The following is a 53,572-nucleotide window of genomic DNA, read 5'->3' as shown; positions in this document are numbered from 1 at the left end:
TCCAGCGCTACGCGACGGCCGCCGCGCCGTCGCGTAGCGCTGGACCCGGGGACCGATCGGGACCGCGATCATGTCCTGCTCCAGCCGCTCGTCGTACCGGATGCCCGCGTCGCAGCCGGCGGCCAGTACGTCGACGAAGCCGTCCTCGGCGATCACCTCGAGACGGATGTCGGGATAGGCGGCGAGGAAGGGCGACACGATGCCGGGCAGGACGAGGCGTGCCGCGCTGACCGGCACGTTCAGCTTGAGTGTTCCGGCCGGGCGGTCGCGAAAGCTATTCACGACATCCAGGGCCGCCTCGACCGCCCCGAGGGCCGGGGTCAGTTGTTCGAGGAGGCGGGCGCCCGCCTCGGTGGGCGCGACGCTGCGGGTGGTGCGGTTGAGCAGGCGGACGCCCAACCGAGATTCCAAGCGGCGGACGGCCTCGCTGAGGCCGGACGCGCTCGATCCGCTTGCCCGAGCGCCATCACGAAATCCGCCGGCGCGCGCGACCGCGACGAAGGCGGAGAGATCGCCGAGATCCAGGCCCATTGTGCGCATCCTCGTACGGCGTGTGCCGATTGGACCTGATTATCGCGCAAGTCGCCGCGATCTACATCCTCCTCAGGCAGAGGAGAACATGAGCATGACCGACATCGGACAAGCGGGGACCTACGCGATTGGAGACCGCAGGGTGAAGCGCGTCGGCTACGGCGCGATGCAGCTGGCCGGGCCGCATGTCTTCGGGCCGCCGAAGGATCGAGAGAGCGCCGTTGCGGTGCTGCGCGAGGCCATCGCCAGCGGCGTGAATCATATCGATACAAGCGACTTCTACGGGCCGCATATCACCAACCAGATCATCCGCGAGGCGCTCCATCCGTATCCGGACGACCTCGTCATCGTCACCAAGGTGGGGGCGCGGCGCGGCCCGGACGCCTCATGGGAGCCGGCTTTCGCGGCGGACGACCTCAGGCAAGCGGTCCACGACAACCTGCGCAACCTCGGCGTCGACGCCCTCGACGTGGTCAACCTGCGCATCATGTTCGACGTGCACGGGCCGGCCGAGGGCTCCATCGCGGCGCCCCTCGCGGTCCTGGCCGAACTCCAACGCCAGGGGCTGATCCGGCGGATCGGCCTCAGCAACGTGACGGCCCGTCAGGTCGCCGAGGGTCGGTCGATCACCGAGATCGTTTGCGTGCAGAACGCCTACAACCTCGTGCATCGAGCCGACGACGCGCTCGTCGACGAACTTGCCGAGGCCGGGATCGCCTACGTGCCGTTCTTCCCGCTCGGCGGCTTCAGCCCGATCCAGTCAGGGGGCCTGTCCCGGATCGCCGAGCGCCTCGGGGCGACGCCGATGCAGGTGGCGCTGGCCTGGCTCTTGCGCCGCGCGCCCAACATCCTCCTGATTCCCGGCACGTCCTCGCTGGGTCACCTGCGCGAGAACCTCGCGGCCTCCGCATTGACGCTGGCGGACGAGGTCATGGCGGAACTCGATCGGCTCTCCAGCGCCGACCCGCGGGGTTGAGCCTCGGCGCGCCCCTTCATTCGCCCCCGGCGTCCCGGCCGATCGAGGTCCGCTCGATCGCCTCGACGCTCTCGACCCCCTCGTGACGGCGCAGGCGCTCGGTCAGGGCGTCGAGCGCGCCGCGATCCACGTGCACGAGGCAGAGGGTGATCTCGTCGCGATCGTCGGAGGTGCCCTGGCGGATCACGATCTGGCGCAGCTTTCCGGCACAGGGACCGGCCAGGATGCGCAGGCGCTCGGTGGTCAGGAGACCGTGCCGGGCCACCACGCGCAGGTCGTGGCGCTGACGCCGCGCGCGGTAGCGCTCCTCGATCGGTTTCATCCCGGCGAGGATGGCGAGCACGATGACGGTCGTGGCGATGGCCGGAACGTAGAGGCCGCCGCCGGCCGCGAGGCCGATGGCCGCGACCGCCCAGAGGCTGGCGGCCGTGGTCAGGCCCTTCACCACCTCGCCACGCAGCAGGATGGTGCCAGCCCCGAGAAACCCGATGCCCGAGACGACCTGCGCGGCGACGCGGGAAGGATCGAGGGTGACGTTCGGCCGCCCCAGGATGTCCGAGAATCCGAAGGCGGAAACGATCATCAGCAGGCAGGAGCCGACGCAGACCAGCATGTGCGTGCGCATGCCGGCGGCCCAGACCAGGCGCTCGCGCTCGAAGCCAATGACGCTGCCGAGGAGTGCGGCCGCCAGCAGGCGACCGACCATGTCGAGGTTGCTCAGCATGCCGCGCCTCGTATCATGCCAGCGAGATCCGGCGGCCGGGGCATGCGCTCACTTGTCGGGCTTCTCCGACAGGATGGCGCCGGTCTTCGGATCGGCGTGGAACTGCATCTTCACGCCGTTCTTCACACCCTCGCCCTCCCAATGGCCGTCGTCGGCCTCGAATTCGGTGATGCTGGTATAGCCCGCTGCCATTAGCTTCTGCTTGACCTGATCGGCCGGCATCCAGTCGGCCCCGGGCGTATCCGCACTCGACGAACCGACGGCGCCGGCACTCAGGGCGAGGGCGAGCATAAGGGTCGCGAATCGGTTCATGAGGCACCTCCCGCCGATATAGCCGGCTATCAAACGAGGGCTGGGCGCTCCGGTTCCGCGTGCGTCAGGCGCTCCCGCCCGCGAACACGGCGGCGATGTCGGCTTCGTCCAGGATGCGGTAGGCGCCGGGCTCGAGATCCGCCGGCAGATCGAGGCCGCCGACGCGGTCGCGGTGCAGGGCCGTGACGTGATTGCCGATCGCCGCGAACATGCGCCGGACCTGATGGTAGCGCCCCTCGTGCAAGGTAACCACGGCGCCCGTCTCGCCCTCGGCCTCGAAGTCGACCGGCAGCAGGGGCTTCTCCTCGCCCTCCAGCATCAGGGTGCCGGCGGCGAAGATCGCGGCCTCTCCGCCGGTCAGGGGCCGGTCGAGGGTGACGCGGTAGCGCTTGGCCACGTTGGCCTTCGGGGCGATGATCCGGTGGAGCAGGGCGCCGTCGTCCGTGAGGAGGAGGAGGCCCGAGGTCTCCTTGTCGAGGCGGCCGACCGTGGAGAGGGCCGGATCCCGCCGCCGCCAGCGCTCGGGCAGCAGGCCGTAGACGAGGGGACCCACCTCCTTGTGCGAGCAGGTGACGCCGAGCGGCTTGTGCAGCATCAGGGTCAGGCCCGGGGGCGGATCGAGGGGTTCGCCGTCGATCAGCATCCGCTGCGCGAGGTCCGGCGTCACCGGGATGCGCTGGTCGGCATCGCGCAGGGGCACGCCGTCCAGCACGACGAGGCCGGCCCGGGTCAGGAGGGCGATCTCCCGGCGGGAGCCGTAGCCCATGTTGGCGAGCAGCCGGTCGAGGCGCAGGTTGGCGGCCTTGGTCTTCGTCACCGGCGCGCCTCGTAGATCTTGTAGCCGCCCGCCGACGCCTTCAGCGCCACGGCCTTGAAGGCGGCGTTCAGGGGCGCCTCGTAGGGCAGGTGGGTGTTGGCGGTGAGCCAGAGGCTGCCGCCGGGGCGCAGGGCCTCCGCCGCCCGGGCGATGAAGGCCTGCCCGAGGGCCTGGTCCTCGGCGCCGCCGTCGTGGAAGGGCGGGTTCATCACCACGAAGTCGAGGCGGCTGAGCCCGAGGCCGCCGGAGCGGATGTCGGCCCAGTGCAGGGTCGCGCGGGGATCGCCGACGTTGCGGGTCGCCATCTCGACGGCGCGCCGGTCGATGTCGATCAGGGTCAACCCCGTTACTTTCGGCGATGCCAGCACGGACCGGGCGAGAATGCCGAGGCCGCAGCCGAAATCGGCGCCCGTGCCTGCGAGGAGGGGCAGGTTGGCCAGCAGCAAGGCGGTGCCCGGATCGAGCCGATCGTAGGAGAAGATCCCCGCCTGGCTGCAGAGCGCGAGGTTGTCGATGTGGCGCGGGCCGCCCTCGTGGATCGCCTCTTCGAGGCCGCTCACCGTCTCGGGGCGCGTCAGCGCGCAGATGCGGTGGTGCCGGCGTGCCTCCTCGTGCACGGCGCAGCCGAAGCCCGCCAGTTCCTTGCCGAGCCGGCTGCCGCCGCGATCCTTCGGGGCCAGGGCGGTCAGCCGGCCGCCGGGCCGCAGGGCCTGGAGAGCGAGGGCGAGCACGTAGCGCCGCTCGAGGGTGCCGGCCGGCGCCAGGACGTCGACGCGCTCCAGGCTACCGGGGGCGAGATCCTCCAGGCGGCCGGCACCCGGGACCAGGGGTGAGACCTGCAGGGCGGTCTCGGCCACCTGGACCAGTTCGAGGGGCGGCGCGCCGTAGACGGCTTCCGGGGCGGGCGCTTCCGAGACGGGTATGGGGGACATCGTAACGGGATCCGGCGCGACGGCGCGCGCGCCTCGACGGCTCAGGGCGTGACAGGAAATCGGGAGGCTCGGGCCGCCGCGCGATGAGAATCGTCGCGGGGGCCGGTCTCCCGTCCTCATAGCGCATGCTCAGCCGCGCGGGAACTCCAGACCCATCTCCCGGTAGCGCGCCGGATCGTCCGCCCAGTTCTCCCGCACCTTGACGTGCAGGAAGAGGTGCACGGTCTGCTCGGCCGCTTCCGCGATCTCGTGGCGGGCGGCCTGCCCGATCGCCTTGATGGTCTGGCCGCCCTTGCCGAGCACGATGGAGCGCTGGCTCTCGCGCTCCACGAAGATGGTCTGCTCGATTCGCACCGAGCCGTCGGGGCGGACCTGCCACTGGTCGGTCTCGACCGTGGAGCGGTAGGGCAGTTCCTCGTGCAGGCGGTCGTAGAGCTTCTCGCGCGTGATCTCGGCGGCGAGCATCCGGATCGGCGCGTCGGAGACCTGGTCCTCCGGGTAGAGCCAGGGGCTCTTCGGCATCATGCCGGCGAGCGTCGACTTCAGCGTCTCGATGCCGTCGCCGTTGAGCGCCGAGACCATGAAGGTATGCTGGAACGGGATGCGCTCGTTCAGCGTGGCGGCCAGCGCCAGCAGGCGGTCGCGGGGGATCAGGTCGATCTTGTTGAGGATCAGCACCTTGGGGCGCTTCACGTCCGGCAGCTTGGCCAGGATCGCTTCGACTTCATCGGTCACGCCCTTGCGGGCATCGATGAGGAGGCAAACCGCGTCGGCATCCGAGGCGCCGCTCCAGGCCGAATGCACCATCGCCCGGTCGAGGCGGCGCTTCGGGGCGAATATCCCGGGCGTATCGACGAGGATGACCTGCGCGGTCTCGTGCATGACGATGCCGCGCACCAGGGCGCGGGTGGTCTGGACCTTGCGCGAGACGATCGAGACCTTGGTGCCGACGAGGCTATTCAGGAGCGTCGACTTGCCGGCATTCGGGATACCGATCAGCGCGACGAAGCCCGCGGTGGTGTTCTCCGGCATCGTCACGGCGGGCCGCGGCTGAAGCGGCGGCGGGGTGAAATCGTCGTCGCCGTCGAAATCGTCGTCCGGCAAATCGTCGTCAGGCATCTGAGGCTTGTCCTTCGTCGACGTCCGCCGACGTCTCCTGGGTTCGGGAGGGGGCGGGGCCGGTGATCTCGCGCTCCAGCACGAGGCGGGCGGCCTCCTGCTCGGCCAGACGTTTCGAGGGGCCGACCCCGACGCCGGGGTCCAGGCCCTCGACGCGCACGGCGATTCGGAAGACGGGAGCGTGGTCGGGGCCGGAGCGCTCGACCACGTCGTAGACGGGAATCGGCAGGGCGCGGGCCATCGCCCATTCCTGCAGGGCCGACTTCGCATCCCGGCCGCGCGGGGCCGCCGTGTCGGTGTCGGGCGTGAAAGCAGCGTTCACGATGGCCTTGGCGGCCTCGTAACCGGCATCGAGGTAGACGGCGCCGAGGATCGATTCGCAGACATCGGCCAGGATGGTCTGATTGCGGCGTCCGCCGCTCTGGACCTCGCCGGGTCCGAGGGCGAGGTGCGGACCGACATCCCAAACGGTGGCGACCGCCGCGCAGGTCTCGCGGCGGACGAGGCCGGCCAGACGCCGGGACAGCTCGCCCTCGTCCGCGCCCGGAAAGGCCTCGTAGAGGAGATCGCCGATGGCGAGGCCGAGGACGCGGTCGCCGAGAAATTCCAGGCGCTGATAGCTGCCCAGGCGGCCGTTGCCGCCGGCCTTGCTCACGTGGGTCAGGGCGAGCGCGAGGAGTTTCGGGTCCGCGAAGACGTGGCCGATCCGGGCCTCGAGCACGGCGAGGCTGGGCTTGGGACGGGGCGCGCGCCGCGCCCGGCTGGAGGGACGCGCCTCTTCGGTCACAATACTGAACGTCCTAGTGAATGGCCGTGAACAGCCGGTTCCAGCGCACCTTCGCCGGCCAGTTCCAGATCTGCCACGCCGGCGTGCCCTCGTCGATGGAGAAGAAGATCATCTCCGCGCGCCCGACGAAGTTCTCGAAGGGCACGAAGCCCACGTTGGCGAGATCGCGCGAATCGGTCGAGTTGTCGCGGTTGTCGCCCATCATGAAGAAGCGGCCCTGCGGCACGGTGTAGGGCTCGGTGTTGTCCCAGTAGCCGTTGTCGCCGTCGCGCTCGATCACCCGGTGGGTGACGCCGTTGGGCAGGGTCTCGAGGTACTGCTCGGCCTTGGCCTGCTCGCCGTAGGGCCCAGTCGTCTCGAACGGCGCGATCTTCTCGCGCTTGACCGGCACGTCGTTAATGTACAGGAGCCCGGCCTTCATCTGGACCTTGTCGCCCGGCAGGCCGATGACGCGCTTGATGTAGTCGGTGGAATTGTCCTTGGGCAGCTTGAACACCGCGATGTCGCCGCGCTTGGGCTCGGCCGCCCAGATCCGCCCGTCGGCCGTGAACGGCAGGTACTCGCTCAAGGGCAGGGAGTATTTCGAGTAGCCGTAGGAATATTTCGAGACGAACAGGTAGTCGCCGATCAGCAGCGTCGGAACGAGGGAACCCGAGGGGATGTTGAAGGGCTGAAACAGAAGTGTGCGCACCACGAGGGCGATGAGCAGGGCCTGCCCGCCGACCTTCAGCGTCTCCTTGATGCTCGCCCAGGTGCCGGTTTCGGCGACCTTCAGGTCACGCTTCGTCTGGTGGTCCACGCGGGCACGTTCCATCTGGCTGCCATCTCCGGTCCGACGCCGGCACCCGGATTCCGGGCGCCTTCCGTCGTCGACGGTCGAGCGGCGGCATAGACCATGCGCAAAGGCGCCGCAACGCAAGGGCTTCCAAGACTAAGTCCGTGCCGTGCCGTCCGGCACCGCCTCGATGATCACGAAGGCCTGAGCCATGGGCGGATCGTCCGTGAGGGTGATGTGCAGCTTCGGCGCGTGGCCGGCGGGCATCATGGCCATGAGATGCTCGGCCGCCGCCCCGGTGAGCCGGAGCGTCGGGCGCCCCCCGGGCAGATTGACCACCTCCATGTCCCGCCAGAACACGCCCTGGGCGATGCCGGTGCCGAGCGCCTTAGCGCAGGCCTCCTTGGCGGCAAAGCGCCGGGCATAGGAGGGCGCGCGCGCCGCGCGGGCGTCGCACTTGGCGCGCTCGCCGTCGGTGAAGACCCGGTGGGTGAAGCGCTCGCCGTAGCGGGCGAGCGACTTCTCGATCCTGCGGATATCGCAGAGGTCGGAGCCGATCCCGAGAATCATGCCCGCGCCGCGTCCATGGCCGCGCGCATGTCGCGGATCGCCTGGGGCAGACCGACGAAGATCGCCTCTCCGATCAGCGCGTGCCCGATGTTGAGTTCCGCGATCTCGGGCAGGGCCGCCACCGGGCCGACGCTGTCGAGGGCGAGGCCGTGGCCGGCATGGATCTCGAGGCCGATCTCCGCCCCGTAGGTGGCCGCGCGGGTGATACGTCCGAGTTCGTGTGCGGTGCGGGCCCCGTCGCCCTCGGCCACCGCCTCGCAGTAGCTGCCGGTGTGCAATTCGACCACCGGGGCGCCTAGCCGCCAGGCCGCGTCCATCACCGCCGCGTCGGGCTCGACGAAAAGGGAGACGCGGATACCGGCTTGCCCCAAGCGGGCGATGCGGGGGAGCAGGGATTCGTAGGCGCCGACGATGTCAAGGCCGCCCTCGGTGGTGCGCTCCTCGCGCTTCTCCGGCACGAGGCAGGCCGCGTGCGGCTTGAGGCGGATCGCCATCCCGATCATCTCGTCGGTGGCCGCCATCTCGAAATTGAGCGGAACGGTAAGGATACGCGCCAGGGTCTCCATGTCGGCGTCGCGGATGTGCCGGCGGTCCTCGCGCAGGTGGGCCGTGATGCCGTCCGCTCCCGCCGCGACCGCCGCATGCGCCGCGCGGATCGGGTCCGGCGCCGTGCCGCCGCGGGCGTTCCGCACCGTGGCGACGTGGTCGATGTTCACCCCGAGCCGCAGGCGATTCGGGGATGGGGCGGAGGTGGACATCGCGGCGGACTCCGAACGGAAACACGACACCCTGACGGACGGGCGCCCGGGCCCCTACATAGGCGACACGCAGCTTCAGGGGGATACGGCGCGCGATGGGTTTTCTCGATGGATTGCTCGGCCACGGCAGCGACCTCACGCCCGCGGAGGTGAACGAGCAGCTGACCGGCATCCTCACGCAGGGGGAATCGGTTCAGGTCGCCTTCCGCATCCTGCGCGACCTGATCGTTTTCACCGACCGGCGCCTGATCCTGGTGGACAAGCAGGGACTGACCGGCCGCAAGGTCTCGTACATGACCGTGCCCTACCGGGCGATCACGTCGTTTTCCGTGGAGACGGCGGGAAGCTTCGACCTCGATTCGGAGCTCGCGATCTGGGTCTCGGGCCGAGCCGAGCCGATCCGCAAGACCCTGAAGCGCGGCGCCAACATCCTGGCGATCCAGCAGGCGATCGCGGCCTCGATCCGCTGATCGCGACGGTGCCGGCAAACCTTGCCTCGGCGGGCGGCCTCTGTTAAGGCCCCGCCCATTCCACACGCGGAGCCGGCCTCATGCCTGAATGAGGCGTTTCCGGTGGTCGTCGTCCCTCGGGCGCGATCGCTTCCTCCGCGGCGGTACCAACCGGAGAGTACACAGACATGGCCGTTGATTTCACCATGCGTCAGCTTCTCGAGGCCGGCGCCCACTTCGGACACCAGGCCCACCGCTGGAACCCGAAGATGCAGTCCTACATCTTCGGGACGCGCAACAACATCCACATCATCGACCTCGCCCAGACCGTGCCGGCCCTTCATCAGGCCCTGCAGGCTGTGAGCGACACCGTCGCCAAGGGCGGCCGCGTGCTGTTCGTCGGCACCAAGCGTCAGGCTGCCGACACCATCGCGGAAGCCGCCAAGCGCTCGGCCCAGTACTACGTCAACTCCCGCTGGCTCGGCGGCATGCTGACCAACTGGAAGACCATCTCGGGCTCGATCCAGCGCCTGCGCAAGGTCGACGAGACCCTCGACGGCGGGGCCCAGGGCCTCACCAAGAAGGAGCGCCTGATGCTTGCCCGCGAGAAGGACAAGCTCGAGAAGGCGCTGGGCGGCATCAAGGACATGGGCGGCGTGCCGGACCTGCTCTTCGTGATCGACACGAACAAGGAGCAGCTGGCGATCAAGGAGGCCCAGCGCCTCGGCATCCCGGTGGCGGCCATCGTCGACACCAACTGCAACCCGGACGGCATCACCTACGTCGTGCCCGCCAACGATGACGCCGGCCGCGCCATCGCCCTGTACTGCGACCTGATCGCCCGCGCCGCCATCGACGGTATCTCGCGCGGCCAGGGCTCGATGGGCGTCGACATCGGCGCCTCCGAGGAGCCGGTCGCCGAGGAGTTGCCGGCCAACGACGACACGGCGGCCTCCATCGAGTCCGGCTCGGTCACCCAGGCTGACGTCGCCGCCCTCGTGGAGTCCACCGAGCACTTCGAGCTGCTCTCGGCTCCCCGCGGCGCGCCCGACGACCTGTCCAAGCTCCACGGCGCCGGCCCCCAGATCGTGCAGAAGCTCAACGAGGCGGGCATCTACCACTACTGGCAGCTCGCCTCCATGAGCGCCGACGACGTCGCCAAGGTCGATGCCGACCTCAAGCTGAACGGCCGCATCGGTCGCGACGGCTGGGTCGAGCAGGCCCGCGGCTTCGTCGAGGCCGCCGCCGCCGCCTGATCCCGCGCCGGCGGCCCGTCATCGGGCCGCCATCGGCGGATCGGACACTGCTTCCTGAAGCCCGGCGCTTGTCCTGAGCGCCGGGCTCAGTCGCTTCAGAAGACTCAACCCCTCAAGAAACGCCGGCTTCGCGAGCCCCCCGGGGCAGCTTTGAATCCGGCAAGACACGGAAAGGACCCGCCATGGCCAACATCACCGCCGCACTGGTGAAAGAGCTCCGCGAGAAGACCGGCGCGGGCATGATGGACTGCAAGGGCGCGCTCAACGAGACGGACGGCGACATCGAAGCCGCCGTGGACTGGCTGCGCAAGAAGGGTCTCGCCAAGGCCGCCAAGAAGGCCGGTCGCGTCGCCGCCGAGGGTCTCGTGGCCGTCGAGTCCGCCGGCCACCACGCCGCCATCGTCGAGGTGAATTCCGAGACTGACTTCGTCGCCCGCAACGACAGCTTCCAGGCCTTCGTCCGCGAGGCAGCCAAGCTCGCCCTGAACACCGACGGAACCCTGGAGGGCCTCGAGGCCGCCACGTTCCCCGGCTCCGCGACGACGGTCAAGGAGAGCCTCGCCAACCTCATCGCCACCATCGGCGAGAACATGACCCTGCGCCGCGTCGCCAAGCTCGACGTGACCAAGGGCGTCATCGCCTCCTACGTCCACGGCCAGGTCGCCGACGGCCTCGGCAAAATCGGCGTGCTCGTGGCGCTGGAATCCGAAGGCGATGTCGAGGTGCTCTCCGCCCTCGGCCGGCAGATCGCCATGCATGTCGCCGCCACCAACCCGGTGGCGCTCGATGCCGCCGGCGTCGACCAGGCGACCCTCGACCGCGAGATCAACATCCTGCGCGAGAAGAATGCCGGCAAGCCCGAGAACGTGCTCGCCAAGATCGTCGAGAGCGGCCTGAAGAGCTACTACAAGGAGGTCACCCTCCTGGAGCAGCCCTTCGTGCATGACGGCTCCAAGACCGTTTCCCAGGTCCTCAAGGAGGCCGAAGGCAAGGCCGGCTCGCCGGTCAAGCTCACCGCCTTCGTGCGCTACGCCCTCGGCGAGGGCATCGAGAAGGAAGAGGGTCCGGACTTCGCGTCCGAGGTCGCGAGCCTCTCGCGCTGAGGCGCCGCGCGCCGGTCGATCCGGCGCCGAATGCATCCGAAAACGACGCGGGGGCGGTGGCAGCGATGCCGCCGCCCCTCGACGTTCCGGGCCGCCTTGGGCTAGACACCCCTCCGCTTCCATTTGGCTTCCCGCCCGAGACCTCGGGCCGGGTTTGAGGGGACTGGCTCGATGCCGGAGACCACACCGTTTCGCCGCGTCCTCGTGAAGCTCTCGGGCGAGGCCCTGACGGCTCCCGACGGCTACTGGCTGCACCCGCCGACGCTCGCGGGCATCGCCGACGACATCGCCCGCACCCGCGAGGCCGGCATCCAGATCGCCCTGGTCGTGGGCGGCGGCAACATGATCCGCGGGGCCCGCATCTCGGCCGCCGGCTGGATCGACCGGGCCACCGGCGATTCCCTCGGCATGATGGCCACGGTGATGAACTCGCTGGCCCTGGAGACGGCGCTGAACGCCGCCGGCGTTCCGGCCCGCACCATGTCGGCGGTCTCGATGCCGACGATCTGCGAGACCTACGCCCGCCAGCCCGCCCTGCACCACCTGGACAAGGGGCAGGTCGTGGTGCTCGCGGGGGGCACCGGCAACCCCTACTTCACCACCGACACCGCCGCCGTGCTGCGGGCGGCCGAACTGCGCTGCGAGGCCGTGCTCAAGGCGACGCAGGTGGACGGCGTCTACTCGGCCGACCCGAAGCGCGATCCCAGCGCCACCCGCTACGACCGCCTGACCCACGACGAGGCCATCGCCCGCGACCTCAAGGTGATGGACACCGCCGCCTTCGCGCTGGCTCGCGAGAGCCGCCTGTCGATCGTCGTCGGCTCGGTCCATGCCCCGAGTTCCATCAAGGCGATCCTCACCGGCGATGCGCCGGCCACTCACGTCGTCCCCTGAACGCGTGTGGCGACGTGCTCGCTCGTTCGAGAAAAGAGAATGACGCGGGAACGGAAAGCTTACGGGCATCGCACCATGCATAGCGCCGGGGGATTCCGCCCGCGGCATCGGCGCGGATGACCGAGCGAGCGATTTCGCGGCGCGCGGGCGCGAACGCCATTTGCGACCCATCTCGTTTTGGTTCATTGAGGCCCACGAACGGGCCCCGGCGGCCCGACCCCACCTCCTCCAGTTCGCGTCGGGAACGATCCGCATGGCAGCCATTCCAGAGTTCGACCTGAATGACATCAAGCGCCGCATGCAGGGCGCCGTCGCCTCGCTCAAGGGCGATCTCGGCTCCCTGCGTACCGGCCGCGCCACGCCGAGCATCCTCGATCCGATCCAGGTCGACGCCTACGGGGCGATGATGCCCATGGCCCAGGTCGCCACCGTCAGCGTTCCGGAGCCGCGCCTCCTCTCGATCTCGGTCTGGGACCGCGGCATGGTCACCGCCGTCGAGAAGGCCATCCGCGAGTCCGACCTCGGCATGAATCCGCAGACGGAAGGCCAGACGATCCGCCTGCGCGTGCCGGAAATGAACGAGCAGCGCCGCAAGGAGATGGTCAAGGTCGCGCACAAGTACACCGAGGAGGCCCGCGTCGCGGTCCGCCACGTTCGCCGTGACGGCCTCGACCACCTCAAGAAGCTCGAGAAGGACGGCGCCATCAGCGAGGACGACGAGAAGCGTCAGGCGGGCGACGTCCAGAAGGCCACCGACCAGTTCATCGCCGAGATCGACGGCGTGCTCGCCGCCAAGGAAAAGGAGATCATGCAGGTCTAGGGGCCCGCAGGATCGACCTGATACGGTCTTGGGACGGCGCGTGATCGACACGAACGACGGATGGGGGAGAAGCGCGTTGGGTCGCTCAGGGGGCGCGCGTCAGATCGAGGCCGCGAGGGTGAACGGCGCCGAGGCGGTCGCGCAGGGCGCTCCGGATAGCGGGCCGACGGGCTTTTCCGCGCAGCCGCTCGCCGGGCAGGCTGCGCCTGCCCATGTCGCCATCATCATGGACGGCAACGGGCGCTGGGCGGCCGGGCGCGGATTGCCCCGCGTCGAGGGCCACCGCCGGGGCGTCGAGGCGGTGCGACGGGCCGTGCGCTCGGCCATCGACCTCGGCGTACGCTACCTGACCATCTACAGCTTCTCGTCCGAGAATTGGCGCCGGCCCGCCGCCGAGGTCGCCGACCTCATGGGCCTGCTCAAGCTCTTCGTGCGCCGCGACCTCGCGGACCTGCACGGCAACAACGTGCGCGTGCGCATCATCGGAGAGCGCGCCGGTCTGAGCGCCGACATCGCCGGCCTCCTCGACGAGGCCGAGGAGCGCACCCGTGCCAATACCGGCCTCACCCTGGTGGTTGCCTTCAACTACGGCGGTCGCCAGGAGATCCTGCGTGCGGTGCGTCGCCTCGCTCGCGACGTCGCGGAGGGACGCCTCGTCCCCGAGGCCATCGACTTCGACGCCCTGTCGGGGGCCCTCGACACCACCGGCATCCCGGATCCGGACCTCGTCATCCGCACCTCCGGCGAGCAACGCCTCTCGAACTTCCTCACTTGGCAGACGGCTTACGCCGAGTACGTGATCGTGCCGGAATTCTGGCCCGATTTCGACGACGACGCCTTCCGGGCGGCCCTCGACGAATATCATCGCCGCGACCGCCGCTTCGGCGGCCTCAGCGGCAAGGCCGGCTGATCGTGGCGCCCGGAGAGGCGGCACCCACCGCGCCGCGTGGTCCCTTCGCGGGCCGCGAATTTCAGGCCCGGGTGGTCTCGGCGCTCCTGCTCGGCGCCATCGTGCTCTCGGCCCTGATCATCGGCGGCTGGCCCTTCGCGGTGATCTGGCTCGCCGCCGGCATCGTCTTCGCCGCCGAGTGGATCGGCATGAGCGCGACCGCGCCGCGCCGCCTCGTGCTCGCGTTCACCGCCGCGACGCTGTTCGGCCTCGTGCTCTGCCTGCATGGGGACGCCTCGTTCGGAGCCGGCCTCGCCGTCGCGGGCATCGGCATGGTCCTGGTGGCAGCGGTGGCCAAAGAGGCAGCCGGACGGGTCCGGGCCGTCGTCGGCCTCACCTGCGCGGCCGTGATCGCCCTGGTGCCCACCGCCCTGCGCGACGATCCGGCCATCGGTCTCCTCGGCCCCGCCTGGATGTTCGCCGTGGTCTGGACCACCGACATCGTGGCCTACTTCACCGGCCGCACCCTGGGCGGCCCCAAGCTGATGCCGCGGGTCAGCCCCAAGAAGACCTGGTCGGGCGCCATCGGGGGCCTCGTCGGCGGGACGCTGGCGGGGATCGGCCTCGTGGTCTTCGCTCGCGATCACGGCTGGAGCGACCTCGCCACCGCGCCGCTCGCCCTCGTGGGCCTCCTCAGCGCCGTCGCCTCGATCCTCAGCCAGGGGGGCGACCTCGTGGAATCGGCCCTCAAGCGCCGTTATGGCGTCAAGGATTCGGGCCGCTCCATTCCGGGCCACGGCGGCGTCATGGATCGCCTCGACGGCTTCTTCGCCGTGGCCGTCCTGGCCGGATTCTATCTCATCGCCCGCCGCTTCGTGGCGGCCTGAAGGACCCATCCGTTGCTGACCGTCACAATCCTCGGCGCCACCGGCTCCATCGGCCAATCCACCATCGACCTGCTGCTCCAGCATCCCGACCGCTTCCGCATCGGCGGCCTCGTGGCGGGGCGCGACGTCGCGGCGATCGCCCGGCTCGCCGGTGACCTGAACCCCGATTTCGTCGCCCTGGCCGACGAATCCACCGGCCCGGCCCTGCGCGAGGCGCTGGCCCACACGGGCATTCGCAATGGGGCCGGGGAGGGCGCCGTGCTGGAGGCGGTCGCCCGCGATGCCGACATCGTCGTGGCGGCAGTGAGCGGGGCCGCGGGCCTGCGCCCGACGCACGAGGCGCTGAAGCTCGGCCGCACGGTGGCGCTGGCCAACAAGGAGAGCCTGGTCTGTGCCGGCGACGCCTTCATGCGCGACGCCAAGCGCTACGGCGCCACGTTGCTGCCGGTGGATTCCGAGCACAATGCCCTGGCCCAGGCGCTCGGCGACGGGCGCCTCGACGACGTTTCGAAGATGACGATCACGGCCTCCGGCGGCCCGTTCCGGACCTGGACCCGCGAGCGCATCGCGAGCGCCTCGCCCACGGAGGCCGCCGCCCACCCGACCTGGTCGATGGGCATGAAGATCAACATCGATTCGGCCTCCCTGATGAACAAGGGGCTGGAGCTGATCGAGGCGCACCACCTCTTCGCCCTAGAGCCGGAGCGCCTGGACGTCATCGTCCACCCGCAATCGATCGTGCACGGCCTCGTCTACTGGCGCGACGGCGCGGTGACAGCCGGCCTCGCCATGCCGGATATGCGGGTGCCGATCGCCCATTGCCTCGGCCTCGGCGAGCGCCTGACGATCGCGCGCGGACGCCATCTCGACCTCGCCGCCGCCGGTAGCCTCACCTTCGAGGCAGCCGACGAGGCTCGCTTCCCCTGTCTGCGCATCGCCCGCGCGGCCCTCGCCGCCGGGGGCGCCGCCCCGACCGTGATGAACGCAGCCAACGAGATCGCGGTGGCAGCCTTCATCAAGGGGGCGATCGGATTTTACGGCATCGCCGATCTCGTCGAGCGGGCCTGCGAACATTTCGCCGCCCAGTACCGGAGCGCGCCCGAGAATGTCGACGAGGCCCTGGCCATCGACGCCGAGGTCCGCCGGTGGAGCAGCCAGGCCGTCGCGACGGCTTGAGCCGCCGCGTCAGGTCTCCGGGGCGTAGCCAGCCAGGAACACCCGCACGGCTTCCTCGACATTGTGCCCGATCTCCGACTGCACGGCACCGTCGCCGGCGTTGAACAGCAGCCGGGTCAGCAATCCAGCCTGGCACATTTGCAGGAACTGACGGGCGGCGAGGTTGGTATCCGCCGGGCGCAGTCGCCCGGCGGCGACCTGCGCGTCTAGATAGGCGGCGAGCCGGGTCGTCCCCTGGACCGGCCCCGCCTCGAAGAAGGCCTGGCCGAGGCGCGGGAACTTCTCGCAGGCGCCGATCACCATCCGAATCACCGTGACGTGCTCCGGCCGGACCATCTCGGCGAGGTAGCTGCGCCCCAGGCGCGTCAGCACATCGCGTAAGTCGGGATCGTCGGCATCGAGCCGGAACAGCACCTCGGCGAGTCCGCGCTTTTCCGCCAGCGCCAGGGCCTCGAACAGGGCTTCCTTGCTGTCGAAGTAGACGTAGAGCGTCCCTTTGGAGACGCCCGCCGCCTTGGCGATTTCGCCCATGCTCGCGCCGTCGAACCCCGAAGCCATGAAGACCGCGCGGGCGCCTTCCAGGATTTGACGACGCTTATCGGTCTCGGGCGATGTGCGCTCCCGCGCATCCGGGGTGGCTTCGGCGATCGCCATGGTCGTCATCCTGATTGACCGAACGGTTCGGTCATAATATCTCAGTGACCCGGACCGCACCAGCTTTCGCGGTCCAGAAAATGACCGAACGGTTCGGTCAACATGCTTCGCGAATCCGTTCGACATCATGAGATCGATGCCATGAGCCTGCGTGAGGACGAGGGATTTCGGGCCGAAGCTGCCCAGCCGGGGACGGTCGGGACGGGCGCCGCTACCGTGCCTCCGACGGTCGTGCCGGCTGCACCGAAGACGCCGGCCGTCATCGCGGCGGCGGAAGCGCCGGCCAAGCCGCGACGTGCGCGCAAGCTCGTGATGGCTACCCTGGTCCTCGCTGCCCTCGGGGGCGGCGCCTACAAGGCGCATGCCTGGTGGACGGTCGGGCGCTTCTTCGTGAGCACCGACGATGCCTACGTGCAGGCCGACATCTCGGTGCTGGCCGCCAAGGTGCCCGGCTACCTCGCGGCGGTGCCGGTCGTGAATGGGCAGACGATGCACCGGGGCGACGTGATCGCCCGGATCGACGATGGCGACTACCGCCTCGCCGCCCAGGCCGCGCACGACAAGCTGGTGACGCAGCAGGCGGCCATCACCCGGATCGCCCGGCAGGTCGAGGCCGCGCAGGCGCAGATGCTCCAGGCCTCGGCGCAGATCGACGCCAGCAAGGCCGACGCGGTGCGGGCCGCGGCCGACTATGCCCGGCAGCAACAGCTCGAGAAGGTCGATTTCGTCGCCAAGGCGCGCATCGAGCAGGCGCGGGCCGACCGCGACCGCACGGACGCCGCCGTGAAGGGGGCGGAGGCCTCCCTCACCGCCATGCGCGCCAATGTCGAGGTGCTGCGGGCGCAGGGTAAGGAGGCGGAGGGGTTGGCTGCCGAACTGCGTACCGCCGAGGTCCGTGCCGAGCGCGACCTCACGTTCACGACGATCCGGGCGCCCTTCGACGGTGTGGTCGGCAACAAGGCCGTGGAGGCCGGCGCCTACGTTTCGCCGGGCTCGCGCATCGCCGCCCTGGTGCCGCTGGAGAGCGTCCGCATCGACGCGAACTTCAAGGAGACGCAGGTCGAGCGCATGCATCCGGGCCAGCGTGTCCACATCGCGGTGGACGCCTATCCGGACCGCGACATCATCGGCGAAGTCGAGTCGCTCTCCCCGGCCTCCGGCTCGGTCTTCAGCCTCCTGCCACCCGACAATGCGACGGGCAACTTCACCAAGATCGTCCAGCGCCTGCCGGTGCGGGTGCACGTGCCGGCGGACGTCGCCCGCGAGGGCATCCTGCGGCCCGGCCTCTCCGTCACCGTCCGGGTGGACACCCGCGAGGGCGCGGAGGCGGCCGCCGATGCCCGCGTCCGTACGGCGTTGCGCCGCTAGGCCCCGCACATGGCCGCCACCGCCACCCTGGGACCTGCCGCACCGGGCGCCGAGCCGCCGCTGGACCGCCGCCGGATGGTGGCGTTCGTCTGCATGGTGTTCGGGATGTTCATGGCGATCCTGGACATCCAGATCGTCTCGGCCTCGCTCGCCGAGATCCAGGCGGGCCTCTCGGCCTCGGGCGACGAGATCCCCTGGGTCCAGACGAGCTATCTCATCGCCGAGGTGATCTCGATTCCGCTCTCCGGGTTCCTGTCGCGGGTCGTCTCGACCCGCTGGATGTTCGTGGTCTCGGCCGGCGGCTTCACGGCGATGAGCCTGATGTGCGCCACCTCGACCTCCATCAACGAGATGATCGTCTGGCGGGCCGCGCAGGGCTTCATCGGCGGCGGCATGATCCCGACGGTGTTCGCCTCGGCCTTCACGATCTTTCCGCCCTCGAAGCGGTCCATCGTCTCGCCGATGATCGGCCTCGTGGCGACCCTCGCCCCCACCATCGGGCCGACGGTGGGGGGCTACCTCACCGACCTGTTCGACTGGCACTGGCTGTTCCTCGTGAACGTCGTGCCGGGGATCTTCGTCACGGTGTCCACCTACCTGCTGGTCGATTTCGACGAGCCGAACCTCGCGCTGTTCAAGCGCTTCGACTGGTTCGGCCTCGCCTTCATGGCGCTGATGCTCGGCTGCCTCGAATACGTGCTGGAGGAGGGGCCGAACCACGACTGGCTCGCGGACGAGACGGTCTTCGCCTGCGCGGTGGTCTGCTTCACGGCCGGGCCGGCCTTCTTCTGGCGGGCCTTCACGGCGGCCGAGCCCATCGTCGACCTGCGCGCCTTCTCCGACCGGAACTTCGCGGCCGGCAGCATCTTCAGCTTCGTCCTCGGCATCGGCCTGTACGGGCTGACCTACCTGTACCCGGTCTATCTCGGCCGGGTGCGCGGCTACTCCGCGCTGCAGATCGGCGAGACCATGTTCGTCTCGGGCCTCTGCATGTTCGCCACCGCGCCGATCGCCGGGCGCTTCTCGGGCAAGGTCGATCCGCGCCTGATGATGGGGCTCGGGTTCCTCGGCTTCGCCACCGGCACCTGGATGGTCACGGGGCTGACCAAGGACTGGGATTTCTGGGAGCTCCTGGTGCCGCAGGTCCTGCGTGGCTGCTCGCTGATGCTGTGCATGATCCCGATCAACAACATCGCGCTTGGTACCTTGCCGCCGGCCCGGATGAAGAACGCCTCGGGGCTCTACAACCTCACTCGCAATCTCGGCGGCGCCGTCGGCCTCGCGCTGATCAACACCGTGCTCAACGACCGCTGGGACCTCCACCTCGCGCGGCTGCACGAGCGCTTCACCTGGACGAACACCGCCGTCCTCGAACGCCTGGAGATGACACGCCGGCAGTTCGAGATACTGGGGGGCAACGCCGACGCCATGGCCCTGAAGGCAATGATGAATACCGTTCGGATGCAGGGGCTGGTGATGGGCTTCACCGACGTGTTCCTGGTGCTCACCATCTTGTTCGTGGCCATGGCCTGCGCCGTGCCCTTCATCCGCCGGCCTCGCGCGGCGGCGGGTGCCGGTGGGGGGCATTGAGGCCGGCCCCGCTCTTTACCCTGTCACCGGGAATGCGGGGATATCCGGTCCCCGCGCGCCGCTGCGACGCCGAAATTCGCCGTTCCGGTTTGCGTTCGCGTCGTACGCACACGATCTGCTAGAGCGGAACGACGGCCCCGGGGAGGCCGAAAGGATCGACGCATGGACTTCCTGAACGCCATGGGCGGCACGGCAACCGGATTCTTCGGTGCCGTGATCCCCTTCTTGATCGTGCTGAGCATCGTCGTCTTCGTCCACGAGATGGGGCACTTCCTGGTCGGGCGCTGGTGCGGCGTCGGCGTCCACGCCTTCTCCCTCGGCTTTGGCCCAGAGCTGTTCGGGTTCAACGATCGTTACGGGACGCGCTGGAAGCTCTCGGCGGTGCCGCTGGGCGGTTACGTCAAGTTTCACGGCGACGCCAACGGCGCCAGCGTGCCGGACCCCGCGGCGGTGGCGCGCATGAGCCCGGGTGAGCGGGCGACGAGCTTCCCGACTCAATCTCTCCCCAAGCGCGCCGCCATCGTGGCGGCCGGCCCCATCGCCAACTTCCTCCTCGCCATCGCGCTCTTCTCGGGCGCCATCTACCTCAACGGCCGCTACGAGACGCCGGCCCGCGTCGAGGCCGTGGTCCCGGACAGCGCCGCCGCCCGCGCCGGCTTCCAGCCCGGCGACGTGATCCGCGCCATCGGCGGATCGCGGATCAGCAGCTTCACCGACATGCAGCGCACGGTCTCGGGTGCGGCCGGGAACGCGCTCACCATCACGGTGGAGCGCAACGGCCAGACCCAGGACCTCGTCGCCGTGCCGGAAAGCAAGGAAGACGTGACGCCGTTCGGCCGGCATCGCTTCGGCCGCCTCGGCATCCAGGGCCCCAAGGCGGCCGATGCCAAGCTCGTTCATTACGGCCCCGTCGATTCCCTCGGCCTCGGCGTGTACGAGACCTATTTCGTGGTCGACCGGACCGTCGACTACATCGGCAAGCTCCTTACGGGCCGGGAATCTCCCGACCAGCTCTCGGGTCCGATCGGGATCGCACGGGTCTCGGGCGAGGTCGCCAAGGTCGGCGGCGTCGGCGGCTTGATCGGGCTGGTGGCCCTGCTCTCCGTCTCGATCGGGCTCCTCAACCTCTTTCCGGTCCCGCTTCTCGATGGCGGCCACCTGCTGTTCTACGCCTTCGAGGCCGTGCGCGGGCGCCCCTTGAGCGAGCGCACGCAGGAGATCGGCTTCCGGATCGGGCTGGCGCTCGTGCTGTTCCTCATGCTCTTCGCCGCCTGGAACGACATCCTGAACCTCGGTTTCTCCTGGCGCGGCCGCGGGACCTGAAATCGGCCCGACGCGCCTGTGGATTGTGGGCGCATCCCGTTCCGGGACGCCTAAAGTCTTTCACCACCATCGCATTCTTCGTTCCGCGCGGGGCAGCGACGCCCCGCGCGGAACGATTCGTTGACCCTGTTGGGGGATCGAAGCGCGGCGTTAAGTGACCGGAAGGCCACGTCTCCGCAAAATCCCGGGTGAGCGGGAGCCCCGAGCGTTTGCTTCGCCTGGGAATCCCGATAGAAGCTGAGCTTGGGACCAGAGGTCAGGACGCCCGCAAACGGGTGGCTGATTGCGGGTGCAAACTCGCGCTGAAGATAAAAGAGACGGGCGATTACATGATGTCGATGACGGGGAAGCGCCGGCGCAAGTCGGCGGAACAGACCATCGTCCTAGTCGCCGCGGCGGCCGCTGGCCTGGTCCTCGGTGGCGCCGCTCAGGCGCAGCAGATCGTCGTCCAGGGTAACAAGCGTGTCGATGCCGACACGATCCGGTCCTACGTGACCGGCACCGCTTCGGGCTCCCCCGAAGAGGCTCGCCGCAACCTGCTGGCGACCGGCATGTTCTCCGACGTGAAGGTGTCGCGCAGCGGCGGCGGCACGGTGGTGAGCGTCCGCGAGAACAACATCATCAATCGGGTGGTGTTCGAGGGGAACAAGAAGATCGAGAAGGCCACCCTCGAGGGCGAGGTCGAGGCCAAGGCCCGTGGCGCCTTCAGCCAGGGCGTGGTCCAGGCCGATATCCAGCGCATCAAGGAAGTCTACCGCCGCGCCGGCCGCGGCACCGCGAAGGTGAGCTTCCGCACGGTGGATCTGCCGAACGGCCGCCTCGACGTGATCTACGTCATCGAGGAAGGCGACAAGACCGGCATCAAGGCGATCAACTTCGTCGGCAACAACGTCTATTCCGATTCCAAGCTGCGCGAGCTCATGTCCTCGTCGGAGATGAACTTCCTCAGCTTCATCAAGACCTCGGACGTCTACGATCCCGATCGCATCACCAGCGATCTCGACATCGTCCGGCGCTACTACCTCAAGAACGGCTACGCCGATTTCCGCGTCGTCAACGCCGATGCTCGCTACGTCGAGGGCGAGGGTGACGCCGGCTGGGTCATCACCGTCACTGTCGAGGAAGGCGAGCAGTACCGCGTCGGCGCGGTGGCGATCGATTCCCGCCTGCCGGGCCTCGATACCCAGAAGCTCGACGGCGAAGTGCGTGCCCAGGTCGGCGACGTCTACAACGCCGAGGACGTTGAGCGGACCCTCAACGGCGTGACCAACCAGGTCGGCCGCCAGGGCTACCCCTTCGCGCAGGTGCGCCCCACCGGACAGCGTGACCGCGCCACCCACACGGTGGCCCTCGGCTTCGTGGTCGAGGACGGTCCGCGCGTCTATGTCGAGCGCATCAACATCCGCGGCAACACCCGCACCCGCGACTACGTCATCCGTCGCGAGCTCGATATCACCGAGGGCGACGCCTACAACCGGGTGCTGACCGATCGCGCCGAGCGGCGTCTGAACGGCCTCGGCTTCTTCAAGAAGGTCCGCTTCTCCAACGAGCCGGGCTCCTCGGCCGACCGCGTGATCATCAACATCGACGTCGAGGATCAGCCCACGGGCTCGTTCTCGGTGGCGGGCGGCTACTCCACCCAGGACGGCATCATCGGCGAGGTCTCGGTCTCCGAGTCGAACTTCCTCGGACGCGGCCAGTATGTCCGCGTCGCCGGCACCGGTGGCCAGTACTCGCGCGGGTTCGACTTCTCGTTCACGGAGCCGTACTTCCTGGGCTATCGCTTGGCCGCCGGCTTCGACGCCTTCTACAAGTACAGCGACCAGACCCGCTACTCGCGCTACGAGACCACGGTCTACGGTGGACAGCTCCGCGTCGGCCTGCCGATCACGGAGGAGTTCGGTGTCACCCTGCGCTACTCGCTCTACAACACCGAGCTGCGCGTCCCGAACACCGTCAAGCGGCCGTACAACGACTGCTCGAACCCGATTCCGGGCTATACGACCCTCACGAACGGCCTGAAGGCCACGGGTGCGGTCGGTGAGCAGGCAGCGTTTCCGCTCTGTGCCGCAGATGGCGAAGCTTCGATTGCACTCAAGGGATCGCAGGGCTCGACCCTCACCTCGCTTGCCGGTCTGACGCTCGCCTACTCGACCCTCGACAACTTCGCCTCGCCGCGCAACGGCCTCTACGCCGAGCTGAAGCCGGACCTCGCGGGTCTGGGCGGCGACTCGAAGTTCTTCCGCGTGACGGGTGATGCCCGCTACTACAAGGAGTTCTACGAGGACATCGTCGGCTTCGTGCGCTTCCAGGGCGGTCACATCGAGGCCCTGAACAACCAGCCCCTGCGCATCACCGATCAGTTCTTCCTTGGCCCGTCGCTCGTGCGCGGCTTCGCACCCAACGGCATCGGCCCGCGCGACATCGGCATCTCCGACAGCCGTTCGAACGCCATCGGTGGCTCGACCTACTTCGGCGGCACGGTCGAAGTTCAGTTCCCGCTCCCCGGCATCCCGCGGGATCTGGGCCTGAAGGGCGCGGTCTTCGCCGATGCCGGTACGCTGTTCGGCTATAACGGCCGCACGCAGTTCGACGTGAACAACGATCGCTTCATCAACGGCTTCGCGCCGGGCAGCGGCTGTAACTTCAACCAGGCGACCATCGGCGTCGAGCCCGAGTGCGTGAACGTCCGCGACAAGCTGATCATCCGCTCCTCGGTCGGTGCCTCGATCCTCTGGAACTCGCCGCTCGGCCCGATCCGCTTCGACTACGCCTACGCCCTCTCGAAGGACGAAGGCATCAAGACCGCCTTCGGCCGCGTCGGCCAGGATCAGATCCAGGCCTTCCGGTTCTCCGGCGGCTCGCGCTTCTGACATCGAGCGCCGCCTCCTTCTCGGGAGGCGGCGCGTTGGAACAGCATGTCAGATCCGGTCTTCTTCTCCGCGTCCACCACCCTCAGCCTCGGCGCCATCGCCGAGGCTGCTGGCGTTTCGTTGCCCGAGGGCGCCGATCCACACCGCGTGATCACCGGGGCCGCGCCCCTCGAATCGGCGACGCCGCAGGATGTCGCCTACATGGACAACGCCCGCTACGGGGACGCGCTCGCCGCGACCCGGGCAGGCATCTGCCTGGTCTCGCCGCGCTTCGCGCCCCGCGTGCCGGCCGGCACCGTCGCCCTCGTCCTGCGCGATCCCTACCGGGCCTATGCGGGGCTGCTCGCCCGCCTGCATCCCGACGCGATGCGACCCGCCTCGCTCTTCGCGGCGAGCGGTGTGGCCCCGGGCGCCCATGTCCATCCTGAGGCACGGCTCGAGCCCGGCGTCCACGTGGATCCGGGTGCCGTCATTGGCCCGAACGTCGAGATCGGGTCCGGCACCATCGTGGGTGCCAATGCCAGCATCGGACCGGGCGTGCGGATCGGGCGGGACTGTGCCATCGGCGCCGGGGTCACCCTGACGCATGCCCTGGTGGGAAACCGGGTCATCATCCACCCGGGTGCGCGCCTCGGACAGGATGGGTTCGGGTTCGCCATGGGTCCCGGCGGCCACCTCAAGGTACCGCAGATCGGCCGCGTCATCGTTCAGGACGATGTCGAGATCGGTGCCAACACCACGATCGACCGCGGCGCCAGCCGCGACACGGTGATCGGCGAGGGCACCAAGATCGATAACCTCGTGCAGATCGCTCACAACGTCGTGATCGGACGCCACTGCGTCATCGTCTCCGGTGTGGGCATCTCCGGCTCGACCACCCTCGAGGATTACGTTGTCCTCGGCGGACAGGTCGGCGTCGTCGGGCACCTGCGCATCGGCATGGGTTCACAGATCGCCGGCTCCTCCAACGTGAACCGCGACGTGCCGCCGGGCAGCCGCTGGGGAGGGACGCCGGCCAAGCCGGTGCGCGCCTGGTTCCGGGAACTCACCACTCTGGCACGCCTCGCCGAGCGCTCCGGCGGCGACGAACCGAAGGGCTGAGGCCGGCCTTCGCAGGCGGCGTGTGGCGAGCCCCGTTTTATGCGCGGCCGCCCCGTCCTCGATCGGTAGCCGGCATGCGTTCAATCGGCGGCCGGGGCTTGCATCCATTCATCATCTCGCGAATGAAGGCGCGTCCAATGCGTTGGTGATTTGGGAAACGAGGCGGGACGGCGGGGGCGTCGGCGCGCTCAGTGAGGTTATCTGATCGATGAACGACATGCCGCGAGAGTTCGGCTCGGCTGATATCCAGCAGGTCCTGGAATTGCTGCCGCACCGCTACCCATTCCTGATGATCGACCGGATCATCGAGATCGACGGCGACCGCAGCTGTATCGGCGTGAAGAACGTCACGATCAACGAGCCGCAATTCACCGGCCATTTTCCCGGACTGCCGGTGTTTCCAGGCGTCCTGCTGATCGAGGGCATGGCTCAGACCGCCGGTGCCATCTGCTGCCGTCACATCATGACCGAGAACCTGAAGACGAAGCAGGTTTTCTTCATGACCATCGACAAGTGCAAGTTCCGCAAGCCCGTCGTGCCGGGGGATACGGTGCACTACCACATGACCAAGACGAACCACCGCCGCACCATGTGGTGGTTCCGCGGCGAGGCGCGGGTCGACGGCGTGCTGGTGGCCGAGGCCGATATCGGCGCCATGCTGGTGACCGAGTGAGCGCGGGCCCCGGGATCCACCCGAGCGCGGTGATCGAGGACGGCGCAACCCTGGGGGAGGGCGTCCGGATCGGGCCGTTCTGCCACGTCGGCCCCGGCGTGACTCTGGGCGCGGGCTGCGAACTCGTCAGCCACGTCGTCGTCGCCGGCCGGACCACGATCGGACCCCGCACGCGGCTCTATCCCTTCGCCTCCATCGGGCATCCGCCGCAGGACCTGAAGTTCAAGGGCGAGGACTCCACCCTGACGATCGGTGCGGATTGCCTGATCCGCGAGGGCGTCACCATGAATCCGGGGACCGCCGGCGGTGGCCTCGAGACCACGGTGGGCGACAACTGCACCTTCCTGGCCAATTCGCATGTCGGGCACGATTGCCGGGTGGGCGACGGCGTCGTGTTCTCCAACAACGTCATGCTGGCCGGCCATTGCAGCGTCGGTGACTACGCGATCCTGGGGGGCGGCGCGGCCGTGATCCAGTTCGCGCGCGTGGGCGCGCACGCCTTCGTGGGCGGCCTGTCGGGCCTGGAGAACGACTGCATTCCCTACGGCATGGCGCTGGGCAACCGGGCCTACCTGTCGGGCCTCAACATCATCGGCCTGCAGCGGCGCGGGTTCGCCCGCGAGGACATCCACGCCCTGCGCCGGGCCTATCGCCTGCTCTTCGCCAACGAGGGGACGCTGATGGAGCGGGTGGAGGACGTGGCCTCCGAGTTCGAGCACCACCGCGCGGTGGCCGAGATCATCGCCTTCATCCGTGTGGGCGGCAAACGCTCGATCTGCACGCCGCGCGAGGCGCCGGGCGCACCGTGAGCGCAAATCCCGCGCCGGCCGCGCGCGCCGAGCCGCTGCCCGCGGCGCTGGTGCTGGTCGCGGGGGCCGGTCGCCTGCCGGAACTCGTGGCGGGCTCCCTCGACCGGGCGGGGCGGCCCTACCGCATCCTGGCGATCCGGGGCTTCGCCGAGCCGGCCATGCGCGCCCGGGCTGCCGCCACCGTCGACCTCCTCGACATCGCCGGCATTCTCGCCGTCCTGAAGCGCTGGGGTCCCGTCAGCGTGGTGCCGGCCGGCGGCGTCTCGCGCCCCAACCCGGCCGCGATCCTCAATGCCGCCGCGGCCCTGCGCAACCGCGAGGCCCTGCGGGCGATCTCGGGCGGCGGCGACGACCGGCTCCTGCGCGGCGCTCTCGCGCTCCTGGAGGAGAACGGCCACGGGGTGGTGGGTGTCCACGAGGTCGCTCCCGATCTCCTGAGCCCGGCGGGGGTGATGGGCCGCCACCGGCCCGACGCGGTGGCCGCCGTCTCCATCGCGGCCGGGCAGGCCCTTCTGGGAGCGCTGTCGCCCCACGATGTCGGACAGGCGGCGGTGCTGGCGGGCCAGCGCGCCCTGGCCGTGGAAGGCCCCGAAGGCACCGACCGGATGCTGGCCCGGGCCCGGAGCCTCGCCCGGCGTCCCCTCGGCTTCGGCCGGGCGCAGGCCGGCATCGTCCTGGTGAAGCTCGCCAAGGTCGGCCAGGATTTGCGCGTCGATCTCCCGGCGATCGGGCCGCGCACCGTCGCCAACGCGGCGGCGGCGGGCTGCGCCGGGCTCGCCGTCCAGGCCCGCTTCACCCTGATCATCGACCGGCCCGCCACCATCGCGGCGGCCGATCGGGCGGGGCTCTTCCTCGTCGGACTCGATGCGGCGACGGGAATGGACGCAAGGGACCTGGGAGCATGAGCGAGCCGAAGCCCGAGCGGACGATCTGGCTGGTGGCGGGCGAGGATTCCGGCGACCAGCTCGGGGCCAAGCTGATGCGCGGCCTCGTCGAACTCTCGGATCGGCCGATCCGCTTCGGCGGGGTCGGCGGCGAGGCGATGGCCGAGCAGGGCTTCCGCTCCCTGTTCCCGATCGACGACGTGGCGGTGATGGGCTACCTGCCGGTCGCCGCGCGGCTGCGTACCCTCCTGCGCCGCATCCGCGAGACCGTGCGGGACGTGGTCGCGGCGAGGCCCGACGTGCTCGTGATCATCGACAGCCCGGGCTTCACCCACGCGGTGGCGCAACGGGTGCGCAAGCGGATGCCCGACCTGCCCATCGTGGACTACGTCTCGCCCAGCGTCTGGGCGTGGCGGCCGTGGCGGGCGGCGCGGATGCGCCCCTTCATCGATCACGTGCTGGCCCTGCTGCCCTTCGAGCCCGAGGCGCACCGGCGTCTGAACGGTCCCGCCTGCAGCTATGTCGGCCATCCCCTGATCGAGCGGCTCGACGCGTTGCGCCCCGGGCCGGCCGAAGCGAAGGGCCGCATGGACGGCCCGCCGGTCCTCGCCATCCTGCCGGGCTCGCGCCGTTCCGAGATCGAGCGGCTGATGCCGGTCTTCGGCGCGGCCCTGGCCCGGCTCACCGAGCGCTTCGGGCCGATCGAGGCGGTACTACCCGCCGTGAGCCGGCACCGCGCCCTGATCGAGCGGCTTGCGCTCGCCTGGGATGCCCCGGTCACCCTGGTCCACGGCGAGGCGGCCAAGCACGCGACCTTCCGGCGGGCGCGGGCGGCCCTGGCGGCCTCCGGCACGGTGACCCTCGAACTGGCGCTCGCGGGCGTGCCGATGGTGGTGGCCTACAAGGTCTCGCGCATCGAGGAGGCCGTGGCCCGGCGCCTCATCCAGGTGCCGACCATCGTGCTGCCGAACCTCATCCTGGGTCAGAACGCGATGCCGGAATTCATCCAGGCGGATTGCACTGCGCCGCGCCTCGCCGACGCGCTGGCGCCGCTCCTGGCCGGCGGCCCCGAACGCGACGCGCAGGTGGTGGCGCTCGCCCGCATCGACGGCCTGATGCGCCTACCGGACGACGATCCGCCGAGCCGGAGTGCGGCCCGCATCGTTCTCGCGGCCCGGCGCGCGGCCTGAGGCGCTACGGCATCGGGCCGAATCGATTTGGCCCGGGGGTTCCCGACCTGAGCAGGGTCTCGATGAGGAACCACGCGGAAAATCCCACCATCGCCAGCACGAGGCCGATGACCGCCCCCGGGTGACGGTCGACCCAGCGTTCCAGGGGCAGGACGCCGAGGGCCTCCACCACCCCGTAGGGCGCGAGCCACCAGCCCGTGCGATCGCGGTCGTGCAGGCGCCGCGCCGTCTGGACGAGGGCAACCCCGGCGAGGGGGACTTGAGCCCCGAAGACCAAGAGGGCGGGCCAGCGCAGGCCGAGCCCGGCGAGCCAGATCGCCGCGCAGAGGAGCCCGAAGAAGGCCAGCAGCAGACGGATCACCCGGTGGCGATAGGCTGGTGCCGAGAGGCGTCCGCGCGGATCGAAGAGGTCCAGGGCGGTGCGCGGACTCACGTGCCCCTCGGCTTGACCCGGCGGGTCGGCGGCTCGGCCACGGGGTCCTCGGGCCAGGGATGGCGCGGGTAGCGCCCGCGCATCTCCGCGCGCACGGCGCTCCAGGACCCGCGCCAGAAGCCCGGCAGGTCGCGGGTGATCTGGATCGGTCGCGAGGCGGGCGAGAGCAGGTGCAGCACCAGGGGGATCCGCCCGCCCGCGATGCTCGGATGCCGCTCCAGGCCGAATAGCTCCTGCACCCGAACCGCCAGGACCGGGCCGCCCTCGGCCCCGTAATCGAGGGGGATGCGCGAGCCTGTCGGCACCTCCACGTGGGTCGGTGCCTCCGCGTCGAGGCGGGCCCGCAGGTCCCAGGGCAGCTGCGCCTGGAGGGCACGGCCGAGATCGTCGGCGCCGATCGCATCGAGGCCGATCCGGCCGACGATCTCCGGGGCCAGCCACGCGGTGACGGTCTCGGTCAGGTGCGCGTCGGAGAGGTCCGGCCATGTCGCGGGATCGGCCGCGCGCAGGAAGGCGAGGCGCGCCCGCCACTGGGTCAGGGCCGGTGTCCAGGGCAGGGCCTGCAGGCCGATCTCGGCGATGCCGCGCGCCAGGATCGCCGCGGAGGCCTCGTCCGCCGGCACCGGCAGGGTGCGCTCACCGAGCGTCAGCGCGCCGAGGCGGCGCAGGGAGCGGGCCCGAAGGGCACGGGCACCCCGGTCGAACGTCACCTGCGTGGCGGCCTCGATCCGGTCGGGGAACAGCGCCTCGATAGCCTCCAGGGTGATGGGCGCGGCGGCCAGGATGCGGGCGTTCGCGGCGGTGCCGATGATGTCGGCGACCACCAGGAAGGGTTCGCGCGCCAGGGCCGAGGCCGGCTCGACCCGTCCGGCCCGGCCATTGGCCATCACGAACTCGCCGTCACGGCCCCGCCCGCGCGCGATCCGGTCCGGATAGGCGAGCGCCAGGAGGGGGCCGGCCTCGGTGAGATCGCTTCCGGAAAGGGCCGGCACCGTGCGGGCGAAGCCCTCCGCCTGGCGGGCCCAGGTCTGGGCGAGGCGGCGCATGTCGGTGGCGCGCTGGCCGCGGTCGCGGGCGAAGCGCTCCACCCGGTGGCCGACATCGGTCTCGTCGCCGCCGAGGCCGCGCTCGACCAGCACCGCGGCGAGGTCGGCCGCCGCGCGGGCCTGGCCCTGTCCGGCCGCCGCCACGACCATGCGCGCGAGGCGTGGGGGCAGGGGCAGCGCCCGCAGCGCCCGGCCGGTCTCGGTGAGCCGGCCGTCGGTCTCGATCGCGCCGAGGTCACGCAGCATCGCGCGCGCCTCGGTGAGGGCCGGCGCGGGCGGCGGGTCGAGGAAGGCGAGGACGGTCGGATCGACGACCCCCCAGGCGGCGGCGTCCAAGAGCAGCCCGGAGAGGTCGGCCGCGAGGATTTCGGGGCGCGTGAAGGGTTCGAGGGCGCTGGTGGCGGCCTCCGACCAGAGCCGGTGGCAGATGCCGGGCTCGGTACGGCCGGCGCGGCCTCGGCGCTGGTCGACGGAGGCACGCGAGGCCCGTGCGGTGACGAGGCGGGTCAGGCCGAGGCCCGGTTCGTAGACCGGCACCCGCGACAGGCCGGAATCGACCACGATCCGCACGCCCTGGATGGTCAGCGAGGTCTCGGCGATGCTGGTGGCGAGGACCACCTTGCGCCGACCGGGAGGCGCCGGTGCCACCGCCCGATCCTGCTCCGCGGGCGTGAGGGCGCCGTAGAGGGGGGCGATCTCGACGACCGCGTCGACCCGGTCGGCCAGCAGCCCCGCCACCCGGCGGATCTCGCCCTGGCCCGGCAGGAAGGCGAGCACCGAGCCCGGGTCGGCCCGCAGGGCGCGCAGGATGGCATCGGCCATGACCTCTTCGATGCGCCGGTTGGGGTCGCGCTCCCAGTACCGGGTCTCGACCGGGTAAGCGCGTCCCTCCGAGGCGACGACGGGGGCGTCGCCCAGCAGGCCGGCGACGCGGGCGCCGTCGAGGGTGGCCGACATCACGAGGATGCGCAGGTCCTCGCGCAGGCCCCCTTGCGCGTCGAGGGCGAGCGCTAGCCCGAGATCGGCGTCGAGGGAGCGCTCGTGGAACTCGTCGAACAGCACGGCCCCGACGCCGCGCAGTTCGGGGTCGTCCAGGATCATCCGGGTGAACACGCCCTCGGTGACGACCTCGATCCGAGTCCGGCCCGAAACCTTGGAGCCTAGGCGAACCCGCAGGCCCACCGTGTCGCCGACGCGTTCGCCGAGGGTCGCCGCCATACGCTCGGCCGCGCCCCGCGCAGCAAGGCGGCGGGGCTCCAGCAGGATGATCCGGTCCGTTGGCCCGAGCCAGGGCGCGTCGAGGAGCGCCAGGGGCACGCGCGTGGTCTTGCCGGCGCCGGGCGGCGCGACCAGCACGGCGGAAGAACGCTCTGCGAGGGCTTGGCGCAGGGCGGGAAGCGCCGTCTCGATCGGCAGGTCGGGCGCGTCGGCGGCGGAAGGGAAGGGGGCCATCGGCGCCGGTGGTGCCGCGATCGGAGCGGTTCTGCAAGTCGCGCGGGGTCAGACCACGTTTACGACATTTCTGAAATCCGTCGCGCAGGCGAAATTAAACGTCGTCTCAGCACTTTAACGTGGGAACGGAATCTCCTGTCCGGACTTGATGGCTCGCGGCGCGTCAGGCGCTCGACGGAAGATGAACTCATGAACAAGTTAGCGATCGCACTGGCCGCCAGCACCCTGCTCGGCGCCTTCGGACTGACGGCTGCGTCGGCCGCTCCCGTGATGCCGGCTCCCGCCGTCACGGTGGCCGGTGACGCCGCCCTCGATCAGGTGGCCTATCGCCGCCACCATCACGGCATGCGCCACCATCGCCATCACCGTCGCATGCACCGCATGCCGCGCTCGCGCATGATGAGCGATCCGAATTCGCGCAACCCGTCGCAGCCGGGCTACATGCAGCAGAAGGGCAACACCTCGGGCGGTCCCCGCTACTGAGCCGACGGCCCGTCGCGGACGTAAAGGGAGGAGCCGGTGCGCGGGGCGCGCCGGCTCCTCTCTGCGTTTGCGGGCCGGCCCTCGTTCTCCACGCTTCTCCCCAGGGGAAGCGGTGCGCCGCGCTGATGCGGAGGGGCGGCCTCTGCTATGCTGGCTCCATGTCACAGCGCCCCGCCCGATCGGTCCCGAAGACCGGTGCCGCACCGTCGGATTACACCACCAGCGCGGCCATTCTCGACACGGCCGGCGCCACGCCGATGATGGCGCAGTACATCGAGATCAAGGCCGCCAACACCGACTGCCTGCTCTTCTACCGGATGGGCGATTTCTACGAGTTGTTCTTCGAGGACGCAGAGATCGCCTCCCGGGCGCTCGGCATCGTGTTGACGAAGCGCGGCAAGCACGGCGGCGCCGACATCCCGATGTGCGGCGTCCCCGTGGAACGGGCGGACGATTACCTCAGCCGCCTCATCGCGCTCGGCCACCGCGTCGCGGTCTGCGCCCAGACGGAGGACCCCGCCGAGGCCAAGAAACGCGGTCCGAAATCCGTGGTCCGGCGCGAGGTGGTCCGCCTCGTCACGCCCGGCACCATCACGGAGGACCGCCTGCTCGATCCGGCTCGCGCCAACGTGCTGCTGGCGCTCGGCCGGCGCAAGGCCGGCGAGTCCGCGTCCGTCTACGGGCTGGCGGCCCTCGACATTTCCACGGGCCGCTTCTCCCTCAGCGAGGTCCCGGCGGCCGAGCTCGCCTCGGCCATCGCCCGCCATGAGCCCCGTGAAATCGTGCTCTCGGAGGCGATCCACGCCGACCCGGCCCTCGCGCGCCTCTGGCGCGAGATCCCGGCGCCGGTGACGCCGCTGCCGCAGGCCGAACTCGAGCCGGCATCCGCCGAGCGGCGCCTGAAGGAACAGTTCGGCGTCTCCACCCTGGAGGGCTTCGGCCAGTTCGGGCGGGCCGAACTCGCCGCCGCCGGGGCCGCGCTCCTCTACATCGAACGCACGCAGATCGGCGCGCGCCCGACACTCTCCCCGCCGACGCGGGAATCGGCCGGGGCGACGCTGGCCATCGATGCCTCCACCCGCGCCAACCTCGAATTGACCCGCACCCTGTCCGGCGAGCGCCGGGGCAGCCTCCTCGACGCCATCGACCGGACGGTCTCGGCGAGCGGCGCGCGCCTTCTGGCCGAGCACCTCGCCGGCCCGCTCACCGATCTCGCGGCGATCCGGCATCGCCATGCGGCGGTGGAATTCCTGGCCGAGAACGGTCCGGCCCGCGCGACGATCCGCGAAAACCTCGCCCGGGCGCCGGACCTCGCGCGTGCGCTCTCGCGCCTCGGTCTCGGGCGCGGCGGCCCGCGCGACCTCGCCGCGCTCCGCGACGGCCTCGATGCCGCCCAGGCGCTCGCCGCGCATTGCGCCGCCCTCGACGGCCTGCCGGAAGACCTCGCGGCCCTCGCGACGCGCCTCGCCACCGTCGATGCCGGGCTCGTCGGCGAACTGCGCGCGGCGCTCGCCGACGACCTCCCCCTGAAGCGCCAGGACGGCGGTTTCGTCCGGGCCGGCTACCAGGCCGAGATCGACGAGAGCCGGCTCCTCGGCCAGGATTCCCGCAAGGTCATCGCCGCCCTGCAGGCGCGCTATGCCGAGGAGACCGGCTGCCGCACCCTGCGGATCAAGCACAACAACATGCTGGGCTACTACATCGAGGTGCCGCAGGGGGTCGGCGAGGCCTGCCTGAAGGGCGTGATGCGCGAGACCTTCATCCATCGCCAGACCATGGTCGATGCGATGCGCTTCACCAGCGTCGAACTCGGCCAGCTCGAGAGCCGGATCTCCGGGGCCTCGGACCGGGCGCTGGCCCTCGAAGCGGCGGTGTTCGACGCGCTCGCCGCGCGCATCCTGGGTCAGGCCCCGGCCATCGCGGAGGTGGCCGAGGCCCTCGCGGCTTTCGACGTGGCCGCCTCGCACGCCGAACTCGCCGTCGAGCGCGACTGGCGCCGGCCCGTGGTCGAGGAGGGGTTCGCTTTCGTGGTCGAGGGCGGGCGCCACCCGGTGGTGGAAGCTGCCCTCCGGCAATCGGGGGCGCCCTTCATCGCCAACGATTGCGACCTCTCGGGCGAGGCCCGCGGGCGCATCCGTCTAATCACGGGTCCGAACATGGGCGGCAAGTCGACCTTCCTGCGCCAGAACGCGCTGATCGCCGTGCTGGCGCAGATCGGCGCCTTCGTGCCGGCCGCCCGCGCCCGCCTCGGCCTCGTCGACCGCCTGTTCTCTCGGGTCGGCGCCGCCGACGACCTCGCGCGCGGACAATCCACCTTCATGGTCGAGATGGTGGAGACCGCCGCGATCCTGAACCAGGCGACCCGGCGCTCCCTCGTGATCCTCGACGAGATCGGGCGCGGCACCGCGACCTTCGACGGTCTCTCGATCGCCTGGGCCTGCCTCGAGCACCTGCACGAGCAGAACGGCTGCCGCGCGCTCTTCGCCACCCACTTCCACGAACTGACCGCCCTTGGGGCGCGCCTCTCGCACCTCGACAACGCCACCTTGCGGGTGACCGAGCACAAGGGGCAGGTGGTGTTCCTGCACGAGGTGGTGGCGGGTGTGGCCGAGCGCTCCTACGGCCTCCAGGTCGCGCGCCTCGCCGGTCTGCCGGCGGGCGTGATCGCCCGCGCGGGCGCGATCCTGAAGCACCTCGAGAAGGCGGAGCGCGACCGGCCGGGCAAGCCGCGCATCGACGACCTGCCGCTGTTTGCAAATCTTAGCCCCCCGCCGATGCCGGAACCGACACCCGAGGCGCCGGACGATTCGCTACGGCGCGCCCTTGACGCGATCGACCCCGACGCGCTGACGCCGCGCGAAGCCCTGGAGGCGTTGTACCGGCTAAAGGCCGAGGCCGTCGCGCTGCACTGACGTGCGTCGCGATGCGATCAGCCCCGCAGGGTGAGACGGCCGGCGTTCATGCTGAACTCGTTCAGACGCTTCAGGAACGACATGCCCAGGAGGCTCGTCGACAGGCGACCCCGAGGCATCACCATGCCGTCGACCCCATGGACCACGATATTGCCGACCCGCATCGATGGAATCCGCACGCGCGCGGCGTAGACCGTGCCGTTAGCCGTCTGCACCGGCATCCGGAACTCGCTCTCGCTGACCCGCAGCCCGCTGGCCTCGGCATCCTCGTAGGTGAAGGCGCAAGTGGTCGCCCCCGTATCCACCAGCATGCGGATACGGCGCCCGTCGATCACCGCGTCGGTGGCGAAGTGGCCCTGTCGGTCGGCGAACAGGGTCTCGGTGTTGGGCTGGAAGGCGACCCGGGTGGGGCGTTCCTCCGGTGCAGGCTTGGCCACGGCCGCAGGCGGGGCCCGATCGAATCGGTCCACGAGGCCCACGGCCCAGAGCGCCGCCACCCCGGTCACACCGAGCGCCCAGAAGATTGGTCGGGTCATCGATCCCACCTGCCTGCGAGGCTTCGAGCCTTAGGCCGGCGACGGTGAACGAAACGTCGGCAACCCCTCAGGTTCAGGTCGCGCGGCGCCCGCGACCCGCCGGGAGGGTTTCGGAAGTTCTAAGAACCGCGCTCGCAATCGACACGAAGGCTCCTGCGTATCAGTTCCTGCGGGTCCGCTGGCGCACCGAGCACGGGCCTGCCCGACGACCGTGCCGGATGACTTCGCGGCGAATCGGTTGCGCTCGCGGGCACTTGGCGGTATAGGCCGCGCCAGCGCCCGCCAGACACCCTTGGAGGCACGGGCGCTTTCGGGATCGGGGCTTCGAGGATCGAGGTCTGGCCGTCCGCTTCGGGCGGCCTTTCGCATTTTCCCGGAATGTTCATCTTTCAAAGGATCACGCCATGAGCGCAGTCAAGACGCTTGAGGCCGTGGCACGCGACCGGGTCGGCAAGGGGGCCGCCCGGGCCGTTCGTCGCCAGGGTCACGTTCCCGCCGTCATCTACGGAGGCGGCCAGGCCCCGCAATCCATCGCGGTCGACCTCATCCGCATCCGCACGCTGATCTACGCCGGTGGCTTCAAGACCACCCTGTTCGAGATCAATGCCGGCGGCAAGAAGACCCGCGCGATCCCGCGCGACTTCCACCTCGATCCGGTGACGGGCGTTCCGATCCACGTCGACTTCCTTCGCGTCGTCGCCGGCCAGTCGGTCACGGTCGAAGTGCCGGTGCACTTCCTGAACGAGGACGCGGCCCCCGGCATCAAGCAGAAGGGCGGCACGCTCAACGTCGTCTCGCACACGCTGGCCCTCGAGGTCGCGCCCGACGCAATCCCGGACGCCATCGAGATCGACCTCACCGGTCGCGAGATCGGCGATGCCATCCACATCACCGATGTGAAGCTTCCCGCCGGCGCCACCTTCACGGGTGAGCCCGACGCCACCGTCGCCAACATCGTGCCGCCGACCGTGCTCGGCGCCGAGGTCGAGGCCGAGGAGGCGGCGATCGCCGAGGCGCAGTCCGCCGAGGCTGCCGAGGAGAAGGCCGAGGAAGAGGCTGCCGAAGAGGCTGCCGAGGACGAGAAGAAGGAGGATTGAGACCGGGGCGCAAGCCCTGTCTCACGCCATCTCTGCTGATGCCCTGGCCACCCGGCCGGGGCATCTCCGTTTTGGGGGCTGCTCGCGCATCCCCGCTGTGAAGTCCCGTCAGGATCGATTCGCGCCATGCGCCTGATCGTCGGCCTGGGCAATCCCGGCCCCCGCTACGCCCGGAACCGCCACAACATCGGCTTTCTGGCCCTCGATGAGATCGCGCGCGTGCATCGCGCCGGGCCGTGGCGACGCAAGTTCCAGGGCGAGATCGCCGAGGTGGCCCTCGGGCCCGAGCGGGCGATCCTCCTGAAGCCGCAGACCTTCATGAACGAGTCGGGTCGCGCCGTTCAGGAGGCGCAGCGTTTCTACAAGATCGCGCTGGCGGACGTGATCGTGCTGCACGACGAACTCGACCTCGCCCCCGCCAAGCTGCGGGTGAAGGCGGGGGGCGGCAATGCCGGCCACAACGGCCTGCGCTCGATCACGGCCCAGTGCGGCAACGACTACCGCCGCGTCCGCCTCGGCATCGGGCATCCGGGCGACAAGGCCCTTGTCCACGCCTACGTGCTGAATGATTTCGGCAAGGGCGAAGAGGCCTGGGTCGACGACCTCTGCCGGGCGGTGGCCGACCACGCGCCGCTGCTGGCGGCGGGCGAGGATGCGAGCTTCCAGAACAAGGTCCATCTCGCCATGGCGGGGCGGGGCTGGGACGACGTCAAGCAGGTCAACGCCCGCGATTGACCGCGGCGGTGACATCGGATTTCACGCGGGCAGACCTTCAGCGGACCCGCGAACGGACAGGTGACCCATGGGCTTCAAATGCGGCATCGTCGGCCTGCCGAACGTCGGCAAGTCGACCCTCTTCAACGCGCTGACGCAGACGGCGGCCGCCCAGGCGGCGAACTATCCATTCTGCACCATCGAGCCGAACGTCGGCGAGGTGGCGGTGCCGGATCCGCGCCTCGACGATCTGGCTAGGATCGCCACCTCGAAGGAGATCATCCCGACCCGGCTCACCTTCGTGGACATCGCGGGCCTCGTGCGCGGCGCCTCGAAAGGTGAGGGCCTCGGCAACCAGTTCCTCGCCAACATCCGCGAGGTGGATGCCATCGCCCACGTGGTGCGCTGCTTCACCGACGGCGACGTGACCCATGTCGAGGGCAAGGTCGACCCGGCCGCCGACATCGAGACCATCGAGACCGAGCTGATGCTGGCCGACCTCGATAGCCTGGAAAAGCGCGTGATCGCCCTGGAGAAGAAGGCCAAGGGCGCCGATAAGGAGGCCAAGGAAATCCTCGACCTCGTGAACCGTGCGCTGCCGCTCCTGCGCGAGGGCAAGCCCGCCCGCCTCGTGCAGCGCAAGGCCGAGGAGGAGAAGCTCTTCCAGAGCCTCGGCCTGATGACGGCCAAACCCGTCCTCTACGTCTGCAACGTCGACGAGGGTGATGCCGACAAGGGCAATGCCTACTCGGACGCGGTGATGGCCCGGGCCAAGGCGGAAGGCGCCAAGGCGGTGGTGGTCTCGGCCAAGATCGAGAGCGAGATCGCCGTGATGCCGGTGGCCGACCAGGGCGATTTCCTGGAGGCGGTGGGCCTGGTCGAGCCGGGCCTGAACCGGGTCATCCGGGCCGGCTACGAACTTCTCGGACTTATCACCTACTTCACGGTCGGTCCGAAGGAGGCGCGCGCCTGGACCATCGAGAAGGGCACGCGGGCACCCGCCGCGGCCGGGGTGATCCACACGGATTTCGAGAAGGGCTTCATCCGCGCCGAGACCATCGCGTTCGCCGATTACACCACCCTGAAGGGCGAGGCCGGCGCCAAGGAAGCCGGCAAGTTCCGCCTCGAGGGCAAGGAGTACGTCGTGCAGGACGGCGACGTGCTGCATTTCCGCTTCGCCAACTGACCCGAAAGACCCGGCGTGAAACCGGTGCCCTCCGTGGCACCGGTTTCACGCCGCGCTCGCCGCTGATTTCCCTGCAAAAAGGACCCGTATGACCGGCATCGCGTTCGAGGACTTCACGCCTGGCTCGGTGATCGAGGGAGGTCCGCTGACGGTCACGGAAGCGGAGATCGTGGCCTTCGCAGCCGAATTCGATCCGCAGCCGTTCCATCTCGACGCCGAGGCCGCCAAGGCGACCTTCGTCGGCCAGTTGATCGGCTCCGGCTGGCAGACCGCCGGCTTCGGCATGCGGCTCCTCCAGGAACATGTCTTTCGAGGTGCCACCTCGATGGGCTCACCCGGCATCACCGAACTGCGCTGGTTGCGCCCCGTCCTGCCCGGAGACGCCCTGCGCATCGCGGTGAAGGTCGAAAGCTGCCGGGCCTCGAACACCAAGCCGGATCGAGGCTTCGTCATCTTCGCCATGACGGTGCTGAACGGAGCGGGCGAGCGGGTAATGACCCAGGATTTCAGCGTGATGTTTCCCCGGCGCGGGACCGAACCCCTGCCGCCGCGCGCCGTCACCCTGGCGGAGCCCGAAGTTCTGGTGGAGCCGGACGACGCCGAGGCGCTGCACTTCCTCGAATCGGCGCCGCTCGGCACCGCGCGGGATCTCGGCCGGCATCACTTCACCCCGGAGGCGATCACGGCCTTCGCGCGGACCTACGACCCGCAGGCTTTCCACCTTGATCCCGAGGCCGCCCGGCGGACGCATTTCGGCGGCCTCTGCGCCTCCGGCTGGCACACCGCCGCCGCCTGGATGAAGCGCCTGCACATCACCCGTGAGCGCGACATCGCCTTTACGGCGCGGACCGGCCCGGTGCCGCAGCTCGGCCCCTCGCCGGGTTTTCGCGACATGGGCTGGCTCGCCCCCGTCTACGCGGGCGACACGCTGCGCTACACCTGCACCCTGGTGGACAAGCGCGCCGCCGCCTCGCGCCCCGGCTGGGGCCTCGCCACGCACGAAAATGTCGGCGTGAACCAGCGCGGCGAGACGGTTTTCCGCTTTACCGGCTCGGTGTTCTGGCAGTGGGCACGCGAAGCCTGAGCCTCACGCGGCCTTGCGCCGCTCCGGGTAGAGCGACAGCAGGCCCTCCACATCGGCGCTGGCGACGCCCCGCTCGGTGATGATGCCGGTGACGAGCCGGGCCGGGGTCACGTCGAAGGCCGGGTTCGCCACCGGGCTTCCCGGCGAGACGACCTCGATCGTGGCAAAGCCTCCGTCGGCGAGGCGGCCGGTGAGGTGGGTCACCTCGCGGCCGTCGCGCTCCTCGATCGGGATCTCGGCGACGCCGTCGTCCAGCGACCAGTCGATCGTCGAGAAGGGCAGGGCGGCGTAGAACGGCACCCGGTTGTCGGAGGCCGCCAGCGCCTTCAGGTAGGTGCCGATCTTGTTGCAGACGTCGCCCGAGGCCGTGGTGCGGTCCGAGCCGACGATGCAGACGTCGATGGCGCCGTGCTGCATGAGGTGGCCGCCGGCATTGTCGGCGATCACGGTGTGGGGCACGCCGTGGGCGTTGAGTTCGAAGGCGGTCAGGGCCGCGCCCTGGTTGCGGGGCCGCGTCTCGTCCACGAAGACGTGGACCGGCACGCCGGCATCGTGCGCGACGTAGATCGGCGCCAGCGCCGTGCCCCAATCCACTGTGGCGAGCCAGCCGGCGTTGCAATGGGTCAGCACGTTGATCGGCCGGCCCTTGGCGCGGTGCAGGTCGCTCAGGATTCGGGCACCGTGCACGCCGATGGCGTGGCAGCTTTCCACATCCTCCTCGGCGATCCGGCCGGCCTCCGCGTAGGCGAAGGCGGCCCGCTCGGCCTCCGGCACCGTGCGGAGCTTGGCGGCCACCCGGTCGAGGGCCCAGCGCAGGTTGATCGCGGTGGGGCGCGTGGCCGCCAGCGTCGCCACGGCCCGGTCGAGCCCGGCCTCGGAGGCATCCGCGCGCAGGCCGAGGGCGAGGCCGTAGGCCGCCGTGACGCCGATCAGCGGCGCCCCGCGCACCACCATGGTGCGGATCGCCACCGCCGCGTCGTCGAGGCTCGCGAGGGTCCTCAATTCGAAGGCGAAGGGCAGGCGGGTCTGGTCGATGACCGCGACGGAGGCCCCGTCGCCGGCGGGCAAGATGGTGCGGTAGGGCTTGCCGTCGATCTTCATGCCGCGCGTCCGGATGCTGATGGGTTCGAGGTCGAAAGCCTCGTCGTCGAACCCGCGTTTACGTCAGAACGCCTCCGGGAGGCCAGCCTGCGCGTGGGCCCGCATCCGATCGGACCGGCTTTCCTCAGAAGCACACCGGCCGCACCCACTTCACCTGTGGGATCGCGGCGATCTGCTCAAGGACGTCATCCGGCACCGGCGCGTCGACGGCGCAGAGGCAGATCGCGTTCCCGCCCCGCGCGTCGCGTCCGAGGTTGAAGGTCGCCACGTTGACGCCGGCCTCGCCCAGTACGCTGCCGAAGCGGCCGATGAAGCCGGGCTCGTCGCGGTTGCGCACGTAGAGCATGTGCGCCGAGAAGGCCGCGTCGATGGGGATCGACCGGATCTCGATCAAGCGCGGCTTGCCGTCGTGGAAGACGGTGCCGGCGGCGTCGCGGGGCATGTCCTCGGCATCGACGGTGATGCGCAGGACCGATTCGTAGTCCGGTGCCGATCCGGCCCGGGTCACCGCCTCCACCACGATGCCGCGCTCGCGGGCGATCGCGGGGGCGGAGACCATGTTGATGCCGGGCAGGACCGGGCGGAGCACGCCCATGACGGCCGCGGCCGTGAGCGCGCGGGTGTTCATCTCGGCGACCGCGCCCTCGAAGGTGAGGCGGATGCCCCGGACCGGCGCGTCCGTGAGCTGCCCGAGAAACGAGCCGAGCTTCTCCGCGAGCGCCACGAAGGGACGCAGGCGCGGCGCCTCCTCGGCGGAGATCGCCGGCAGGTTGACGGCGTTGCGGACGGCTCCTTGCACGAGGTAGTCGGCCATCTGCTCGGCGACCTGCAGGGCCACGTTCTCCTGCGCTTCGCGGGTGGCGGCCCCGAGATGGGGCGTGCAGACCACGTTGGGGTGTCCGAACAGCGGGTTGTCATGGGCCGGCTCGGTCACGAACACGTCGAAGGCGGCCCCCGCCACGTGGCCCGAATCGAGGGCCGCGCGGAGCGCGACCTCGTCCACCAGTCCGCCCCGGGCGCAGTTGACGATGCGCACGCCAGATTTGGTCAAAGCCAGCGTCTCGGCCGAGAGGATGTCGCGGGTCCGCTCGGTCAGCGGCACGTGCAGGCTGATGATGTCGGCCCGTGCCAGCAGGGCCTCGAGGTCGAGCTTCTCGACGCCGAGTTCCGTGGCCCGCTCGGGCGTCAGATAGGGATCGTAGGCGACGACCCGGAGCCGCAGGCCGATGGCCCGATCCGCCACCACGGCGCCGATGTTGCCGCAGCCGATGATGCCGAGGGTCTTGCCCGTCAGTTCCACCCCGAGAAAGCGCGTCTTTTCCCAGCGCCCCGCCTGGGTCGATGCATCCGCCTGGGGGATCTGCCGGGCCAGCGCGAACATCATCGCGATGGCGTGTTCGGCGGTGGTAATGGAGTTGCCGAAGGGCGTGTTCATCACCACGACGCCCCGGGCGGTGGCCGCGGCCACGTCGACGTTGTCGACGCCGATGCCGGCGCGGCCGATCACCCGCAGGCGCCCCGCGCGGGACAGCAGCTTCTCCGTCACGCGGGTGGCCGAGCGGATCGCGAGGCCGTCATAGGCATCAATGCACGCCAGCAACGCGTCGCGGTCCCGGCCGAGTTCGGGCCGGAAATCCACCGCGAGGCCGCGCTCGCGCAAGGACTGGACCGCCGCCTCGGAGAGCGCGTCGGAGATGAGGATCTTGGGCACGGGCATGGCGGATTCCGAGCCGGACACGGGATGGACGGGCGCCCGGCGGCGCTCGCACGCAAGCGCGCCGCCGGGACCGTTCGGACGGGTGACGAACCGTCGGCTTTGGGGTCAGGCCGCCTTGGCGAGCTTCGCCTTCTCGGCCGCAAAGGCCCAGTCGAGCCACGGGGTCAGCGCCTCGAGGTCGGCGCGTTCCACCGTGCCGCCGCACCAGATCCGTAGGCCGGCGGGCGCATCGCGATAGGCTCCGATGTCGTACGCGATGCCCTCGCGGTCGAGGGTGTCGGCGATACCCTTGGCGACCGCGCCGACCACGGTATCACCCCGGGCGAGCACGTCCGGATCGGTGATGACGAGACAGACGCCCGTGTTGCTGTAGGTGCCGGCATCGGCCGCGAGGTGTCCGATCCAGGGCGTACGAGCCACCCAATCATGGATCACCCGGGCATTGGCGTCCGCCCGCGCGTGCAGCGCCGGGAGCCCACCGAGCTCTTGCGCCCATTTCAGGGTGTCGAGGTAATCCTCCACCGCCAGCATGGAAGGCGTGTTGATGGTGTCGCCCTTGAAGATACCCTCGATCAGCTTGCCGTCCTTGGCCATGCGGAAGACCTTGGGCACGGGCCAGGCCGGGACGTTGGATTCGATGCGGGCGACCGCGCGGGGCGAGAGCACGATCATGCCGTGCGCGGCCTCGCCGCCCATGACCTTCTGCCAGGAGAAGGTGACGACATCGAGCTTGGCCCAGTCCAGCGGCATCGCGAAGGCGGCCGAGGTGGCGTCGCAGATGGTGATGCCCTCGCGATCGGCGGCGATCCAGTCGCCATTCGGGACGCGCACACCGGCGGCCGTGCCGTTCCAGGTGAAAATGACGTCGTTGTGCTTCGTATCGACAGCCGAGAGGTCGGGCAGGATGCCGTATTCGCTTACATGCACGCGGGGCGCGATCTTGAGTTCCTTCAGGGCGTCGGTGACCCATTCGAGGCCGAACGCCTCCCAGGCCACGACCTCGACGGTCTTGGGCCCGAGCATCGACCACATCGCCATCTCGACGGCGCCGGTGTCGGAGGCGGGCACGATACCGATGCGATAGTCGGCCGGCACCTGAAGCACTGTGCGGGTGAGGTCGATGGCTTGCTTCAGCTTGGCCTTGCCGATGGCCGAGCGGTGCGAGCGGCCGAGCGGCGCGTCCGCGAGGGCCTGGAGGCTCCAGCCGGGGCGCTTGGTGCAGGGGCCTGACGAGAAATTCGGCACGCGAGGGCGCGTGGCGGGTCGGTTGGTCACGTACGTCATCCTTCCAGATGAAAGCTCCTCGTTGGGGAGGAGTGGCCCGGGCACGGCAATGAACCCAAGACGATGCGGACGCAAGATGGTCCGAGAGCAGGACGGTGCCGACTTCGACCGGCCCCGCGCCTGGAAAACACCCCGTCAACGGTTCGCGGCGACGCCCGTCAGGCTTCGCCGGGGCCGAGCAGGTCCGGCCGGCGCTCGCGGGTCAGGCGGAGGGCTTCGGCCCGGCGCCACTTCGCGATGGCGCCGTGGTTGCCGCCGGTGAGCACGTCGGGGATCGCCCGTCCCTCCCAGTCGCGGGGCCGGGTGTAGTGCGGATACTCGAGGTGCCCGCCCTCGAAGCTCTCCTCTTCGCCCGAGGCCATCTTGCCCATCACACCGGGCAGCAGGCGGATGCACGCGTCGAGGAGCACCAGGGCGGCAATCTCGCCGCCGGACAGGATGTAGTCGCCGATCGAGACCTCCTCCAGGCCGCGGCCCGCGATGACGCGCTCGTCCACCCCCTCGAAGCGGCCGCAGACGACGACGACGCCCGGCCCCGCGCTGAGGGCCCGGACGCGCGCCTGCGTGAGGGGCTTTCCGCGAGGACTCATCAGCAGGCGGGGCCGCGCATCGTCGCTCGGTGCCGCCGCGTCGATGGCGGCGCCGAGCACGTCGCAGCGCAGAACCATGCCGGCCCCGCCCCCAGCTGGGGTGTCGTCCACCGCCCGGTGACGGCCGAGGCCGTGCTCGCGGATGTCGCGTGCCTCCAGCGCCCAGGTGCCCCGCGCCAGGGCGTCCCCCGAGAGCGAGACGCCGAGGGGCCCGGGAAACATGGCCGGGTAGAGGGTCAGGATGGTGGCGGTCCAGGGCGGGGTCGCCGGGGTCTGGGCGGGAATCTCGGGTGTCATGCCGCTTGATGGCGCTTCGTCCCGCGCGCGGTCAACGTGGCACCGAAGAGCCGGCGCGCGGTTGTCCCTGCATGATCCGTCCCGCGCTCGTCTTCCTCTGTGTCCTGACGCTCACGCCGGCGCTTGCCGCCGAGCCCCTCGGTCCGCCCGGCGCGCCGGCCGCGGACTTCCCCAAGCCCGACCGGCCCGTCGCAGAGATCGTCGCCCCCCTCTGGGCTTCCGAGAAGCAGCGCGACGCGGTGGACGAGGTCGGGCAGGTCGCCCGGCTCATGGGCATCGCCCCCGGCGAGAGCGTCGCCGATATCGGCGCGGGCAGCGGCTATTACGCCATGCGCCTCGCCGAGCGCGTCGGGCCCCAGGGCCGGGTCTACGCGCAGGACGTGACGCCACGCTACCTCGCCGACCTGGAGGCACGGATCGCGAAGGCCGGCGTGACGAACATCACCGTCGTGCGCGGGGAGCCGCACGATCCCCGGCTGGCGCCGGGCTCGCTGGATGCCGCCGTGCTGGTTCACATGTATCACGAGATCGCCCAGCCCTTCGGCCTGCTGCACAACCTCGCCGCCGCGATGCGGCCCGGCGGCCGCGTCGGCATCGTCGACGCCGACGATATCCCCGCGCGACACGGAACGCCGCCCGCGCTTCTGACCTGCGAGCTGACCGCGGCCGGCTACCGCCAGACCGGCTTCACCACCCTGACAGGGCGCGTCGGCTACCTCGCGACCTTCGAGGCCCCGGCCGCCGAAGCACGTCCGGATCCACGCGCGATCAGGCCGTGCCGGGACGAGACCACGCGCGGGAGCAACGGCCGCCGCTGACGGCGCTCCTTCGATGAGACAGTTCCGCCGATCTGTGTCCCTGAACCCAGGCCCGCAGCGGGAGCGAGCGACGGTCGATTAGGGTTTGCCGTGCGAGATCGCCGGAAATTCTCACTGGATGCGTCCGCGATATCGATGCGCCTGTCATTTCGAACCGATCGGTGGCTGTCCGCCTCCCGGACGTGGAACGTCCTCGGCATCCTCGCACCGATCGGCATGCTCCTGATCTGCGGACAGATGCTGCTCGACATGCGCAGCGACGCCTGGGACAAGGCCACGCAGACGTCCCGAAACCTGCTCCAGGTGATCGAGCGCGATATCGCCCGCAATGTCGAGATCATCGATCTCTCGCTGCGCGCCGTCGCCGAAAACCTGTCGGCCCCGGGGATCTGGGAGATCAGCCCGGAACTACGCCAACTGGTCTTGTTCGATCGGGCCGCGACCGCCACCGATATGGGTGTCTTGCTCGTCCTGAACGAGACGGGCGATACCGTCTTCGATTCGCACGCCATCCCCGCCCGCCGTCTCAATAACGCCGACCGCGATTATTTCCGCGCGCACGCGGCGCGTGCCGATCTCGGCCTGCTCATCAGCCGGCCAGTCACATCCCGGTTGGTCGGCGTTCCGGTCATCGTCCTGAGCCGACGCATCACCAAGCCGGACGGGAGCTTCGGCGGGATCGTCTCGGCCTCCCTGAAGCTGTCCTACTTCACCCGGCTGTTCGCCAATATCGGCCTCGGTCCGCGGGGTGCGATCAATCTGTATCTGCGCGACGGCACCCGGATCATGCGCCATCCCCTCGAGCCGGCCGATATCGGGGCGAACGTGGCCGGTTCGGCGACCTTCCAGCACTTCCTGACGGCGTCGCACGGGACCTTCGTCGGCGGTTCGCTGCGCGATGCCGGCCAGCGTCTCTACACGTACACGAGCGTCGGGGATCTGCCACTCATCCTGAACGTCGCCCTGGCGGTGGAGGAGATCGACGCGCAGTGGCGCACCAAGGCCCTCGTCATCGGCTTGATGGTGCTGGTCCTGTGCGGCCTGATCATCGGCCTCTCATTCCTGTTCGGGTGCGAGTTACGGCAGCGCACGCGGATGCAGGCGGAGCTGGCCCGCCTTTCGCTGACCGACGTCCTCACGGGATTGCAGAACCGGCGTCGCTTCGAGGACGAGATCGCCCGGGCCTGGACGGGGCCGGCCGATCCGGCGCTGGTGCGGTCGCTGCTCGTCGTCGACGTCGACCACTTCAAGGCCATCAACGACAACTACGGGCACGGGATCGGCGACGCGGTCTTGCGGGGACTCGCCGCCTGCCTCTCCGCGAGCATCCGCCGGCCGGGCGATCTCGCCTGCCGGGTCGGCGGCGAGGAATTCGTGCTGCTGCTGCCGGATACGGACGAAGCGGGCGCGCTGCGGATCGCCGAGGCAGTCCATGCGGAGGTGGCCATGCTCGGCATCGCGGCTGCCGGAATCCGGCCGGGGTCGATCACCGTCAGTATCGGCCTCGCCAGCACCCAGGGGACCGGAGCGGTCACGCCCCAAGACCTTTACCCGCTCGCCGACCTCGCCCTGTACGTGGCGAAGGCCGCCGGCCGCAATCGGACCCACGTCGCCCTGTCGCGTCGAAACCCGCCGATGCGCCCACCGGTCGCGGCGCAGTGGGCCGGAGCCGCCTGAGCCGGATATCCGCTCGTTCAGACCGGCTCGTCGGGTGGGCGGGGACCGGCCGGGACGAACAGGTCTTCGGGCGGATCGACCACGACCCGACCCTCCGCGATCGCGAGCACCGGCACGAAGGCCTTGGTGAAGGGCAGGAGGGCGGTGGCGCCGCCGAGCGCGGGCTTGATCTCGAGGAGATCGCCGCCGCCGTAATTCGGCACGTCCGCCACGGTGCCGAGCACCACGCCCTGCGTGTCGACCACGGTCAGTCCGACGAGGTCCGCGGTGAAGAATTCGTCCTCGTCCTCCGTGGCGCCGAGGCGCTCGCGAGGCAGGTAGAGGGCGACGCGATTCAGCGCCTCGGCGCCGGTCCGGTCCGCCACGCCCTTGACGCGCACGACGAGGAGGTCGGGGGAGGTACCGCCGGCCTGGCGGATATCGATAAACTCGATGCGGCGGCCGTCGCTGGCGATCAACGGCCCGTAGGTCCCGATGGCCTGCGGGTCGCCGGTATAGGATTTCAACCGGACCTCGCCGTTGAGGCCGTGCGCGCGACCGAACTCGCCCATGCGGACGAGGCTCGGATCGGTCTCCGGCAGGGCGGCATCCTCGTCCGGCCGTGGCCGGTGGGCCGAGGTGGCCGCGTCGCTGCCGATGCGGCCGGGCCGCGCACGGCGGCCGCCGTCACCTTGGGGTGAATTGCCTCCGGGACGGCGTGCCATGCGCGGATTCTCAGCCTCAGGCCGCGGCGTCTTCGGCCGGGGCGGCGGCCTTCTCGGCGCGCTTGGCGGCGCGCTCCTTGGCCTTCTCGCCCGGCTCGGCCTTCTGCGGGTTGTTGCGCGCGGGGCGCTTGGCGAGGCCGGCGGCGTCTAGGAAGCGCAGGACGCGGTCGGTGGGCTGGGCGCCCTTGGCGAGCCAGGCCTGAATCTTGTCGGCCTCGAGCACGATGCGGGCCGGATCGTCCTTGGCCTTCATGGGATCGTAGACGCCGACCTTGTCGATGAAGCGGCCGTCGCGGGGAGCGCGGGCGTCGGCGACGACGATGCGGTAGTACGGGCGCTTCTTGGCGCCGCCACGGGTGAGGCGGATCTTGAGGGACATGGTCTACTCCAAAGGTCAGTGTGTGATGTGATGGCGAGAAGCGCGTAGCGAATGGCGAGTGCGTGGGGGCAAACCCCACTCGCTATGCGCTACGCCCCCCGTCGCTACTTCTTCTTCCCGAAGGGAAATCCGCCGAGACCCGGCAGGCCGCCGGGGCCCTTGGGACCCCCGAGCCCGGGCAGGCCCGGCATCTTGCCCCCGAGGCCCGGGGGCATCGGGGGGAGCTTGCCGCCGAGCTGCTTCTGCATGTCGGCGATCATTTCCGGCGTCGGCTCCGGCATGCCGGGGGGAAGGCCGGGGATGCCGCCCATCCCACCGCCGCCGCCCATGCCGAACATCGAGCCCAGCGCCTGCCCGATGCCGCGCTTGCCCGAACCCATCGCCTTCATCATGTCGGCCATGGTCCGGTGCATCTTGAGGAGCTTGTTGAGCTCCTCCACCTTCGTCCCCGAACCCGCGGCGATGCGCTTCTTGCGGGAATTCTTGAGGATGTCGGGATTCTTACGCTCCTGCGCGGTCATCGACGAGATGATGGCCCGCTGGCGCTTGAACATGTTTTCGTCGAGGTTGGCGCTCTCGACCTGCTTCTTCATCTGGCCCATGCCCGGGAGCATGCCCATCAGGCCGCCGATGCCGCCCATCTTCTCCATCTGGGCGAGCTGCATCGACAGGTCGTCGAGGTCGAACTTGCCCTTGCGCATCTTCTCCGCTGTGCGGAGCGCCTGCTCGTGGTCGATGGTCTCGGCCGCCTTCTCGACGAGGGAGACGATGTCGCCCATGCCGAGGATGCGATTGGCGACGCGGGAGGGGTGAAACTCCTCCAGCGCGTCCACCTTCTCGCCGGTGCCGACGAGCTTGATCGGCTTGCCGGTGACGGCACGCATCGACAGGGCCGCGCCGCCGCGCGAATCGCCGTCCATGCGGGTCAGCACGATGCCGGTGACGCCGAGGCGCTCGTCGAAGGCGCGGGCGGTGTTCACCGCGTCCTGGCCGGTCAGCGCGTCGGCGACGAGGAGCACCTCGTGCGGGTTGGTGGCGGCCTTGACCTCGGCCGCCTCCGCCATCAGCGCCTCGTCGAGGGTGATGCGGCCGGCGGTGTCGAGCATGACCACGTCGAAGCCGCCGAGGCGGGCGGCATCCATGGCACGCCGGGCGATCTGCACCGCCGACTGGCCGGCCACGATCGGCAGGCTCTCGACCTCGACCTGCTTGGCCAGGATCGCCAGCTGCTCCATCGCCGCCGGGCGGCGGGTGTCGAGTGAGGCCAGCAGCACCCGGCGCTTGTCGCGGGCCACCAGCCGGCGCGCGATCTTGGCGGTGGTGGTGGTTTTGCCCGAGCCCTGCAGGCCGACCATCAGGATGGCGACCGGCGCGGGGGCATTGAGGTCGATGACGCTCGCGTCCGAGCCAAGCATCGCCACGAGCTCGTCGTTGACGATCTTGACGACCATCTGGCCGGGGGTGACCGACTTCAGGACGACGGCGCCGACCGCCTTCTCACGCACCTTCTCGGTGAAGCCGCGCACCACCTCGAGGGCGACGTCGGCCTCCAGCAGAGCGCGCCGGACCTCGCGCAGGGCCGCGGTGACGTCGGCCTCGGTCAGCGCACCGCGGCGCGTGAGGCCGGAGAGAATCCCGGAGAGGCGATCGGACAGGCCTTCGAACATGCGTCAGACTCCCTGGACCGGCATCGTCATCGGGTCGATCACTGGTTGACGCCCGCGCTCTCCGCCCGGCGCGCCTGGAGCGCGTCCTCGAAGCCGCGGATCGCCTTGGCGAACTTGTCCCGGCATTCCGGGTTGCAGAAGCCCACCACCGCGCCGTTGTAGAGGGTCAGCGAGTCGGCCGCGATCGGCTTGCCCGACCAGGGGCAGGTGTCGTTCACCGCATCCTCGATGCGCAGGGTCGTGTTCGCGGCAGCGTTGGGCATCGGGACTCGACGACGACGGGTGAAGCGGGGCCGACGTCCTGTTCTCCAACGCGAAGCTCGCCCGAGGGCGCATCGCGCTGTCGGGCGTTGACCTCCGGCCTCATGGGGCCGGTCGGCGTTCGTGATGACGATCAGACCGTCGAATGAATAGGGAGGCGGTTAGTCCGACGGCGGGGGCAAGTCAAGTTTTGCGATGGAAGGGCAGGGTTTCCACGTACATCCTGCGGTTTCGACACACTGCGCCGGCACGTCGGCGTCGCGAGCCTGCTCATCGCGAGTTCGGCCATCGACGCGCAAGTTCTCACGTCGATTCTCTACCCGATCGGCGCCTTGGCGCTGGGCCACGGCATGCTGTGGCTGGCCCGGCGAAACCCCTGAAGCGCCTCGGCTTCAGTGCCCCGCTGCCGGAAGCCCCGGCAGCGCCGTCAACGTCGCGTCCGAGAACGCCATCACCTTGAACAGGCTACCCATGCCGCGCCGGGACGGATCGGTCAGGCGGGTCGCCGCCGCCGTGATCGCGTCGCGCTGTGTCGGTGACGCATCCCGTCCCAGTCGCTCGGCCCGCTCGCGCAGACCCAGGGCGAGGAGGAAGTCGCGCTGGTCGACGGGGCCGTGCAGGATAGCGCCTTCGCCGGTCGCGGCGCGGCCGAGGGCGGTGAAATCCACGTGGGTGGTGAGGTCGGCCTCACCGGGGGCGGCGAGCGGCGGGACGAAGGCGTGGCCGCGCACGGCCTGGAGCGAATCGCCGAAGCCCGGCCGGACATGGCCGTAATCGATGGCCAGCACCGCACCCCGGTTGGCGGCGACGCGCCGGGCGAGGCCGCGCACGGTGTCGAGGGCCGCGCCCGGCAGAGTCATCAGAACGCCGGTGGGGCCGCTGGCGGCGATGCGGGTGTCGGGCTCGGCCGCGAGGCCGAAGGCGAGGGCGCTGCCGTCCGCCGAGAGGCCGACGAGGCGTTCGAACCAGCCGCGCTCGGCGCGCTGGAACTGGCGGACCGGGAGGGCGTCGAAGAACTCGTTGGCGATCACGAGCATCGGGCCTTGTGGCAGGGTCTCGATGGACTCGTGCCAGGTGGGAGCGGCGCCCGAGAGGCGTGAGCTTTGCTCGGCCCGCAGCACCGGACTCGTCTCGACGAGGTGCAGGGCCGGGCGCAGGCCCGGCGCGGCCCGGGACAGGGCCCGCAGCGCGTCCTGCATCAAGGTGCCCCGGCCGGGTCCGAGTTCCACCAGGGCGAGGTCGGCCGGCGCACCCATGGCGGCCCAGCTCGCCGCGATCCAGATCCCGATCAGTTCGCCGAAGATCTGGCTGATCTCGGGGGCGGTGACGAAGTCGCCCCGCGCCCCGAGGGGATCGCGGGTTCGGTAGTAGCCGTGCACGGGGTGGCCGAGGCAGAGACCCATGTAGCGGTCGAGCCCGATCGGGCCCGAGGCCAGGATCTCCTCGCGGATCTCGGCGAAGAGCGGGCTCGTCACGCCGCGTCGACCTTGGCGGGCCGCACGGCGACGTCCTCCGCCGCCATGCGGGGGCGGGTGGTGCCGCGCAGGGCGAGCACGATGACGGTCAGGCCGACCAGCGCCATCGGCACGCACAGCACCATCCCCATGGTGATGCCGCCAGTCGACCAGGTCTCGGTGCCGAACAGGTAGCCGAGCTGGCGGTCCGGCTCGCGGAAGAACTCGCAGAACGTCCGCGCGAGGGCATAGCCGAGGACGAAGATGCCGCCCATCAGGCCGGGCCTGCGGAAGCCGTTGGCGCGCACCGCCACCAGCATCACGACGAATAGCAGCGCGCCCTCGGTGGCCGCTTCGTAGAGCTGGCTCGGGTGGCGGGGCAGGGGGCCGCCGGTGGGGAAGACGATGGCGTAGGGGAAATCCGGGGCGATGCGGCCCCAGAGCTCGCCGTTCACGAAATTCGCGATGCGCCCGAAGAAGAGCCCGATCGGCACCACCACGGCGGCGAGGTCGAGGAGAGTAAGGGCCTGGAGCTTGCGGGAGCGGGCGAACAGCACCATCGCCAGCACGGCGCCGAGGAAGCCGCCGTGGAAGGACATGCCGCCGTTGCGGATGGCCAGGATCTCGATGGGGTCGGCGAGGTAGAGCGGCAGGTTGTAGAACAGCACGTAGCCGATGCGGCCACCGAGGACGACGCCGAGCGCCACCCAGACGATGAGGTCGTCGATGTCGTTCAGGCTCGGGCGCCGCACTACGCCCCAGTAGCGGTCCGCCGCCACCAGCCGGCGGGCGTAGTACCAGCCGCCGAGCAGGCCGACGATGTAGGCGAGGGCGTACCACTTGATGGTGATCGGCCCGATCGCCACCGCCACCGGATCGATGGCGGGAAAGGGCAGGGCGAGGAGCGGCGGCATCGGCGAGGGGTCCCGGTTGAGCCGGGGCATTGGGCCCGAGCCCGCCGGGGGGTCAACCCCGTGGAGGACATGGCCGGCGGACGCCGCCGGCCCATGCGGTCACGGCTCCGCCGGTGTCCTCAGGCCGCCCGGACGGTGGCGAGGAAGCCCGCGACCTCCGTGCGCAGCTGCTCGGACTGGCGGGAGAGGTCGGCCGATGCGCGCTGGACCTGATCCGCCGTCGCGCCGGCCTCGGCGGCCGAGAGCGCCACGGCCTCGATGTCGTGGCTCATGGCGCCGGTGCCCGAGGACGCCTCACCCATGTTGCGCACGATCTCCTGGGTCGTCACGCCCTGCTCCTCGACCGCGGCGGCGATGCTGCCGGTGACGACGCTCATGCCCTCGATCCGCGTGACGATGCTGCGGATCGCCCCGGTGGCGCCGGTGGTGGCCGAACGGATGGCATCGACCTGCCCGGCGATCTCGATCGTGGCCCGGCTGGTCTGCTCGGCGAGGTTCTTTACCTCCGCCGCCACGACGGCGAAGCCCCGGCCCGCTTCGCCGGCCCGCGCGGCCTCGATTGTCGCGTTGAGGGCCAGCAGGTTGGTCTGGCTGGCGATCTGCGAGACGAGGCCGACGACATCGCCGATGCGGGTCGCGGCGTCCGACAGGGTCTGCATGGTTGTTGCCGTGCGTCCCGCCTCGTCGACGGCCTGGGCGGACATGGTCGAGGCCTGCTCGACCTGCCGGCCGATCTCGCTCACCGTGGCGCCGAGTTCCTCGGCCGCCACCGCCACCGCGTTGACGTTGCCGGCGGTTTGCAGGGCGGTCGCCGCCACCGAGGTGGAGCGGCGCGCGGTTCCGGCCACCGCCTCGGTCATGCCTGCGGCGGCGCCCTGCAGGTCGGTGGACGCCTGCGAGACGGTGCCCACGATACCGCCGACCGAGCGCTCGAAGCGGTCGGCGAGGTCGCGCAGCAGGGCGCGGCGCTCGGTCTCCTCCCGCAGGCGGGCGGCCTCGGTGGTCTTCAACTGCTGGGCGGCCTCTTCCAGGGAGATGTCCCGGATGGTGACGACGGCCCGGGCGATGTCGCCGATCTCGTCGGCGCGGCGGCTGCCCGGCACCTCGGCCAGGGTCTCGCGGCGGGCGAGGGCCTGAAGCGCGCGGGTCAGGGCGCCGAGGGGGCCCACGATGCTCCGGGCGAAGAGAAGCCCGAGGAGCGTCGTCACGGCGAGGACCGCGAGCGCCGTCGCCGTCAGGGCCTTCGTCAGCGTGCCCACCGCCGCCAGGGTTTCCTCCTCCGCCTGCTCCGCGACGATCGTCCAGGGCGCGCCGAGCACCGAGACCCGGTCGGTCGCGACCATCCGGTGGCCGCTGCCGTCCGTGTAGGTGAAGGGGCGCTCGCCCGCGAGGTCGGCCTTGTCGAGGCCCAGCGCCGTCGCGGGCTTGCCGGCGCCGACGGAGCGGGACAGGGGCGGGTTGCTGCGCAAGGTGCCGTCCGCGCCGATGGCCATGACCTGACCCGTCTCGCCGAGACCGCCGCGATC

The 53,572-nt window shown here is 70.2% G+C and carries 51 protein-coding genes; 26 read left to right on the top strand and 25 right to left on the bottom strand.

Features of this window, described 5'->3' with window-relative positions:
- Positions 1-531: LysR family transcriptional regulator (locus MFF30_RS12970; protein WP_238279836.1), on the bottom strand; the 531-nt coding region annotated here is incomplete at its 3' end.
- Between the two features lie 94 nt (positions 532-625).
- On the opposite strand from MFF30_RS12970, the gene MFF30_RS12965 reads away from it, so the two are divergent.
- Entirely contained in the window at positions 626-1,507 is an 882-nt protein-coding gene (locus MFF30_RS12965) for an aldo/keto reductase family oxidoreductase (RefSeq protein ID WP_238279835.1), read from the top strand.
- Positions 1,508-1,523: 16 nt separating this feature from the next.
- Here the strand turns inward: MFF30_RS12965 and MFF30_RS12960 are convergent, their stop codons facing one another.
- The 9 genes from MFF30_RS12960 to MFF30_RS12920 form a co-directional block, all read right to left on the bottom strand.
- A complete protein-coding gene (locus tag MFF30_RS12960) occupies positions 1,524-2,231 on the bottom strand; it encodes an MgtC/SapB family protein (RefSeq protein ID WP_238279834.1) in 708 nt (235 codons plus the stop codon).
- 48 nt (positions 2,232-2,279) lie between these two features.
- On the bottom strand, positions 2,280-2,543 hold the full coding sequence (locus MFF30_RS12955; protein WP_238279833.1) for a PepSY domain-containing protein: 264 nt from the start codon (positions 2,541-2,543) through the stop codon (positions 2,280-2,282).
- Between the two features lie 64 nt (positions 2,544-2,607).
- A complete protein-coding gene (locus tag MFF30_RS12950) occupies positions 2,608-3,309 on the bottom strand; it encodes a pseudouridine synthase (protein WP_238279840.1) in 702 nt (233 codons plus the stop codon).
- Positions 3,310-3,356: 47 nt separating this feature from the next.
- A complete protein-coding gene (locus tag MFF30_RS12945; RefSeq protein ID WP_238279832.1) occupies positions 3,357-4,292 on the bottom strand; it encodes a class I SAM-dependent methyltransferase in 936 nt (311 codons plus the stop codon).
- 129 nt (positions 4,293-4,421) lie between these two features.
- Positions 4,422-5,411: a GTPase Era gene (gene era / locus MFF30_RS12940; RefSeq protein ID WP_373320898.1), complete on the bottom strand. Its 990-nt coding sequence runs from the start codon at positions 5,409-5,411 to the stop codon at positions 4,422-4,424.
- Complete coding sequence (rnc, locus tag MFF30_RS12935) at positions 5,404-6,198, bottom strand: ribonuclease III (RefSeq protein ID WP_238279831.1); 795 nt, start codon at positions 6,196-6,198, stop codon at positions 5,404-5,406. Before rnc ends, era begins: the two co-directional genes overlap by 8 nt.
- A 13-nt stretch (positions 6,199-6,211) precedes the next feature.
- On the bottom strand, positions 6,212-7,012 hold the full coding sequence (gene lepB, locus MFF30_RS12930) for a signal peptidase I (RefSeq protein ID WP_238279830.1): 801 nt from the start codon (positions 7,010-7,012) through the stop codon (positions 6,212-6,214).
- Positions 7,013-7,129: 117 nt separating this feature from the next.
- Positions 7,130-7,543, bottom strand: a complete 414-nt coding sequence (acpS, locus tag MFF30_RS12925) for a holo-ACP synthase (protein ID WP_238279829.1) — start codon at positions 7,541-7,543, stop codon at positions 7,130-7,132.
- Positions 7,540-8,301, bottom strand: coding sequence for a pyridoxine 5'-phosphate synthase (locus tag MFF30_RS12920; RefSeq protein WP_238279828.1), 762 nt, complete (start codon positions 8,299-8,301; stop codon positions 7,540-7,542). The genes acpS and MFF30_RS12920 overlap by 4 nt, the downstream gene beginning before the upstream one ends.
- 95 nt (positions 8,302-8,396) lie before the next feature.
- On the opposite strand from MFF30_RS12920, the gene MFF30_RS12915 reads away from it, so the two are divergent.
- The 8 genes from MFF30_RS12915 (at position 8,397) to dxr (ending at position 15,775) form a co-directional block, all read left to right on the top strand.
- On the top strand, positions 8,397-8,771 hold the full coding sequence (locus MFF30_RS12915; protein WP_238279827.1) for a PH domain-containing protein: 375 nt from the start codon (positions 8,397-8,399) through the stop codon (positions 8,769-8,771).
- Positions 8,772-8,938: 167 nt separating this feature from the next.
- Complete coding sequence (locus MFF30_RS12910; protein ID WP_238279826.1) at positions 8,939-10,006, top strand: 30S ribosomal protein S2; 1,068 nt, start codon at positions 8,939-8,941, stop codon at positions 10,004-10,006.
- A 182-nt stretch (positions 10,007-10,188) separates the two neighbouring features.
- On the top strand, positions 10,189-11,109 hold the full coding sequence (gene tsf, locus MFF30_RS12905; protein ID WP_238279825.1) for a translation elongation factor Ts: 921 nt from the start codon (positions 10,189-10,191) through the stop codon (positions 11,107-11,109).
- A gap of 171 nt (positions 11,110-11,280) precedes the next feature.
- On the top strand, positions 11,281-12,003 hold the full coding sequence (pyrH, locus tag MFF30_RS12900) for a UMP kinase (protein WP_238279824.1): 723 nt from the start codon (positions 11,281-11,283) through the stop codon (positions 12,001-12,003).
- Between the two features lie 253 nt (positions 12,004-12,256).
- A complete protein-coding gene (gene frr / locus MFF30_RS12895) occupies positions 12,257-12,823 on the top strand; it encodes a ribosome recycling factor (RefSeq protein WP_238279823.1) in 567 nt (188 codons plus the stop codon).
- Positions 12,824-12,899: 76 nt separating this feature from the next.
- Positions 12,900-13,733 (top strand): isoprenyl transferase, encoded by an 834-nt coding sequence (locus MFF30_RS12890; protein WP_238279822.1) that lies wholly within the window; start codon positions 12,900-12,902, stop codon positions 13,731-13,733.
- Between the two features lie 2 nt (positions 13,734-13,735).
- Positions 13,736-14,599 carry a phosphatidate cytidylyltransferase gene (locus tag MFF30_RS12885; RefSeq protein ID WP_373320897.1) on the top strand — a complete coding sequence of 288 codons (864 nt, stop codon included), beginning with the start codon at positions 13,736-13,738 and terminating at the stop codon, positions 14,597-14,599.
- A gap of 12 nt (positions 14,600-14,611) precedes the next feature.
- A complete protein-coding gene (gene dxr / locus MFF30_RS12880) occupies positions 14,612-15,775 on the top strand; it encodes a 1-deoxy-D-xylulose-5-phosphate reductoisomerase (RefSeq protein WP_238279821.1) in 1,164 nt (387 codons plus the stop codon).
- Positions 15,776-15,784: 9 nt separating this feature from the next.
- Here the strand turns inward: dxr and MFF30_RS12875 are convergent, their stop codons facing one another.
- Positions 15,785-16,429, bottom strand: a complete 645-nt coding sequence (locus MFF30_RS12875; protein ID WP_238279820.1) for a TetR/AcrR family transcriptional regulator — start codon at positions 16,427-16,429, stop codon at positions 15,785-15,787.
- 141 nt (positions 16,430-16,570) lie between these two features.
- Here MFF30_RS12875 and MFF30_RS12870 point away from each other — a divergent pair, with 141 nt between their 5' ends.
- The 9 genes from MFF30_RS12870 (at position 16,571) to lpxB (ending at position 28,240) form a co-directional block, all read left to right on the top strand.
- On the top strand, positions 16,571-17,797 hold the full coding sequence (locus tag MFF30_RS12870; protein ID WP_238279819.1) for an HlyD family secretion protein: 1,227 nt from the start codon (positions 16,571-16,573) through the stop codon (positions 17,795-17,797).
- Positions 17,798-17,806: 9 nt separating this feature from the next.
- Positions 17,807-19,387 (top strand): DHA2 family efflux MFS transporter permease subunit, encoded by a 1,581-nt coding sequence (locus MFF30_RS12865; protein ID WP_238279818.1) that lies wholly within the window; start codon positions 17,807-17,809, stop codon positions 19,385-19,387.
- A 162-nt stretch (positions 19,388-19,549) separates the two neighbouring features.
- A complete protein-coding gene (gene rseP, locus MFF30_RS12860; RefSeq protein WP_238279817.1) occupies positions 19,550-20,710 on the top strand; it encodes an RIP metalloprotease RseP in 1,161 nt (386 codons plus the stop codon).
- A 329-nt stretch (positions 20,711-21,039) separates the two neighbouring features.
- Positions 21,040-23,583, top strand: a complete 2,544-nt coding sequence (gene bamA, locus MFF30_RS12855) for an outer membrane protein assembly factor BamA (protein ID WP_238279816.1) — start codon at positions 21,040-21,042, stop codon at positions 23,581-23,583.
- A 45-nt stretch (positions 23,584-23,628) separates the two neighbouring features.
- Positions 23,629-24,684: a UDP-3-O-(3-hydroxymyristoyl)glucosamine N-acyltransferase gene (gene lpxD / locus MFF30_RS12850; RefSeq protein ID WP_238279815.1), complete on the top strand. Its 1,056-nt coding sequence runs from the start codon at positions 23,629-23,631 to the stop codon at positions 24,682-24,684.
- A gap of 208 nt (positions 24,685-24,892) precedes the next feature.
- Positions 24,893-25,357, top strand: a complete 465-nt coding sequence (fabZ, locus tag MFF30_RS12845) for a 3-hydroxyacyl-ACP dehydratase FabZ (RefSeq protein ID WP_238279814.1) — start codon at positions 24,893-24,895, stop codon at positions 25,355-25,357.
- Positions 25,354-26,166, top strand: a complete 813-nt coding sequence (gene lpxA, locus MFF30_RS12840; protein ID WP_238279813.1) for an acyl-ACP--UDP-N-acetylglucosamine O-acyltransferase — start codon at positions 25,354-25,356, stop codon at positions 26,164-26,166. Before fabZ ends, lpxA begins: the two co-directional genes overlap by 4 nt.
- Positions 26,163-27,071 (top strand): LpxI family protein, encoded by a 909-nt coding sequence (locus tag MFF30_RS12835; protein WP_238279812.1) that lies wholly within the window; start codon positions 26,163-26,165, stop codon positions 27,069-27,071. The genes lpxA and MFF30_RS12835 overlap by 4 nt, the downstream gene beginning before the upstream one ends.
- Positions 27,068-28,240, top strand: a complete 1,173-nt coding sequence (gene lpxB, locus MFF30_RS12830; RefSeq protein WP_238279811.1) for a lipid-A-disaccharide synthase — start codon at positions 27,068-27,070, stop codon at positions 28,238-28,240. The genes MFF30_RS12835 and lpxB overlap by 4 nt, the downstream gene beginning before the upstream one ends.
- A gap of 4 nt (positions 28,241-28,244) precedes the next feature.
- On the opposite strand, the gene MFF30_RS12825 is transcribed toward lpxB, so the two are convergent.
- Both MFF30_RS12825 and hrpB read right to left on the bottom strand, forming a co-directional pair.
- Entirely contained in the window at positions 28,245-28,673 is a 429-nt protein-coding gene (locus MFF30_RS12825; protein WP_238279810.1) for a DUF805 domain-containing protein, read from the bottom strand.
- Entirely contained in the window at positions 28,670-31,171 is a 2,502-nt protein-coding gene (hrpB, locus tag MFF30_RS12820) for an ATP-dependent helicase HrpB (protein ID WP_238279809.1), read from the bottom strand. Before hrpB ends, MFF30_RS12825 begins: the two co-directional genes overlap by 4 nt.
- Positions 31,172-31,360: 189 nt before the next feature.
- On the opposite strand from hrpB, the gene MFF30_RS12815 reads away from it, so the two are divergent.
- Together MFF30_RS12815 and mutS are read left to right on the top strand one after the other, a co-directional pair.
- Positions 31,361-31,654: a hypothetical protein gene (locus MFF30_RS12815; protein ID WP_238279808.1), complete on the top strand. Its 294-nt coding sequence runs from the start codon at positions 31,361-31,363 to the stop codon at positions 31,652-31,654.
- Between the two features lie 158 nt (positions 31,655-31,812).
- Positions 31,813-34,566, top strand: a complete 2,754-nt coding sequence (gene mutS, locus MFF30_RS12810) for a DNA mismatch repair protein MutS (protein ID WP_373320896.1) — start codon at positions 31,813-31,815, stop codon at positions 34,564-34,566.
- A 17-nt stretch (positions 34,567-34,583) separates the two neighbouring features.
- On the opposite strand, the gene MFF30_RS12805 is transcribed toward mutS, so the two are convergent.
- Entirely contained in the window at positions 34,584-35,102 is a 519-nt protein-coding gene (locus MFF30_RS12805; protein WP_238279807.1) for a retropepsin-like aspartic protease family protein, read from the bottom strand.
- A 404-nt stretch (positions 35,103-35,506) separates the two neighbouring features.
- On the opposite strand from MFF30_RS12805, the gene MFF30_RS12800 reads away from it, so the two are divergent.
- The 4 genes from MFF30_RS12800 to MFF30_RS12785 all read left to right on the top strand — a co-directional run bounded on the left by MFF30_RS12800 (position 35,507) and on the right by MFF30_RS12785 (position 39,183).
- On the top strand, positions 35,507-36,199 hold the full coding sequence (locus MFF30_RS12800) for a 50S ribosomal protein L25/general stress protein Ctc (protein WP_238279806.1): 693 nt from the start codon (positions 35,507-35,509) through the stop codon (positions 36,197-36,199).
- 126 nt (positions 36,200-36,325) lie between these two features.
- On the top strand, positions 36,326-36,934 hold the full coding sequence (gene pth / locus MFF30_RS12795) for an aminoacyl-tRNA hydrolase (RefSeq protein ID WP_238279805.1): 609 nt from the start codon (positions 36,326-36,328) through the stop codon (positions 36,932-36,934).
- 67 nt (positions 36,935-37,001) lie between these two features.
- Positions 37,002-38,099, top strand: coding sequence for a redox-regulated ATPase YchF (gene ychF / locus MFF30_RS12790; RefSeq protein ID WP_238279804.1), 1,098 nt, complete (start codon positions 37,002-37,004; stop codon positions 38,097-38,099).
- A gap of 88 nt (positions 38,100-38,187) precedes the next feature.
- Complete coding sequence (locus MFF30_RS12785) at positions 38,188-39,183, top strand: MaoC family dehydratase (protein WP_238279803.1); 996 nt, start codon at positions 38,188-38,190, stop codon at positions 39,181-39,183.
- Between the two features lie 3 nt (positions 39,184-39,186).
- Here the strand turns inward: MFF30_RS12785 and mtnA are convergent, their stop codons facing one another.
- From mtnA to trmD, 4 genes are all read right to left on the bottom strand, one after another.
- The gene (gene mtnA, locus MFF30_RS12780) at positions 39,187-40,284 is read right to left on the bottom strand and encodes an S-methyl-5-thioribose-1-phosphate isomerase (RefSeq protein WP_238279802.1); all 1,098 of its coding nucleotides are present in this window, start codon (positions 40,282-40,284) and stop codon (positions 39,187-39,189) included.
- A 124-nt stretch (positions 40,285-40,408) separates the two neighbouring features.
- Positions 40,409-42,001 carry a phosphoglycerate dehydrogenase gene (gene serA / locus MFF30_RS12775; protein ID WP_238279801.1) on the bottom strand — a complete coding sequence of 531 codons (1,593 nt, stop codon included), beginning with the start codon at positions 41,999-42,001 and terminating at the stop codon, positions 40,409-40,411.
- Between the two features lie 105 nt (positions 42,002-42,106).
- Positions 42,107-43,285 carry a phosphoserine transaminase gene (locus MFF30_RS12770; protein ID WP_238279800.1) on the bottom strand — a complete coding sequence of 393 codons (1,179 nt, stop codon included), beginning with the start codon at positions 43,283-43,285 and terminating at the stop codon, positions 42,107-42,109.
- A gap of 158 nt (positions 43,286-43,443) precedes the next feature.
- A complete protein-coding gene (gene trmD / locus MFF30_RS12765) occupies positions 43,444-44,172 on the bottom strand; it encodes a tRNA (guanosine(37)-N1)-methyltransferase TrmD (protein ID WP_238279799.1) in 729 nt (242 codons plus the stop codon).
- Between the two features lie 71 nt (positions 44,173-44,243).
- Here trmD and MFF30_RS12760 point away from each other — a divergent pair, with 71 nt between their 5' ends.
- Positions 44,244-44,990, top strand: coding sequence for a methyltransferase domain-containing protein (locus MFF30_RS12760; protein WP_238279798.1), 747 nt, complete (start codon positions 44,244-44,246; stop codon positions 44,988-44,990).
- Between the two features lie 135 nt (positions 44,991-45,125).
- The gene (locus MFF30_RS12755) at positions 45,126-46,667 is read left to right on the top strand and encodes a sensor domain-containing diguanylate cyclase (RefSeq protein WP_238279797.1); all 1,542 of its coding nucleotides are present in this window, start codon (positions 45,126-45,128) and stop codon (positions 46,665-46,667) included.
- A 17-nt stretch (positions 46,668-46,684) separates the two neighbouring features.
- On the opposite strand, the gene rimM is transcribed toward MFF30_RS12755, so the two are convergent.
- The 7 genes from rimM to MFF30_RS12720 all read right to left on the bottom strand — a co-directional run.
- Entirely contained in the window at positions 46,685-47,371 is a 687-nt protein-coding gene (gene rimM, locus MFF30_RS12750) for a ribosome maturation factor RimM (protein ID WP_238279796.1), read from the bottom strand.
- A 16-nt stretch (positions 47,372-47,387) separates the two neighbouring features.
- Positions 47,388-47,750 carry a 30S ribosomal protein S16 gene (rpsP, locus tag MFF30_RS12745; RefSeq protein WP_055957770.1) on the bottom strand — a complete coding sequence of 121 codons (363 nt, stop codon included), beginning with the start codon at positions 47,748-47,750 and terminating at the stop codon, positions 47,388-47,390.
- A gap of 104 nt (positions 47,751-47,854) precedes the next feature.
- Entirely contained in the window at positions 47,855-49,417 is a 1,563-nt protein-coding gene (gene ffh / locus MFF30_RS12740; protein ID WP_238279795.1) for a signal recognition particle protein, read from the bottom strand.
- Positions 49,418-49,455: 38 nt separating this feature from the next.
- The gene (locus tag MFF30_RS12735; protein ID WP_056475430.1) at positions 49,456-49,680 is read right to left on the bottom strand and encodes a hypothetical protein; all 225 of its coding nucleotides are present in this window, start codon (positions 49,678-49,680) and stop codon (positions 49,456-49,458) included.
- 390 nt (positions 49,681-50,070) lie between these two features.
- On the bottom strand, positions 50,071-51,153 hold the full coding sequence (locus MFF30_RS12730; RefSeq protein ID WP_238279794.1) for a class I SAM-dependent methyltransferase: 1,083 nt from the start codon (positions 51,151-51,153) through the stop codon (positions 50,071-50,073).
- Positions 51,150-52,046, bottom strand: coding sequence for a prolipoprotein diacylglyceryl transferase (gene lgt, locus MFF30_RS12725; RefSeq protein ID WP_238279793.1), 897 nt, complete (start codon positions 52,044-52,046; stop codon positions 51,150-51,152). Before lgt ends, MFF30_RS12730 begins: the two co-directional genes overlap by 4 nt.
- A 119-nt stretch (positions 52,047-52,165) precedes the next feature.
- On the bottom strand, positions 52,166-53,572 hold a 1,407-nt coding region (locus MFF30_RS12720), incomplete at its 5' end, for a methyl-accepting chemotaxis protein (protein ID WP_238279792.1).

Source organism: Methylobacterium goesingense (genome assembly GCF_022179225.1).
Taxonomy (GTDB): Bacteria; Pseudomonadota; Alphaproteobacteria; order Rhizobiales; family Beijerinckiaceae; genus Methylobacterium; species Methylobacterium goesingense.
Note: the sequence above shows the minus strand (reverse complement) of the source record. Positions and strands in the feature narration are given on the sequence as shown.

What these genes read in the sequence shown, in the direction of transcription:
- fabZ (WP_238279814.1), top strand. Translation starts at nt 24,893, where the DNA reads ATGAACGACATGCCGCGAGAGTTCGGCTCGGCTGATATCCAGCAGGTC.
- MFF30_RS12805 (WP_238279807.1), bottom strand. Translation starts at nt 35,102, where the DNA reads ATGACCCGACCAATCTTCTGGGCGCTCGGTGTGACCGGGGTGGCGGCG.
- ychF (WP_238279804.1), top strand. Translation starts at nt 37,002, where the DNA reads ATGGGCTTCAAATGCGGCATCGTCGGCCTGCCGAACGTCGGCAAGTCG.
- frr (WP_238279823.1), top strand. Translation starts at nt 12,257, where the DNA reads ATGGCAGCCATTCCAGAGTTCGACCTGAATGACATCAAGCGCCGCATG.
- MFF30_RS12960 (WP_238279834.1), bottom strand. Translation starts at nt 2,231, where the DNA reads ATGCTGAGCAACCTCGACATGGTCGGTCGCCTGCTGGCGGCCGCACTC.
- MFF30_RS12800 (WP_238279806.1), top strand. Translation starts at nt 35,507, where the DNA reads ATGAGCGCAGTCAAGACGCTTGAGGCCGTGGCACGCGACCGGGTCGGC.
- rpsP (WP_055957770.1), bottom strand. Translation starts at nt 47,750, where the DNA reads ATGTCCCTCAAGATCCGCCTCACCCGTGGCGGCGCCAAGAAGCGCCCG.
- ffh (WP_238279795.1), bottom strand. Translation starts at nt 49,417, where the DNA reads ATGTTCGAAGGCCTGTCCGATCGCCTCTCCGGGATTCTCTCCGGCCTC.
- acpS (WP_238279829.1), bottom strand. Translation starts at nt 7,543, where the DNA reads ATGATTCTCGGGATCGGCTCCGACCTCTGCGATATCCGCAGGATCGAG.
- lpxD (WP_238279815.1), top strand. Translation starts at nt 23,629, where the DNA reads ATGTCAGATCCGGTCTTCTTCTCCGCGTCCACCACCCTCAGCCTCGGC.
- serA (WP_238279801.1), bottom strand. Translation starts at nt 42,001, where the DNA reads ATGCCCGTGCCCAAGATCCTCATCTCCGACGCGCTCTCCGAGGCGGCG.
- MFF30_RS12770 (WP_238279800.1), bottom strand. Translation starts at nt 43,285, where the DNA reads ATGACGTACGTGACCAACCGACCCGCCACGCGCCCTCGCGTGCCGAAT.
- MFF30_RS12945 (WP_238279832.1), bottom strand. Translation starts at nt 4,292, where the DNA reads ATGTCCCCCATACCCGTCTCGGAAGCGCCCGCCCCGGAAGCCGTCTAC.
- MFF30_RS12875 (WP_238279820.1), bottom strand. Translation starts at nt 16,429, where the DNA reads ATGGCGATCGCCGAAGCCACCCCGGATGCGCGGGAGCGCACATCGCCC.
- hrpB (WP_238279809.1), bottom strand. Translation starts at nt 31,171, where the DNA reads ATGGCCCCCTTCCCTTCCGCCGCCGACGCGCCCGACCTGCCGATCGAG.
- lepB (WP_238279830.1), bottom strand. Translation starts at nt 7,012, where the DNA reads ATGGAACGTGCCCGCGTGGACCACCAGACGAAGCGTGACCTGAAGGTC.
- rseP (WP_238279817.1), top strand. Translation starts at nt 19,550, where the DNA reads ATGGACTTCCTGAACGCCATGGGCGGCACGGCAACCGGATTCTTCGGT.
- lgt (WP_238279793.1), bottom strand. Translation starts at nt 52,046, where the DNA reads ATGCCGCCGCTCCTCGCCCTGCCCTTTCCCGCCATCGATCCGGTGGCG.
- bamA (WP_238279816.1), top strand. Translation starts at nt 21,040, where the DNA reads ATGATGTCGATGACGGGGAAGCGCCGGCGCAAGTCGGCGGAACAGACC.
- MFF30_RS12735 (WP_056475430.1), bottom strand. Translation starts at nt 49,680, where the DNA reads ATGCCCAACGCTGCCGCGAACACGACCCTGCGCATCGAGGATGCGGTG.
- MFF30_RS12785 (WP_238279803.1), top strand. Translation starts at nt 38,188, where the DNA reads ATGACCGGCATCGCGTTCGAGGACTTCACGCCTGGCTCGGTGATCGAG.
- MFF30_RS12755 (WP_238279797.1), top strand. Translation starts at nt 45,126, where the DNA reads ATGCGCCTGTCATTTCGAACCGATCGGTGGCTGTCCGCCTCCCGGACG.
- MFF30_RS12950 (WP_238279840.1), bottom strand. Translation starts at nt 3,309, where the DNA reads ATGGGCTACGGCTCCCGCCGGGAGATCGCCCTCCTGACCCGGGCCGGC.
- MFF30_RS12760 (WP_238279798.1), top strand. Translation starts at nt 44,244, where the DNA reads ATGATCCGTCCCGCGCTCGTCTTCCTCTGTGTCCTGACGCTCACGCCG.
- lpxB (WP_238279811.1), top strand. Translation starts at nt 27,068, where the DNA reads ATGAGCGAGCCGAAGCCCGAGCGGACGATCTGGCTGGTGGCGGGCGAG.
- tsf (WP_238279825.1), top strand. Translation starts at nt 10,189, where the DNA reads ATGGCCAACATCACCGCCGCACTGGTGAAAGAGCTCCGCGAGAAGACC.
- mutS (WP_373320896.1), top strand. Translation starts at nt 31,813, where the DNA reads ATGTCACAGCGCCCCGCCCGATCGGTCCCGAAGACCGGTGCCGCACCG.
- MFF30_RS12920 (WP_238279828.1), bottom strand. Translation starts at nt 8,301, where the DNA reads ATGTCCACCTCCGCCCCATCCCCGAATCGCCTGCGGCTCGGGGTGAAC.
- mtnA (WP_238279802.1), bottom strand. Translation starts at nt 40,284, where the DNA reads ATGAAGATCGACGGCAAGCCCTACCGCACCATCTTGCCCGCCGGCGAC.
- pyrH (WP_238279824.1), top strand. Translation starts at nt 11,281, where the DNA reads ATGCCGGAGACCACACCGTTTCGCCGCGTCCTCGTGAAGCTCTCGGGC.
- era (WP_373320898.1), bottom strand. Translation starts at nt 5,411, where the DNA reads ATGCCTGACGACGATTTGCCGGACGACGATTTCGACGGCGACGACGAT.
- MFF30_RS12965 (WP_238279835.1), top strand. Translation starts at nt 626, where the DNA reads ATGACCGACATCGGACAAGCGGGGACCTACGCGATTGGAGACCGCAGG.
- pth (WP_238279805.1), top strand. Translation starts at nt 36,326, where the DNA reads ATGCGCCTGATCGTCGGCCTGGGCAATCCCGGCCCCCGCTACGCCCGG.
- rimM (WP_238279796.1), bottom strand. Translation starts at nt 47,371, where the DNA reads ATGGCACGCCGTCCCGGAGGCAATTCACCCCAAGGTGACGGCGGCCGC.
- MFF30_RS12870 (WP_238279819.1), top strand. Translation starts at nt 16,571, where the DNA reads ATGAGCCTGCGTGAGGACGAGGGATTTCGGGCCGAAGCTGCCCAGCCG.
- MFF30_RS12865 (WP_238279818.1), top strand. Translation starts at nt 17,807, where the DNA reads ATGGCCGCCACCGCCACCCTGGGACCTGCCGCACCGGGCGCCGAGCCG.
- MFF30_RS12815 (WP_238279808.1), top strand. Translation starts at nt 31,361, where the DNA reads ATGAACAAGTTAGCGATCGCACTGGCCGCCAGCACCCTGCTCGGCGCC.
- MFF30_RS12955 (WP_238279833.1), bottom strand. Translation starts at nt 2,543, where the DNA reads ATGAACCGATTCGCGACCCTTATGCTCGCCCTCGCCCTGAGTGCCGGC.
- trmD (WP_238279799.1), bottom strand. Translation starts at nt 44,172, where the DNA reads ATGACACCCGAGATTCCCGCCCAGACCCCGGCGACCCCGCCCTGGACC.
- MFF30_RS12910 (WP_238279826.1), top strand. Translation starts at nt 8,939, where the DNA reads ATGGCCGTTGATTTCACCATGCGTCAGCTTCTCGAGGCCGGCGCCCAC.
- MFF30_RS12915 (WP_238279827.1), top strand. Translation starts at nt 8,397, where the DNA reads ATGGGTTTTCTCGATGGATTGCTCGGCCACGGCAGCGACCTCACGCCC.